This window comes from Mucilaginibacter kameinonensis (assembly GCF_003675385.1).
GTDB classification, from domain to species: domain Bacteria; phylum Bacteroidota; class Bacteroidia; order Sphingobacteriales; family Sphingobacteriaceae; genus Mucilaginibacter; species Mucilaginibacter kameinonensis.
Window position 1 is genome coordinate 1 of record NZ_RCWZ01000004.1, and the last position, 57671, is coordinate 57671.

Sequence of the window (57671 nt, forward strand, 5' to 3'; positions counted from 1 at the left end):
TAACCTCTAACCTCTAACCTCTAACCTCTAACCTCTAACCTCTAACCTCTAACCTCTAACCTCTAACCTCTAACCTCATGGATATTCAAATCGCAAACACCCTGTTTGATGAAGGTATTTTCTCGGCCATGTATAAGGCGGGATTCATCACTACTAAAGTATTCGTGTATCGCGAAATTTATTTATGGGTGAATGCCCAACAACAAACGCGCGGTATTTCTAAAAACCAGGCAGTACTTGAGGCCGAAATCAAGTTCAATAAAGACGAACGTACCATTTGGCGTGCACTCAATTGTTTTTCTGAGAAAGCAGCTTAAAAATTCGTCCACTGACAAAACACTGTCACCAGGTTAAAAGAAATTTGTGCCGACATTTGTTATGTCAATCAGCTAAACAAAAAATAGCGCTCACCCAGAATCAGCTAAAGCAAATTCAAATCATTTAAAAATTCAGAGGCAGACACCAACTGACAAAACACTGTCACCATTAAAACAAACAATAACCACGATCTTTGATATATGCCAACCGGCATTACACGACATTAAAAAACGTCTGCTATTCAAAGCTAATTTACAAACTCCGATTCTTCTTTCGGACTTTCCGTCTTCCCGACTTTCGGACAAAAACAACACCAATATGAGCTATAAAATTTATTTATACGATACCGAAACCGACTGCATTGGTTCAGGTAATTTATCATCGGCCTACATCCAAACCCAACTTGAGGCAGCAGCCGGAGCTGATGTTGAGGTACACATCAGCTCGGTAGGTGGCAGCGCGTTTGATGCCATCGCCATTTATGATCTGCTCAAAAAATATCCAGGCAAGGTAACTACTTACATTGATGCGTTGGCTGCCTCTGCTGCTTCAGTAGTCGCAATGGGCGGCGGGCAAATAATCATGAGCAAATATGCGCTGCTTATGATCCACAAACCAATGGTTGGCACAGGTGGCAATGCCGATGAGCTTTTAAAAGATGTGCAGATGCTAAATGTAGTTCAGGAGCGACTGGCGCAGATCTATATGGACAAATCTGGTTTGGACGGAGTTACCGTAAACAGTTTGATCAACTCTGTAACCTGGATGACCGCTGATCAGGCCCTTGAACTGGGCTTTATCGATCAAATAGAAGATTATGGCACAGAGATAACCAACAGTGCCCTCATAAAAAATTATACCAGCACAGCACCTGCCATTTATCAGCGATGCATTAACAAAATCTTAAACATAAATAATAACAGCATGAACATCGAAAACAAAGAACTTATCGAGAAAACCACTTCGGTATTAGACAAGATCATGAACTTCTTTAAAAAAGTGGTAAACAAACAAACCATTACCGACAAAGGTACACTACATCACACAGGACAGATTGAAGAAGGTGCCGAAGTTTACCAGGACGAGGACATGACCACGCCTGCCATCAGTGATATTTATACTTGTGCCGATGGTAAGCAGCTTGACATAAAACATGGCAAGATCAATAGCGTAGCACCGGCAGATCCGGAAAAAGCTCCCGAAGCAGAAGATGAAGACGATGATTTACCCGAAAGCAAATTAAAATCGGCTCAACCTACCGACGTACAAAACCGCATACAACAACTAAAGGCCCGTTTGCATGCGCAAAACGCCTTACTAACCGAGGCCCGTACAGCACTTGAAGAAGCAAATAACCGTCTGCAAAAAACACGTACCGAAGTAAAAAACGAAATCAAATCGACCTTTATGCCCGAAGGTTCAAAACGAAGCAGTAAGGCTCATACGGAACCGGCTCCATTCTTTGCTCCACAAACCGAGATCGCTAAAAACGCTGTTAAAAAAGCGATAGCTTCTTAATTATCTTCTTCACCAGCCTAAACCTTATCAAAATTCATTAACCCATTTCTACTATCCCTATACGTTTAAAACATCAAAAGCTCCCCCTTTAGGGGGCCGGGGGGCTAAACTTTATGGCTCAATTTACATTTACAAACAACACCTATGCCGGCGAAGCGCTGGCAGGATTTATGGCAAGCACGCTACTCGAAGCTGATTCGGTTAAACGTGGACTGCTCACAGTAATTAATGACGTAAAAGCCCGCAAGGTGATCCTTGATGTAGACGACGACGTTGTATTGCAAAACCCTTCGGGCGTATTTACCGATCAGGGCACAACCGCCCACCAGACCGAAAGCTATCTTGACCCTGTGGTTTACGAATTCATGAAACAGGAACAATGGGACAAACTGGCCCAAAGCTGGGAGGCCCAGGCCCTGAAACCGGGAGCCTTTATGGATTATGAAGGTGTGGTTGATCTGTCGGACTTTATGGTGCAGCGCTATCTAACCAAAATCCAGATCGCTAATGAACGCTTGTACTGGCTTGGCAAAAGTGCTACCAAAGAAGCAGCCTTTACCGCCGATTTCCCTGGTCTATTACCTTCAATCGCTGCTGCCTCCGGCGTTTACAAAGTAGGCTTAAGCAAACCGGCCACTTCATTAGCAGCAACAGCAATTGACGCGAACGGCATCGTGACCGTGGCCGATACCTCTACCCTTGCCGATGGCGACGTTGTTACGATTACCGGCGTAACCGGTACCAGTAAGGATACAACTAACGGCGCGCCAGGCATTGTTATTCAGGGGCAATCATATTTTATTCAGATTGCAAGCGCTACTTCATTTAAACTCGTGCGCAACTACAACGAAGTTAACAGCCGAAAACCGGCAACTTTTACAGGCACAGCTACCGCAGCCACTGTAAATTATATTAATGTAAGCAATGTATTGCAGGTACTGGGCAGCGTTTACGCCCAACTTGATCCTGCCGACAGGATCCAGGAGGACTTTAACTTACAGATCCCGTTACATGTGGGATATGCATATGCCCAGGCCCAGGCCAACAAAGCACTCAACGTTATCAATGCCTTCACCGATATGAAAAAGATGGATTACCTGGGTATTCCGCTACAGATCATGAACCATTGGCAGGCTAATACCATTTTGGGCGCAAGGTCATCAAACCTCTTTCTTGGCGTGGATCTGTTAGGCGATGCTTCCGAATTATCGACCGTTTACCTGAAACCATACACCAATGATAACGTGGTACGTATGAAAGCCCGCATGAAAGCAGCAGTAAACTTCAAATTTGCCAACGAGCTGTTTTACCTGTCGGCATAGTGAGTTGTTGATTGGGTTGATTAAGTGAGTAGTTATTTACTCATGAAGACAACCCAATCAACCTAACCAACCTTTTAACTTAATCAACCCAAAACAACATGTCAATTTATAATAAAATAAACGCCGGTTTCAGCCTCGGCACAGATGAACCTATCACCTCGGGTATTGAGGATGTGATCTACATATTTAATGCCGATGATATCGTGCTTACTTATGATACAACAAACCCGCTTATTGTTAAAGGCTTAACGGCTGTAAGCAACGCTAAGGTTTATAAATTTGAAGGCACTAATAATAGCTTCAACACCACATCAAAACTGGCCAAAACCCAGGTTGGCCCACGTTATACCGAGGAAATAGATTTCAATATCGCGGGCTTGTCTGTTGATGTTAAGGCCCAGCTTATGGCTATGGGATACGGCCGCGTACGTGCCATTGCAGTTAACAACTATAAATCCAGCGATTCGGCGATAGAGCTTTTTGGCGCAGTAAACGGATTAATCCTGACCGATGCCGAACGTAACGCTGCAGATGAATCGTTAGACGGTGGTTACAAATTAAAACTTACCAATCCCGACAAGATGAAAGAGCCTTATCCTCCACGCGCGGTTTCTATCGCTCCTACATCGGGCACAGCCACCTATGCAAGTACCATAGCAGCTATTGAAGCGCTGGTTGTTACGGCATAATTCATTGTGTCATGAGGTCATTAGTCATTTTAATAATGGCTAATGACCATTAAAAGCTCTTTTTTTAAAACCTAAAACTAATGACCTAATGACTAATGACACAATAACAAAAAAATACACCCTGAAACCCGGGCTCCATCAGTTCGCTCCCGGCTCGGCAGCTGTGCATTGTAACGATAACTTGAGCGACGAAGAAGCAGAATGGTATCTGCAAAGATATCCGCATATTGCCAAGCTATTTGCGTCCCGGCCCCCTGAAGGAGGAGTTATCAAACAGACTGATTATAAGTGCAAAACGAAAGCAGAGGATACTTTAGATAAAGGAGGTTCGGTATGAAAACTTATCTTCCGCAAATTGAACGACGAATACTGGTAAGACCTAATCAAACCTATGGCATCCTTAATTATGACCTGGACAACGCTTACCCGCAGCGGATGCTTGAACTGGTAGCCGGCTCGCCAACAGCAAAAGATTGCTGGAACAAGCGGACAAAATTCATTGCGGGTAACGGGTTTGAAGAAAAAGATCTGGGTAAACAGATTATCAACGCAAAAGGCTTAACTATCGCTAAGCTATTAAAAGCCGTAGCAACCGACAAAGCGTTATTTACAGGCTTTGGTATCCATGTAAATTATAATGCCGATTTCAGGATCACATCGGTAAGCTATGTGAAGTTCGAGGATATTCGCATGGGCGATACCAACAATCCGGAAACTGCCGATAAATTTGCCTTGTACTCCGACTGGGGCCGCAAAACCTGGAAAAACATCATGCGCAGCAAGGTGATCTTTTTAGACAGATATGATACCAATCCGGAAGTAATCAGCGAACAGGTGTGTAGGGCTGGCGGATGGGAACACTACAAAGGGCAGTTGTTTTATTTTAACCCGGAAGTTGATGATTACCCGCTGATTGAGGCCGATTCGGTATGGGAAGATTTTGAAACTGAGGCAGGGATCAAAATCTTCAATAACAGGGAAGTAATAACCGGCTTCCTGCCATCAACCATGCTTTTTATGCAGTCGCGCCGTGAGGAAGCTGAAAATACGAGGCCGGATGCCGACATCTTTCCTGGTATCAATATCCCTTCGCAGCTTGAAAAAGATCTCGGCGCATTTCAGGGAGCCAAAAGCGCGCAAAAAATAATCGTTATTGAATACGAAGACGAAAGTTCGAAGCCCGAGTTTAAAGCCTACCCTATTCAAAATAATGACAAGCTATTTGAAACCACCGAACGATCAGTTGAAGCGCGGATCATTAAAGGTTTTTCGGTTCCCAAAGAGCTCATCAATGCCGAAAAATCATCAGGCTTAAGCAACGGCAGCGAAAAAAAACAAGCTATTCTGGAATTTAATGATAATACCGCGGCAGACAGGCTTGAGCTATCGGAAACATTAGCCGAAATTTTCGGTCGATTTTACAAAGACATAAACCCAGGTAAAAACTGGAACATTTTACCGGTAACAGCGATAGCAGCCGACGACAATCCAGGCATTAAAGCCGGAAACGCAATCAACGAGCTTTTGCAATCAACCCTTCCCCGGGAAAGTAAAATAGCCGCCCTGGTATACGCATACGGTTTCAAACAAGCCGAAGCCGAAGCAATGTGCCTGTGATTAAGTCATAAGTCTTTAGTTCTAAGCCGTAAGTTCTAAATATTAAAAGAAGAAAATCTGATTTGAGACTTCGTACTTAAGACTATTATTCCAACTGGCATTTCAATAAACATCATTATGAACAAAACATTTTCAACTCGCATAACGGGAGTTAGGAGGGCATGCTATGATCTATTTAATCAATCAAACCATATTTCAGCAATACGAGGATATCAACGTAAATATTAAACCCGAACGCCTCAAAATATTCATTAAAAAAGCGCAGGAACTCGACTTAAAACCATTTTTAGGTTACGCTTTATACTACCAGCTAATGGCTTATTGCAACGACGATGGCACTATAAAGGAAGATGCACCACAGGCTTACAAAGACCTTTTAAACGGATGCGAGTATCTTGACGAATATGGTCGAATTGTTTTGTATGAGGGCATTTCTCCTGCATTGGTCTATTTCACTTTTGCCCGTTTTATCGAAAACGATGCCATACACTACACAGCTACGGGCCCGGTTATTAAACAACATGATAATGGAAATTCGCTGTCATCGCCCGAGATAACAAAACTGGTGCAACAGCAACGCAGTATCGCCAATGCTTACGCCAATGACATTGAAAGGTTTTTAAGAGATAACCAGGAAAACTTTCCGCTTTGGCACTATAATGAAAAAAATAAAAGCAGTCGCCAATCTGGCCCGAGGATCCGTGGTATCGACAAAACTGACTTCATTTACCCGGGCACAATTAACAATTACAACTTACCAATAATCGATTTTTTAAACTGATGGCAAACGATAAAAAAATAAGCGAACTTCCAGTAGCAGAAACTATAAATGCCTCCGACAAATCAATCCTGATTAGCAATAATGCCGACTATCAGTTCGATTTTGCAGCCTTGTTGCAATTCATTAATTCAGGATTAAATGCCGGGGCTAACTTAACCTTCGGCTCGGTACTACCTCAAAACATTAGTGGCAAAAATGGAGACGTATTTATCAACACAACTGCAGGCTCTTTTGCACAAAAAATAGCTGGTGTTTGGACGGTTGTTTACACAATATCCGCAGGAGGCACCGCCGATACCACCGTACTATATGGCACAACGGCACCAAATTCGGTAACCGGCGGCAATGGTGATACTTTTATAAACACTGTAAGCGGTATATTTTATAAAAAGTCCGCAGATGCCTGGAGCCAAGTATTTTCCATGCAAACCGGCCCGCAAGGTCCTCAGGGCGCAAGCGGAACAAATGGAACCAATGGCAGCAACGGCAAAACCATATTAAATGGTACAACCAATCCTTCCAACAGCCTGGGCACCGATGGGGATTTTTATATTAATACTTCTTCTTACTATTTATTTGGCCCTAAAAGCAGCGGAGTTTGGGGAACCGGGATTTCTTTAATCATTTCAGGTGTACAGTTTGAAGAAACCGAGAATAAAAACACGCCAAACGGCTATGCCGGTTTAGATAGTAGTGGCAAAATTGCGGCTGCCCAGCTTCCCAGCTATGTTGATGATGTGGTGGAAGTTACCAACTATGCGTCGCTGCCGGCAAACGGTGAAGCCGGAAAAATCTACATAACCACCGATACCAACAATGAGTATCGTTGGAGTGGTTCTACATATATTCAAATTGTTGCTTCGGCAGGGACTACCGACGTGGTGCCTGAAGGTACGACCAATAAATATTTTACAGCGGCAAGGGTATTGAACGCGATACTTACAGGTATTGGCTTTGGTTCATCAACGGCTATTGTTGCCACCGATACCATTCTGCAAGCTTTTGGCAAACTTCAGGCTCAAGTTACCGGTTTATTTAAGATCCCGACAGGAGGTGCAAGCGGACAGATATTAGCAAAGAATAGCAATGCCGACGGCGATTTACATTGGATTAATCCGCCGTCTGGTAGCGGAGGCAGTGGTTCGTCCGAGCCATCAGGCCAGATTAAATCTTTTCGGGTTGATTATGGAGCGGTAGGTGATGGGGTGACAGACGATTTGATTGCTATCAACAATGCCCTATTAAACGAGCAAGCTATTGAAGATAGCGGCGATTTTTTTGTATCAGAAGATTATACCAATAAATACGGAACGCCAATAAACGGCAATGTTCGTATATTAAAAAATAACGCAAATGGTAGCAAGCAACAGATAAACAGTTATGCAGATAAATATCAGCACGTATTGGGTACAGAATACCTATCTTCTTTTCACAAAAAATTATTGACAAATAAAGCATCAGCCGCTACGGCCGCTCCAATTCCAATCAATGTAGTATTAACTGGCGATAGCACGACGTATGGAGATATAGACGGGATTGAGGCTAACTATAATATACATATTTTACTAAATGAAATGACAGTTAGAGACTTGATACCTGCCATTAATTATATCAATCATGGCCAAGGGGGGCGAACTACTCAACAATGGCTTGATACCTATTTAGCGAACGACTTAGCTGCAAACCCAGATATAATGATTATCAGATGGGGCATTAATGATACGGCTGTTGGAGCCATGACTCCGAGGGGCTTAATCGATTTAATAGACATCGGATTGGCGACCATACGGAGTAATACAAACTTTACCAAAGATAAATTGGCAATTATACTTTGCTCGATGAATTCAACAACTGACGATAACCAAGGTCATAAAGGGGAAATATTCAATGAAGAGTATAATAAAGGATTACGAACCCTTGCACGTAAGTATGCATGTTGTTACATGGATGTTTATGCACTGTGGCAAGATGCAAGAAATGGGCAAGATTATATGAATGCCTATGACCCATCTCGTCCTAATGAACTCATCCACCCAACGAGATCATTTAAAACACTTATAGCTTGTGCAACATATGACATTCTTTTTCCTAAATACTATCGCAATAGTCCATTACGTGATAGCGGATTCGCAACGCCCAATATAAGCAAACCGTTCACGTATTACCCTTTCGGTATTAGCTATGATTTTGTTACAACGGATGCAGGCTGGCCTATAAATGGTTCTTTGGTAACCCATAAAAGTAGTTTGGTGTCCATTCAGCAAACATTAATGAGCATTGGAAACATCAATTCTGCTATGTACGTTAGGAGTGGGTATTCTAACAGTTGGTCAAGCTGGCAAAGTGTTCCATTCGGTTAACAAACACACTAAACAACAGAGGGTTTAACGGCCCAAACGCCGCGGCATTACCTAATACGTATCCAGACGCCATTACTTATGATTGGGCACAAACTGATAATGGTTTCCCAATAAATGGCTTTTTGACAACCAACAAACAAGCCAACAATACTTTTATTAGGCAAGAAGTCGCGAGTTACGACGGCACAGCGACAATGTATATTCGTGGAGGCTATAATAACACATGGCAAGCTTGGAAACAAGTAATATTGGCTTAATGATAGGATTGTTGTTTTGATAAAAAGTCATAGCTTCGCAAAAATAACACATTGTTAATGCTTAATAATAAGTTTAAAAGAAGATTGTTAACCACTTCCTTATCCCTCAACGCTGTATTTGTTTTATTTTTCGTTTCAAAGAGGATTTATTATGTGAACTACATTTTTTTTCATCCAAGCCCAACAGTTGATGAAAGATGGAATGTTTTCTTGAATTCAAAAAACGATGGCAAAGAAGTCGTTTTTTTGGGTACAAGTATAACCCAAGGTTTCAATGTCAGCAAAGAATTTAATACTCCTCTAATTAAAAATATGGGCTTTTCGGGGAATACAACCAGCACCATTTTGTCAAATTTAAAGCGCGTAATCTCAAGAAAGCCGTATAAGATTTTCATTGAGGGTGGAATAAATGATTTTAAGTACAAGATACCATTAGATACTGCTGTCTATAACATCGTTGAAATGATAAAATCAGTCCAGTTAAAATCTCCCAAAACGGTTTTATATATTCAATCAGAGTTTCCAACTAATTTAAAAAAATTGAACGACACTATTAATTTTTACAATATTAAAATCCAATCAATATGCAAGGAAAAAGGTGTCAATTTTATTAATATGCACAATGATTTTTTACGGCATGGGAGTATTGATAGTAGCCTAACGTTGGATGGAACACATTTAAATGAGACCGGATATTTTTTTTGGAGGAAGAATATCGAACAATTTGTTCAATAATAGAAGTTTTTTTCATTTAAGTAACAATAAATTCTATTGCGTTCATATTTAACTAACAAATATAAGGATATAAACACGGAACTTTTTTGCCTTCTTCAAGTGCGCAACCAGGTAATGTGTTTAAGTAAAGGACCATTAAGACTTTATCTTTGACACATGAAAAAATGGTTCATTTTATCAATTATTGCGAATATTATATGCTTACCATTAGCGGGTATCTATATAGTTAGGAAAATTCAATTTTACAATAATGTAAATCCCAAACCCACAACTATTCAAAATGAAAATATCTTTTGGAAGATTCGGAATTCTGAATTTAAAGAGCTTAAAATAGATAGTAATTCAATAGTTTTTCTGGGAGATAGCCACACTCAAAATTTTGAAGTAGCGGAAGCTTTCAAAGACATGCGTATAAAAAACAGGGGGATAATTTTAGATGGAACTCGCTCGGTACTTGAAAGACTTACCTATATCGCTGATAAGCATCCTAAAAAAATATTTATTCAAATTGGCATCAATGATTTATTAAGTGGTGTTTCTCCGAAAACTATCACCGATGATTTTCAGAGCATTATACAGAGATTAACAAGCATTGCGCCACATACAAGTATCTATCTTCAAAGTGTGTTTCCAACAAACTGGGTTAAGTACGCAGATCATAAACCTGTCTTACATGACATTATCGAATTAAATAACCAATTGCAAATATTGGGCAGTAAACATGGTTGCACTTATGTGGACCTGTTTAGTCCGTTAGTAAAAAATAACGGACTAAACCCTCGTTATGATTGTGGCGATAGCCTACATTTAAATGGGTCAGGTTATATTTTATGGAAAAATTATTTAAAGCGATATATAAATTAATAGGTCTTTAAAGCCGTTTCATCTTTTAAAGATGCCTTATGAAATAATTCTTCCCAATTGTTTATTTCTTTAAGCATATGTAAAAAGGCAGCGTAGTGGATCATGTCTTTTTTCAGGAATCAGTTAGAATTTCAAGATGCTATCCCCATGCATATAAAACACCTACTTTATTGGCAATTGTAGCCCTGTAATATTTCCAATCGTTTAATATAACCCATAAAGCGAAAGATCGTCACCCGACACTGATCGGTCAACGCTAAACATGTGGAACCAATTATACATTCACACAACCAACACCCACCATGACAACATTTGAACACAGAGAAATCAGAGGCATCACCATAAAAAATATGATCGTAACTATTGCGAGCACTATAAGTATTGTTGTATCCGTTATGACGGGCTATTTCCAGCTCAAAGGCGATATAAAAGATATCCGCTCATCGCAGGAAACACAAAGCCGAATTAACGAGATCAGGTTAAAAGTGCTTGAAGGGCAGGTGAACGTACTTCAACAGGAAGTTCAGGGATTAAAAGAGGGAAAGAAATCTTAAATATTGCGTTTTAGGTGTGCCCAGAACGAGATTCGAACTCGTACATCCTTACGAATGCCACCCCCTCAAGATGGTGCGTCTACCAATTTCGCCACCTGGGCTTTTAAAAAATGTGAGAACCTTTCAATTCTCACATTTCAATTTTTCCTTACTTAGAAAAGGCGTGCCCGAAGAGAGACTCGAACTCTCAAGAGACAATTCTCAACGGCTTCTGAGACCGCAACGTTTACCAATTTCGCCATCCGGGCTTATCGTTTTATTAACAAGCGTGCAAATATAATCGTTTCCGGCAAATTGCAACTTAATAAATTAAAAAATCAAAATTATGTTGTTAAACGCTCCTTTAAGAGATAACTTAGGTTTTCATAAAACACTTTATATCAAACTAAATGAAGCTAAGTCGCGTTTTTATTTCTGGCATTTTATTTTGTTCTCTATCCTTTAATTCTGCTTTAAAAGCACAAACAATTACCATTTTGCAGCAAGATAAACCTACAAGTATCCGTGGGTTATCTGTTGTTGATGATAAAACGGCGTGGGTAAGCGGCAACAAAGGATACATTGCTAAAACCAATGATGGCGGTAAAACCTGGGACTGGCAACAAATAAAAGGCTATGAAAAATCCGACTTCCGGGATATCGAAGCTTTTAATGATAAGGAAGCTGTGATCATGAGTGCAGGTTCCCCCTCCTTCATTTTAAAAACAGTAGATGGTGGACAAACCTGGCAGGAAAAATACAAGAAAGCTGATACAACTTATTTTTTAGACGCCATGGATTTTGTCGGCAAACTCCACGGCTATATCTTAGGTGATCCCATCAACAACAAATTTTTATTATTGGAAACTAAAGACGGTGGCGAAACATGGAATGAATCCAAGAATCCCCCGGTTGCTTTAGCCGGCGAAGCCGCGTTTGCAGCAAGTGGAACTTGCCTCAGAGTATCGGATAAAGGAACGATATATATTGCTTCTGGAGGAAAAAGAGCAAGACTTATTTCGTTAAAACCAAATGCCAACTCATGGCAGTATTCAAATCTGCCCATCGCTCATGGCCAAAGCAGCGAGGGTGCCTTTTCATTGTCAATAGGCCAAAATCAAGGAATTGTAGTTGGTGGTGATTATGCTCAAGATAAAAAAACAGATTCGGCTGCGACTATCTACACCTCCTCCTACCCTATTCCAAGTTTCACATTGCCACAAACAAGCCCGGCAGGTTTTCAATCATCTGTTGAATATATAAAATCAGATATATTCCTATCAACCGGAACGCCTGGAAGCAATATAACCCTTGATGGAGGAAGGACATGGAAGCAGATTGACGGCACAAGTTTTAACGTTTGCCGCAAAGCCAAGCGCGGAAAACTTGTGTTATTAGCTGGGAACGGCGGTAAAATAGGCATTCTGAAATTATAGTTTACTGGTTATTAATAGCTTAAAAAAAGCTTTACATTAATTTAAAAAATAGCTTGCAGGGTATAATTAAGAACCCTATATTTGCACCACTTTAAACGGAAACGATAATCGGAACGAAGAAGTTTAAAGAATGATTCCGTAGCTCAGCCGGTAGAGCATAACACTTTTAATGTTGGGGTCCTGGGTTCGAGTCCCAGCGGGATCACAAAGCCTTCAAAAAAGGCTTTTCTTTTTAAAAATAAAAGCTGTCTTTAACAGCTTCGCCTTAACAGCGAGAAGTTTAAAGAATGATTCCGTAGCTCAGCCGGTAGAGCATAACACTTTTAATGTTGGGGTCCTGGGTTCGAGTCCCAGCGGGATCACAAAGCCTTCAAAAAAGGCTTTTCTTTTTAAAAATAAAAGCTGTCTTTAACAGCTTCGCCTTAACAGCGAGAAGTTTAAAGAATGATTCCGTAGCTCAGCCGGTAGAGCATAACACTTTTAATGTTGGGGTCCTGGGTTCGAGTCCCAGCGGGATCACAGAAAAGCCTTCAAGTGAAGGCTTTTCTTATTTATATCCAAATTAAAATCACGTAAATAATTGGTATCTGGTAGGTTATTCATTTAATTTCCAGAAGGCGCTCCCTGAACATCGTCATTGCTGATACCGCGTTTATTTTTCTTCACAGCTTCTTTCAGCTTACCGAAACGGTAATTCAGGCTGACGGTAAAGCCTCTGAAATAGGCGCGGTTAATATTTGTCTGAGTAAAATCAGGGCCGAACGAGCTCCTGATGTTATTCCTGTATTTACTGAAAGGATTGTTTACCGTGGTCGAAAACGAAAGTTTATCCTTCACTAAATCCTTATTAACAGTGAATGATACACTGGCGTAAGGGTTTGAGGTACCCTGGATAGAAAGATTAGGGCCGTTCAGAAACACATTTGTACTAACCCGCCAACCCTGTTCAAAATTATAGCCGCTGTTTAGCGACGCTCCATACATAAAGCCCTGATTTTTCACCAACTGCCCATTCACTATACCCTGCACACGACCATGCGCAATTCTTCCGTTAAATGATGTGTTCCATCTCTTGGTGATAGGATAATTGATATTGCCGTTGAACGTAAACAGGCGGGCCTTGCCGGTATTATCAAAACTATTGCGGGTAATATTCGTGGCCGAATCGAAAACCACAACTGGCATGATTAGGTCATTAAAATAATTGTAGCCCAGCATCAAGTTTAACGAAGCCTTTTGAGTTCTGCTGTAACTCAACTGGATACTATTGGAAACCGCGGGCCTAAGATTAGGGTTTCCCGACGATTCGAAGTTTGGATTCGAGCGGTCTACAAAGGGGTTTAGCTGATATATACCTGGGCGCTGTATCCTTTGTGAAAACCCGAGATTAATCGTACCGGCACTTTTAAACCGTTTATTTATACTTACTGAAGGCACTATATTAAAAAAGTTTTTGTTCAGCTGCGATGAAGTAGAAATAAAATCAGCATCGATCAGTGTCTCCTCTACCCTTGCACCGGCCTTAAAACTCCAGTTTTGCAAAGTGTAGCTATAAGTGTTGTATGCACCCAATACATTTTGCCTATTATTGAATTTATTACTTCTCGATGGGTCTGTTTCAAAATCACCCGCCGCTTCGTCATATCCGAGGTATTGATAATCGCTCTTATTATCACGCATGATTGCTTTTAGCCCCATTTCGATAGTTAACTTCTTTACAGGTTGTACATAATCTACCTGGAAAGTCTGTTCAGAAGATTCGTCTTCATTGTGTTGCAGGTAATCGGGCGTGGTATAGTTCACTCGGTTTGATGCCGTCAGCGCCGCGTTCTGCCTGTTGTTGAATGTATAATACTGATAAGAAAATGTGAGCAGCCTTTGCTTGTTGCTTTTAAAACCCAATTGATAATTTAAACCTACATTAAAGCCCCTGCCGCCCGAGGTATTATTATTATAAAGATCGTACTGCTGAACCATATCGCCTGCTTGGTTCAAAACGGAATTTTGCGTATTGATGCCGTCCTGGTTATTTCCATTAACATTGAATTGTCCCGAAATAAGGTTAAGGCTATCTATTTCATAGCTGATCCCAACTTCCGCATAGCCATTTTTACCATCCCACTCTGCAGTATTATTTTGGCTAAGATTGGTAGGATTACTCCCGGTGGTAAGCCTGGCAATAGAACTGCGTACTTCGGGCGAATTAGAAATATTACCGCCAAAATAACTCGATACCTCCAGCTTACCCTGTTTAGACGAAAATGACCCGCCCAATCTGGGGCCACCAACCGGGAATACATGGCTAAGGTTTAGCGTACCATTGTATCCGTTGCTTACTTTTTTATTGGTCACTATATTGATGATACCCGCCAACCCCTCAGCATCATATTTAGACGAAGGATTGGTAATTACCTCGATGCTTTGAATGGTTGAAGCAGGCATACTTTTGAGGATATTTTTCGGATCGCGCTCCATCATACTCGATGGTTTACCATTAACAAATATGCGGTAACCGCTATTCCCCTTCAAAAGGATATTATCGTCGCCATCTACGCTTAACAAAGGCACTTTGCGCATCATCTCCAGAACACTACTACTTTTACTGTCCGGGTCGGATTTTAAGTCGTAGGTGAGTTTATCAATCTCCTGTTTAATGATCGGTCTGTCGGCGGTTATAGCTACCGTTTTAAGCTGGGTAGTTTGTTCACCGATAGCTATGCTTCCCAGGTTTATGGAAGGCTTTGTATTTTCCGTTAAATCAGCAGGCAACGTTTTTGTGTTAAAACCGACACTAACCATGGAGAGGGAATATTTTCCTGATGGCAGTTTTTCAAACCTGAACGTCCCATCAGTTTTGGTCACAGCCGTGCGCACCAATTGCTTTGCTTCATTACGCAGGTTTACGGTTACATAACCCATCGGTTGTTTGGATAGCGAATCTGTCGCAATTCCGCTTATTGCGAATAATGTATGCGCTTTCTGCCCGAATGCAGGGAACATAATGATTAAAAATAAGATAGCGGGTAACAATTTTAGTTTCATGATGATGTGATAGGTAAAATGTTTGACATAAATTTTGGAACCGCTCCAAATCAAATTACAATCCATAATACCATGCAATACATAGTACTATAAACATAGGACTACATCCCAAATGAATTTGTTACATCTAACCGAAATAAAAATTTAAATCATCCTATCACCGCCAATTTGATCAAATCTGGCATGTTAAATAAAACCCAAAGTTGGTCTATTATATTCTCTGCTAAATTACTGACAGCTTTTTGCCGAATGCCATAAGTAACTATTGCAGGTTTTAATTTAAGTAAATACCGTTCTTAATGAATATCCAAAAATCACGAACTTATACATATAATAAAAAAGCCTTCCCTTATCCGGGAAGGCTTTCTTTATCGCCCCAAATAAGAATTGAGCAATGTTTCCCAATCCTTCGCCTGTTTTTCAAATTGTTTCAGTTTCATTTCATTGTCCTGAAATTGTTGATAAAAGGGAAGAGTATCGAGTACCCTGTTTTGCGCATCGGCTATCTGCAATGAAATTGAACGTACCGAAGTGCCGTTCATGGTCTTCAGCACATAAGTTCTCACGGCTTTTGTCAGGTTATATACTTCAACTTCGGATTGTGAAACATGGGTCAGTAACAGTATTTTACTTGGCTTGGCCCAGCCTATGATCTTATTGCTAAGGGTTTCATACCTGGTAAGCTCGAGGCTCAGGTCGGCCGCTTTGCGCAGTAATCTATCTTCCAACAACTTCTGCTGCTTCTGTTTTGAGCGCTTGGCGATAATATAAAACGGCACGCTAAAAAGCGTCACCAACCCTCCTGCAATCAGGGAGTTTTCTAAAATGTGAGTCATACTAAAATTTTCTAAATAAGTTTAAAAGAAGCCGTACGCTTCGTTGATTATAGCGGAAAACTTAGTGATATCACCAAAAAACATGGAAGGGAAAGAGCATCAGCAGAACCCTGCGAGGTATTTGACAATTGCGCAAGATTATGTTACATGAACGTGCGGCCTCAGGAACACTAAACAGATTGGCAAGTTGATCTGCAACGAAGGCCGGATGCGAAATAAAATGAGTTGGTGGGGCCTCCCTAATTAAAATAGAAGCCAGAGAGGTTTCCTCCGCAAGACTTTCAAATTGGATATGAAAGTGCTGTTTTACAATATGCCCCGACACGTGAGCTTTCGCCGCACCACTACCAGCCTTCGCTGTAAAAGCCAAGAACAGCAAACCGGTTACTGTAAGCAGTTTAAATAATCTGTAAAACATCTTAAACATTAGTTTTTGCGGGTTCTCGCCTCTTCAAGATCCAATTCTCGTTCTCTTGCCCGGATCAGATGATCAGCAAACTCCTTGTTCCGGTGCATCTTTTTTAACTCGCCACGCCTAACCTCAATAATTTCCAGTAGCATTTGCCGGTAATCATGAATAAAAGCAGGTGTTTGTTCTTCACCGTTTAATTGTTTTTCGGCTATCTCGGCCATGCGCTCGTATTTTTCTTTTACACGGCGAAACAGCGGCTTAGCCTCAATCTCATGGCTGCAATTGTCATCAAGATAAGCAATGACCGCTGTAGCTAAACGGTGCCTGATCTGTTGCTCTTGGCTGGCATCGTTTTCTATAACTTCCAGTTTTAACACTCGTAGTAACAGCGGCAGGCTTAATCCCTGAAGCACAAGCGTAAAAAGGATAACCGCGAAAGTGATAAACAGGATCAGGTTACGGTGCGGAAAAGCAGTCCCATCAGCAAGCGTCAGCGGAATGGCAAGCGCCGATGCAAGCGAAACTACTCCCCGCATCCCGCTCCATCCAATCACAAACACCGGTTTCCAGCTAAGCGGCCCTTCCTTCTCTACAATCCGGCGGCTAAACAGTCGCGGTAAATAAGCCGAAGGAAAAACCCAGATCAACCTGACAATTATCGACAACACACTAATCGCGACCGCGAAAACAATACAATCGGACAAAGAGTAATGTTCAATTCCGTGGATTATACCCGGCAATTGCAAGCCAATCATGATGAATACCACACCATTTAATAAAAAGATAGCCACATTCCATACCGTAATTGTTTGCAGGCGGGAATCATAAGAAAAAATATCAGATGAACGGAAGGATAAAAACAGACCTCCGCTAACAACCGCCAGTACGCCCGAAAAATGAAAATGCTCTGCCAAAAGGTACATGAGGTATGGGGCAATGAGCGTTAGCGCCGTATCAATGCTTGGTGTGGTTGGCAAAAACCGGTGAATAGCATAAACCACATGCGCTATCGCCAGGCCAATCAATACGCCCATGATAACCACAGAAAAGAAACTACCCGTTGCCTGCCAAAAAGTAAATTGCCCGGTAAAGATCGCTACAAGCGCAAAACGGAAAACGATAAGACTTGATGCATCATTAACCAGGCTCTCCCCTTCCAATATGGCAACGATCCGGCTGGGTACTTTCAGGTCCTTAAATACGGAGGCTGCGGCAACAGCATCAGGTGGTGAAATTATACCACCCAGTAAAAAGCCGAGCGCCAGCGAGCAATCAGGAATAAGCCAACGCGCAAAAAAAGCGATAGCCGTAGCCGTAAATATCACCAAGCCGAAAGCCAGCAACCCAATCGGGCGGCGTAGCCGCCAGAACTCGGCCCAGGAGGTGTTCCATGCTGCCGAATATAACAACGGCGGCAGGAACACCGCAAATATGATATTGGGATCCATCTTTACCACGGGAACACCCGGTATAAAGCTGATCACCAATCCCGCAAGAACTAACAGTATCGGGTACGACACGTTTAGTTTGTTACTAAGCAAGGCCAGCATGGATGTGGTGAACAACAAAGCAAGCACAACAAGCAAATGGTCTTGGATCATTATATTAAATTATCGCGTTATCAACTTCAACATCGGATAGAGAAATGAAACGAATCTGTCCTTTGTAGTTAATCCAGATCCCCGTCCAGCCATTGCTGTCATAACCAAGAAATTCGGCCTGGGGCGATTGCGGATCAAGTCCTTCAAATGGTTTTCCGGTGTAACGCAGCAGCGTTCCTGCCGTTAAATGTTGTTTATTCATCGATATTTTTTTATAGTAAAAAAATAGTTTTTTTTAATAATCTTAAGCCGCCGGCTTCCAGATCTTAAAAACGTTTTCATAGCGGCTGCCGCCATCTCTGATCAGCAAAGCAATATCCTCCTGTCTTTCGGGAAAATATTTTTCTACCAATCGTTGTATCTGCAGCAGGATCGCGCCCAGCCTGGACTCAATTGCAGCTAAGGGCATCTTGACTTTAATGATCATATCCTGGAAATAAACTTCAGCTTCCTCCCGAAGTTCTCTTTTCAGCATGACCGCTACTTGTGCATGAAATTTTCTTTTCAAATTTCTTTTCATAACGCCAGGTTTATGCGGTAATAAATTAGTCAGTAAATTAAGATTGAACGGTGTTATCGTCTATCACAGAAAAATAAACGTCAATACCCACACAAAATATCAATGACTACCAGAAGGCGTGAAAAGGATACAGGAGAAACCTGTGATACAGAATCTTATATATAGATGAAATTTGGGGCGTACTGGCGAGTACCGGATATTGGAGATTAGCCTGCTGCATTGTAGCAGCCTCCGCATGTAAATCCGGCGAATAATTCAGTTGCTGCTGAAAATTAAACCCTCTGTGTAATACCTCACCACAAAGCTCCCGCGCTGATTGCCCGGCATACTTTAGTGCTGCCGCTTTCAGGGTAAATGAGTGAGTGGTTGGCGCGGAAGCGGCATAAGACTTGACTGTTAATCCTGAAAGGATAAACACAGTTAGTATTCCGAAAAATAACTTCAAGCCTTTTGACATACAAACAAATATAAAAGAATATTTGATCAATTTACCAGTTTCTTTGCCCGCGTTATGTTATAATATACTCTACTTGCTACCGTATGACAATCCTTTATATTGTAAAAGCTACCCTCCGGGCATAAAAAAAGGCCCATTTACGTATGTAAATGAGCCTTAGAAAAGCGGGTAAGCAATGGGGCTCGAACCCACGACCCCCAGAACCACAATCTGGTGCTCTAACCAACTGAGCTATGCCTACCGTTTTGTTTTTCGAGTGTGCAAAAATAGAAATCTCCCGGGATATTGCAAACTCTTTTTTAAAATTACATTAAGCTTACCCGTTTAATTTAGAATGATTATGCTTAATAAGTATTTTTGTAACTATGGCTGAGCAATTGATAGAACTAAATGTGACCGGCATGCATTGTAATAACTGTGCCATGTCTGTCCATAAATTCCTCGAAAAAAAGGGCTTACACAATATCCTGGTTGATTTTGCCGGCGAAGAGGTGAAATTTTCTACCAGCGACGAAGCAAAGCTGCCTGAAATAAAAAAAGGGATAGAAAATTTAGGATTTAAAGTTATTGAGGACCTCAGCACCCATTCGGTGCCATTTTATGAGCGGGTTGAAAACAAATTTATCTTCTGCGCCATCTTTACCACTCCACTTTTGCTGCACATGATATTGCCCTGGCATTTTCTGCATCAGCCAATCATTCAGTTATTATTGTGCCTGCCAGTTTTTATTATTGGATGCTTACATTTTGGTAAAAGTGCTATCAGCTCGCTTAAAGGAGGCATTCCTAATATGGATGTACTCATTTTTGTAGGTTCAACATCGGCATTTATTTATAGCCTTATCGGCACAGTACGTAACCTGGGGCCACAATACCAGTTTTATGAAACCTGTGCAACCATTATAACACTGGTGTTACTTGGCAATGTATTTGAAAAACGCTCGGTAAGTCAAACTACTTCGGCGGTAAAAGATCTGATCAAGTTTCAGCAAGTAAATGCTAACAGGATCATAAATGGCAGCATTGAGGTAATCAATGCCAAAGATGTACGCCCCGGAGATACGCTGCTGGTTAACCAGGGTGATAAGATCCCGGTTGATGGCGAGCTGCTTTCCGGTCAGGGTTCTGTTGATGAAGCTATGCTTACCGGCGAAAGCATCCCGGTTGAAAAACAAAAATATGATAAGGTTATTGGTGGCACTATACTGGTTAATGGTAATTTCCATATGCTGGCTACTCGTGTTGGATCAAATACTATCCTCGCTCAAATTATCGACCTGATGAAAAAAGCCCAGGCAGCTAAACCACCGGTTCAAAAATTGGGTGATAAGGTTGCTGCCATATTTGTACCGGCAGTGATACTAATAGCGCTTGTTACTTTTATACTTACCTATTTTGCGGGCAATGCCGGCTTTCAGCATGCTATGATGAACGCAATAGCCGTACTGGTAATTTCTTGTCCATGTGCTATGGGCCTGGCTACGCCTACCGCGGTTATGGTTGGTTTAGGCAGAGCAGCCAAAAATGGTATTCTTGTAAAAGGCGGCGATACCATTGAAGCGGTTACCAATACAAAATATGTAGTATTTGATAAAACGGGAACCCTCACAACCGGGAAGTTCACGGTTAATGAAATCAGTATCGAGGACGGGGCCGATATAGCACACATCAGGGGTATGATTGTTACCATTGAGGAACGTTCCAATCACCCGATAGCCAAATCGCTTGTAAACGGCTTAAAAGGCCTGCCACAGCAAAAGCTCATTTTAAAATCGGTTAAAGAAGAAAAAGGACTGGGCATGCGTGCTGAGGACGTGGAAGGGAATCATTACTTTTTAGGTACAGCAAAAGCCGGTAATGATGGTCATTTTAACCTCGCACTCTACAAAAACCAGGTACTGATGGCACAAATTGCTGTTGACGACCAAATAAAACCCGAAGCTGCAGAGCTCATAACCCAACTAAAACAAATGGGCATTATCCCGGTGCTATTGAGTGGCGATAAAAAAGACCGGTGCCTTAGAGTGGCCAATCAATTAGGTATTAAAGAGGTTCACGGCGAGAGGCTTCCTGAAGAAAAACTCAAAGCAATTGACATTTATAAGCAAAAGGGCAAAACCATTATGATAGGCGACGGTATCAATGATGCTCCTGCCCTAACCCATGCCGACGTAGGCGTTTCTATGAACGATGCCAGCCAGGTAGCTATCCAGTCGGCCAATGTGGTGCTGTTAAATACCGATTTAAACTCGGTGATTAAGTTTTTACAGATCAGCAGGCACACACTACTCACCATAAAACAAAACCTTTTCTGGGCATTTGCCTATAATATAATAGCCATCCCTGTAGCTGCTATGGGCTTCCTTAACCCGATGGTTGGTGCGCTTACCATGGCATTTTCGGATGTGGTGGTGATAGGGAACTCATTGAGGTTGAAGATTAAAAAAGTTGATAGATAATAGATCATGGTTCATGGTCGCTTTTTAGTCCATTAGTTTTAGAGGATAAGGCAAAGTTTGTTATTTTTGAAGCTTGATATTAATCCGGTTCCTGGCTATGATCTATGAACCATCAACCATGAACTAATTTAAATGATCGAAATTTTTACAGACGGTGCTTCAAGTGGTAATCCGGGACCGGGTGGTTATGGTGTGATATTGCGTTCGGGACAGCATTACAAGGAGCTATCTGAAGGGTTTCGTAAAACTACCAACAACCGGATGGAACTGTTGGCCGTTATCAAAGGCTTAGAAGCGTTAAAGGCTCCCAACCAGGATGTCATGATCTTTTCCGACTCTAAATATGTGATTGATGCCATCGAAAAACGCTGGGTTAACGGCTGGGTAGCAAAAGGCTTTGTGGGCAAAAAAAACAAAGACCTGTGGATGCGTTATTTAGAGATCAGCAAGATTCATAAAATTAAATTTACCTGGGTGCGCGGCCATAATGGGCACCCGGAAAATGAGCGCTGCGACCAGTTAGCTGTGGCAGCCGGCAAACGTCCTCCACTGCTTATCGACTCTGTTTTTGAGGCTGAGAATGCCAGGGCTGGAATGATGTAATCTAATCACAATTTACTTACATAACCCCAATGTCATTTCGACGAACAAAGCGCAGGCACTGAGCGGAAGCGTGAGGAGAAATCTTATACACCCTGCATAATCGCCTTACAGAGCGTATAAGATTTCTCTTTCGCCCCAACACACAATCCAACTCAGCTCTATCGAAATGACATTTCTTATATTTTATTTTTCTATCCTGCAAGTTCTATAATCTGCAGATCCTGGATTTTATCGCCATCGATATTAAACCTTAACAGGGTACGTACTTTATGCCAGCCTTGCTTGCCAGCCGCGCCGGGGTTCATGTGCAGGCAATTGATCTTTTTATCGAACATCACTTTTAAGATATGCGAATGCCCGGTGATAAATAACCTGGGAGGATTGCTATAAATTTCGGCTTTGATATTTTGGCTGTACCTGCCGGGATAGCCACCAATGTGGGTCATCCATACGTCCACTTCTTCGCATTTAAAACGTAAGTGCTCGGGATAAACTATTCTTACATCTTTCCCATCTATATTGCCGTAAACGCCTTTTAAGGGTTTAAAAGCAGCAAGCCTGTCAGCTAACTCGATGGTTCCGAAATCTCCTGCATGCCAGATCTCGTCACAATTTTCAAAGTGTTTAAAAACGGCATCGTCGAGGTAGCTGTGGGTATCGGAAATAAGGCCTATACGGGTCATGTGGGTAAAGATAGCTGTAAGAGGTAAGAATCAAGAGTAGAGATTCAAGATGGAACTCAAAATATGGTCAAAAAATCTCTTAGTACATTCCTGTACATTTCAGTGTATACTTTTGGTTCATTGTAAATAACAAAACTTTCAGAAATTGGCTGAGCAACGCTCCTCCCGAAAGCAAGTATTTCTCGGTGTGCGGCATCATCTTTAAAGGAGTGTATCGTAATTATTTTTTGCAGATACAACTTGTGCTGTACCGCCAGGTTCTTAACCAGTTCAGCGGTATCAACGGGCAATATCAACCAGCAAGTCCCCTGCTCCACAAGCTGCGTTGCGAGTATTGATATCAGCCTTTCAAAAAAGCCATCGGCAGCATGCTTTGCCAAATTTGTCTTAATCCCCGGCGATTGCAGGGAGTTGATATAAAATGGCGGGTTCGATACGATGAGGTCATATCTCTTTTCGGGATGATCTTCAAAAAACTGCTCAAACCCTTTTGCGTAAAGTGTTAGCCTGCTTTCAAAAGGCGAATTGCTAAAGTTGTTTGTTGCTGTTCCCGCAGCTTGTTCGTCAATCTCAACAGCGTCTATTTTAGCCTCGGTAAATCGTTGGGCCAGCATTAGGGCTATAACGCCTGTTCCGGTGCCTATATCCAGAATGTTTAACGGCTCACCTTCGCCGGCCATAGCGCCAAGTAATACCCCATCGGTATTGATTTTCATGGCACAGCCGGTTTGGTCAACGCTGAATTGTTTGAAACGGAACATGAGGGCGAAGTTATTGTTTTATTCCATTGGTCGGGGTTTTAAAGAGATTCCTGCTATATAACTTACATCGTCGCCCTCTTGGCCGGGCGGGGCCAGTTACTTTACCTTAGATGCAAAGTAACCAAACATCAAGGCAAAAAAATGCTTCAACCCACAGGCCATACTCCCTGGCCCGCTTTTTTGCCGGGCCGACGCGCTTTTGCTTTTCTAATAACATGTGATTGCGAGGCACGAAGCAATCTCGTAGCTATACAGAGCGGCTATGCTTCCGTGCGATTGCTTCGTGCCTCGCAATGACATGGTTTTAAGTTGCTTTCTTCTCTATTCAACTATTTTACTTCCGACTCTTGCTGTCTTGGTTCTTGACTCTTAAAGTCTTACCTCTTTCCCTTTACCGTCAGCAGGTAAGCTTCGGGTGAAAGCGGGTAGAACAATGGTGGGCTGTGCGGCTGCAGGGGCATAGCAAGTTTTTGCAGAGGGCCGGAAACGTGTGGGCGAAGCGGGGCAAAATAATTGCAGCCCGTGGTTCTACCCGGTTTGCAGGGCAAAGGCCGAGCAAAGGCATGTGGGTTGGCCGGTGCGGCAAAGAAGCCTATCTGCTGACTTGATTTTTTGGTTCTTTTGTATCAAGACAAAAGAACAAAGCCCCCCCCCCGCGGCAATTGAGCGGGCCAATGATTGTTAATACTAACAAAAGTTATTTAAAAACAAAGCGGACTTGTCCCGTGGGGGGCCGAAATAAATTCGGCATGACCGACACTAAATCTCGTACAATTCCAGCGGCAAACCGTCCGGATCGGCAAAAAAGGTGAAACGTTTGCCGGTAAGTTCATCTATACGGATAGGTTCGATGTCTATACCAAAAGATGATATATGTGCTACCGACTCATCCAAATCATCAACCTCGAAAGCTAAATGACGCAGACCTGCAGCTTCGGGGCGCGACGGACGTGCAGGTGGATCGGGAAAAGAAAAGAGCTCGATCTGGTAGAGGTCACCCACTTCCAGATCAAGCTTGTATGATTGCCGTTGTTCACGATAAACCTCGCGAACTATTTTTAAGCCGAGTACCTCGGTATAAAACTGTTTAGATTTTGCATAATCCGAACAGATGATAGCTATATGATGTATGCGGTTAAGTTTTAACATTATTCGCCTAAAATACCGTGAAGAATATTTGCGTGAACCATTTTCAGGTCGGTAACATGACCAAAGGCTTCTTCATCAACTGTTAAAGCACCATTGGTAACAGTACCCAACAGCGTAAACTCTACTTCGCTGGTTGCCATTACCTCAATAAAACGCTCCTGCTCTTCGGGAGCAACACTTACTACTACCCTGCCTTGTGCTTCGCCGAACAGGAAAGCATCTCTACGGATGCTATCGTCAGAAGCGATCTCGAAACCAAGGCCGTTAGGCATTGACGACTCTAACAGGGCAATATATAAACCGCCGTCAGCAACGTCATGGGCCGATTCAACCACTCTGTGACTAATCAGTTCTTTAACGGTTTGCTGCATATCGTATTCTTTATCGATATCGAAATACGGAGCCGGTGCCTTAATTATTTTATGCCATGAAGCAAGATATTGTGATGACGCGATATCATTAACCGATTCACCGATCAGATAGATCAGGTCGCCCGGTTGTTTAAAATCAGCAGTCATGATGTTATCTACATTGTCCATCACACCCAGCATACCAATAGTTGGCGTAGGGAATACCGAACCACCATCAGCAGACTGATTGTAGAAACTTACATTACCACCGGTAACAGGAGTTTCAAACTTGCGGCAGGCATCGCCCATACCTTTAATAGCGCTTACAAACTGCCAGTAAACTTCAGGAATGTAAGGATTGCCAAAGTTTAAGCAGTTGGTAATGGCCACAGGCTCGCCACCGGCACAGGTAATGTTACGTGCAGCTTCGGCAACAGCAATGGCGGTACCTTTATAAGGATCGGCGTATACGTAGCGCGAGTTACAGTCGGTAGTTAAAACGATGGCTTTGTCGGTGTCTTTAACGGCAACAACGGCTGCATCGCATGAGCGGTTGGCGGTCATGGTTTGTACACCTACCATGCTATCGTACTGGTCGGTTACCCAACGTTTTGATGCAATATTAGGATGACCAACCAAATGCTCGGCAACCTCTACCAGATTTGCAGGCTCGGCAACATCATCTATATTAAATTTCTGGTTTTCGGCAAAGTAAGCAGGCTCGCGGTATTCGCGTTGGTAAACCGGGGCACCGCCGCCTAACACCAGGTCATCGGCAGGTACATCGGCAACCTTTTCGCCATGCATAAAGTACTCTAAACGCTGGGTATCGGTAACCTCACCAATAATGGCGCAGTTCAGGTCCCATTTATCAAAAATATCTTCAACTTCTTTCTCGCGACCTTTATGAACCACGATCAACATCCGCTCCTGTGATTCAGAAAGCAGGATTTCGTAAGGTTTCATGTTATCCTGGCGCGTTGGTACTTTATCCAGATCGATACGCATACCGTGCTCACCTTTGGCGCTCATTTCTGAGTTTGAGCAGATGATACCGGCAGCGCCCATATCCTGCATACCAACAACGGCACCGGTTTTAATAACCTCAAGGGTAGCTTCCAGTAACAGTTTTTCCTGGAAAGGGTCACCCACCTGTACAGCAGGAAGGTCGTTCACCGAATCTTCGGTAATATCTTTAGAAGCAAAGGCGGCACCGTGGATACCATCTTTACCTGTGGCCGAACCAACTATATAAACCGGGTTGCCTACACCGTATGATGTAGCAGAAACGGTTTCGCCAGCCTTAACAATACCGGCCGACATAGCGTTAACCAGCGGGTTAACATTATAGCAATCGTCAAAAAACAATTCGCCGCCAACGGTTGGAATCCCGAAAGCGTTGCCATAGTGGCTGATGCCTTTAACTACACCTTTAACTAACCATTTGGTTTTGTCGAGGCTTAAGTCACCAAAACGCAGGGAGTTAAGCTGCGCGATAGGCCTTGCGCCCATGGTAAAAATATCGCGGTTGATACCGCCCACGCCTGTAGCAGCACCCTGATATGGTTCAAGGGCCGAAGGGTGATTGTGCGATTCGATTTTGAAGGCACAGCCAATGCCATCGCCAAGGTCAACAAGACCGGCATTTTCTTCACCAGCTTTAGCCAACATCCGCGGACTATCCTTAGGCAAAGTTTTAAGCCATGTAATTGAATTTTTGTATGAGCAGTGTTCGCTCCACATTACCGAAAAAATAGAAAGTTCGGTAAAATTGGGCACACGTCCTAATATTTCATTTATGCGTTCAAATTCTTCGGGTAAAAGGCCCAGATCTTTAGCGGTTTCAACGGTAGTTAATTCCTGGTGCTCCAATGTAATATTGCTTTATTTGAAAGGATGCGCAAAAGTATGAAAAAAAGAGGGGAAGGTGAAAGGGTGTTTAAGGTTTAGGTTAAAGGAGAAAGCTGAAAGGCAAAAGGTTTGGGAAACGGTTGGCTCAAACTAAACTTACGAAGCTTTCGAAACTTCGTAAGTTTTTTGGGATAAGTTAACGGCAAATACATTTAAACAGGGTTAACGCGGGTTAACACTTTTCAAAAATATTAACCACAAATCATTATAAATCAATTACTTAATTTTTAAAGGAGTTACACTAAACTACTTTTTGAAATCAGCACCACAATCTCAAAAGACACTGACAGAATAGTGACACCGTTATTAAGGCTTAAAATACAGGTTCACCTCACTGTTTTCATTTTTTACTGGCGAGAGTATAAGGGTAAGGTTGAGATGTGGGGTACTCGTGACTTTTCTAAAGTAATGCCTTATTCATGTTGTTCCGTAAATGCCATTTTGTTATAAATATTGTCCCTCCAAGACTACAGATATACACACCTTTTCCAACTATATATACTTGCTCCAAACAAGGATTGCTTTTAATAGTGGGTAGTATATTAACTACCCACTATTGATAGATTGATAATTTAATAAATGCCACTGAAGTCTACAGCAGGATAGTGTTCCTTTGCATAATCTAAAAAATCTTCAAGCGATCCTTTATATTTTATTACAAAATCGATTAAATCCCCCTTTAACTTACGATAAGCTTTATATATCCGTTTAATAATCGCGATGCGGGTTCCGTCACTTAAAGTTTTAACGAAGTTTCCATTTTGAGTGGTTGTAATGTTTCCATTCAAAATATCCTTAGCAATGCAATTGTGCGCTACGAAATAATTATAGTGATTTACGTAGCTTCTTGTAGAAGATATTATTTTTTGCGGCAATAGAATGATGGGTTTGCCCATATAGCTTGGCAAGTTAAACTCTTGCAGTTCCCAAATCTTTGTTGTCGCATTGAAATAATCTCTTTGATACGCCGCCGTCGCAATACCATGCTTTAAACATTGCCGATATGTAAAATCTGCGAAAATATTTCTGCAAACATTTGCTATTGTGTCGGACATTATGTCCTGACCAATTCCGGTCACCAACAGAAGTACATTGTGAGCTTCATTAGTTAGACTAACCCCTCCACGCGCAAATCTATTGTTTCTTAACGCGTCAAAAATTGTCTCTGCTCTTGTATCTGATATTGCAGCTCCTTTGTTAGAAGCTGAATACCCCAGATGATATTCATTAGGCTCATGCAGCTTATCAAGATACTCTAAACCGTGCATTCTATCGTTGGTAACAATAAAATCTCTGTTAAGTCTTTCAAAAAAGGACTTTAATTGAATATAAATATCATTAAAAGTTTTGTGCCCTCTATTGTTAGCTATCAAAAACGGATCAATAAACAACTCAATATCAGAATCAAGTGGTATGTTTAAAAACTCAACCGGCTCACTGTCCGGTATTCCAAATTGCTTTTTAAAAGTGTTCATATAAAAATGCCTACATCTCTATCAAGAGATGGATAAATACCTTATTAACTTAGATGCTCACGGTATTCTTCCCGACAATTTTTCATTCAACTTAAGCAATCAACTTATCAACACTTGTGGAAACAACAAAAAGCTCTATTTTAAATTCATATTGCTTATTTCGTGCAGGAAAGCGTAATTTGCTAACAAAGATCTCCTAATCTTTAACTTCAGTCTTACCAAGTTATTGTAAACTTGGCTTAAGGTTGCAAGCCTCATTTAAATGAAGTCTGTTTAGTGCGCTAACACAATTCAGACTTCATGTTTTTTGCTATATTATTTTAGTATAAATTTAGCTATATATCAAACACTTAGATATCGCTATTTTTCCACACCCAAAAACAAAATCACATAATACATTGATAATCAAAAAAATAGCAGTGTTGATAAATATTTATACTTATATAATACATGTAACTAATTATCATTTAATAAATTATTATAACCTACAGGAAAAGTTAACTTTCTCTTAGGTTACAATATTTACAATTCGTTAACATTCTTTTCCGCTGCCGTACACCTGTCATGCGTATTTCGTATGTCAACCTGTTACACTTGTCATATTAACCCCTTGTTTACAAATTTTCACTGGCGAGATGTGTATTATTGGCAAAAGAGGGTAGTCTATTCGGGACTTTATAGCGCAATTGACAATTGCCATTCCCCCAACAATTCCCTAATTTTATTCAACCAATTATCAAATCGAACGTAACCTACAACGCACCCACTCTTCCTATGCCAGGTGCGGACGGATAGCGAATACGTCGATAAAGTGATGAAGGATTACCCCCATGTCAATATTTATAAAAACCATATCGACAGCGTTGCTTATCATAAGCACAGGGAACGCTTTTACCCAAACCCGCAGCCAATCTTCATCAAACACAAATTCAAAACTGGTTGTGATTTACCGGTATGATCCGGACCGCAAAAAAGATCATAAGGTTAAAGCGATAGCGCTTTTGGCGGCAAAGTGTTATTACTTTAAAAAACTACCGCATACTCAAATAGGCAAACCCTTACCGGCCGAAAACGGCAAATACATATCTGATGTTACTATAACCAAATTCATGAGCAATTTAACTGCAAAAAACTTCGAAAACATCAACAAAAAGGAGTGTAATTGCGGCGGCATCAGGGATGATACATTTATTGTAGAGATAAGTCCCGACGGGCAACCCGGCAGCAAAAAAAAGATTTTTTATGTTCCCAAAGTTGCAAACTGCCCGGCCAATTCGCCATGCGCGGTTATTGATGCCATTACCGGTATTTTTTTAAAACTGAAGCAAAAATAAACAACATCTTAACCATTATTATTTTCGGTTTAGCCGGTAGATGTTATAATTATAAATAGTTGTATCAAGAAAATAATGCTGCTGAACAAGCTTTGCTACAAACTGGCGTTGATCGGCGTCGACAAGCTGTTGGTATTCGGCAAACATGGGGACAAGGATAAGTTCTGGTTTATTCTTATTTAAATCCTCGTAGAAGCGTTTTTTTGCCAGCGGCGTCCGGTTGATTGAAAAATACACAGACGGAGACAACCGTTCAGAATAACATTGTATTTGAGTTCCATAGCTGTGAACCAATACAAGGTCTGAGGCCTTTGTGTGTTGTTTAATCCAGCTTGCAAGCAGCTTACGATCGCCCTCGCTTGGGTTAATATAAGGCTCCTGACCGTAAACCGGCTGAACTGTTTCCTGGCCGGCAAGGATCCGGATATTTTGTATTGGTTCCGACAAGGATGGAAAAAGAATCACAAACAATAGTATAACAACTAAATAGAGCCTGATACCATATCGCTGCGATAATTGCGACATAGCGATAGCATTGCTGAGGGCTAAAGCGGGCAATACATCTTTTAAATGCACAACATCAAATATGCCAACCAGGCTAACCGCCGTGAACGACAAGGCACACCACCAGATCAGCAAATCGGCCTTGCGTTTTAGAAAAACATAGGCTATCAACAATGGATATAAAATAGCTATGGGCGAGTAAACAAATTTTTCCAGAAAGTTCTCCAGTTTATAGGCCAATGTATGTGCCGTAGCACTGCCTGCACCAAAATTGTCGGAGAAGCCATATGTCCAAAACTCACTTATTTTAATACCTGTAAACAGGCAAAAAATCAATAGCATAATTACAGCGGTTATTACACCGGCAATCAATCCCAATTGATGACCAACTGAACGTTTTTGCTGCAGCCCGGCCAAAAGAATAGCCAGTATACCGAAAGCTGCTGTTATCCGAAAATCGAGCGCGATGCCGGCCCAAAGCCCGGTAATAAACCAACCTTTAAAGTCAGTAGCCGACAAGCTGCGATACACGGCGATGATCAGAAACATCACTTCAAACGTTTCTGTAAAATCGACATATTTACCGCCCGTAGCATGCCATAACAACGAAAGGCCATAAATAGGGATAGACAGGACACCGGCAAACCGCCCGGAAACTGCATCGGCAATTTTAAATACAAAATACAAGCCGGTCATTTCGCAAAAGGTACCAATAAGCCTGGGCAACCAATAATTGGGCCCAAACAGCAAATCGGAGCAGCCGTAAACCAGGAAAATCAATGGTGATTTATTATCGATCCCTCCTGTGTAAGGAACCATGCCATGACGCAGCCAATTCCTGCCGATATAATGCCAGATTGATTCATCGAAGGACAACACAAAACCGTTGCTCAGCAGTGTAATGCATAATTGCAACACGCATATAACCCCGATAATAAATAATGGCTGTTGCAGGAACGCAAAAACTCCATCCCAAGAATTGGACGACATATTTTTTGCATTCTTCATCTGCAGAAATATAAGGTTGGGTCTTTCAATTGAAATTCAGGTTACCCTGCAAAGTACTACATTTCGATAAAACTTAAATGTTGCCTGCCCAATATATTTTTAGCGTTTGCGTTGATAGTGAGAGAATAAATACACAGCTATTACTCTTAAAAACAAAAACCGGGGCTTCGCCCCGGTTTCTCCCATTAACCAATCATCCCCGCTTGTGGCCCACTTTTAAGAACGGGACTCTATTTTACCCCCTTCTCTAACTTAGCATTTTGCCCGGCAAGTATCTTCCAAACCCCGTCGCGTTTTATCAGTACAATAGTTCTCCGAAACTCAAATGTTTCACCAGGATACCTTTCATCACCATCTAAGCCCGTTCGTACATGTGAAATAGCAATATCGGGATACGGATAGCTAATATCTTCAACCGCACGGGTATAGTAATGTGTGAGTTTAAAATAGGTGGTATGCACTTGCCGATAATGAAATTGAATATCATCCCTCCCCTTATAATATGCGCCAAACCAGTTTACCCAGCTGGCATCAACGGTATAATTATCGGCCAGGCCTTTAGGATCGTGCCGGTTCCAGGCGTCTTCATAATTTTTGATGAGTTGCTTTATTGCCCCGTTTTCTTTTGCAGTATCTATTTGCTGGCTATAGGCCTTAAAGCTAAACAGCCAGCATAGGCCAACCACTATGAATTTGTATCCATTGATTTTCATATAAAAGCTCCGTTATGAATTAAAAAAAGATAAACATGCCCAGCTAATCACCTTAAACCCCGATCAAACAAAAAACCGGGGTCTCCCCCGGCTTCTCCCATTAACTAATTAACTATTTAAGAAACAAATCCTCCGTAGCCCAGGTTGGGTTTTTAGCGAAAGCTTTCCAGAAGATCTGATCCAGATTAGAATCAAAATTGGCTACGAAACTGCGCGTATTGGTCAGGAACACAAAATTAAATCCATTGTCAAGGCGTGCCTGTTCTGTAGCCGTACCCGGCAAACTCCCCTGGTGAAAATAATTATTGCCGGCAATAGCCCAGCCGCATCCATAAGCTGCATTAGCTGTTGATCCGGTATACATGGTGTTCAACGAAGCAGATGTAAGAATATCAGGCCGTACCGGGAATTTATCAATATAAACCAGGAACCGGGCCAGATCTGCAGCGGTAGCCACCCAGCCTCCATGCGCGTCCATGCGTGTAATATTATAGGCATAAGGGTTTTCGCCCGATTGGCCGTAATAGGTAACTTCTTTTGTTTGCTTATCGGCCAGGGTGTTACCACCAATGGTCATGTCTGTAATTCCGATAGGCGTTAAAACCAATGTTTTCACAGCTTCGGCGTAGGTTTGCCCGGTAATTTTTTCTATTACGCGCCCCAATATGCAGTAGCCAAAATTGGAGTAATCATAGTTAGAGCCCGGTACATGGTCAAGCGGACGGTTATCTAAGGTCCATGTGATGAGTTCGGAGGTTGTCATGGTTGGGTTACTGAACATCGGGTCGTTCACCGAATTGCCCCAGCCGCCGGAGGTATGGTGCAGTAGCTCATCAACCGTAATATCGGTAATGTGCAAACCATAAGCTTTGGTACCATAAGTTTTACCTAAAATAGCGCCATCGCCAAATACTTTGTCCGACAGTTTTATCTTACCCTGGTCAAGCAATTTCATAATGGCCACAGCCGTAAACTGTTTTGAACAGCTGGCTAAACGGTACCGGTCGCTGATGACGGCTTTTGTCCCTTTTGATTTATCGCTTACGCCGTAAGCTTTCAGATAAACCAGTTTTTCGCCTTTGGTAATTGCTACAGACACCGCAGGGACATTATAAGTGGTCATAAAGGTGTTCACCTCATCATCTAAAGCGGCAACAGCAACTTTGCTTGGCGTTAAGGTATCTATCACGGTTCCGCCGCCACCTGTACCAGTACCCGTTCCGGTGCCGGTACCTGTTCCAGTCCCCGTTCCCGTACCTGTGCCAGTATGGGTGGTATCCGTTCCGGTGGTAGTTTTAGTTACAGCGGGCGAGTCCTTTTTGCAGGCAGCAAAAAATAACAGACCGGCAATAGCAATTAGCCGGCTAATTTTAAACGCATTAAGTTTGGCGCCATAAATTCCGGGTTGATAAGTGTTTTTCATAGGTTTTAATAGATATCAGGTTTAGAATTGAATATCAAATTAACAGCACCAAACGTTACCATCTCTGGCTATAACGCTGATGCTATTATCTTACAAAAAAAGGGCACCGGATAAAAAAACACTTACGCGTATGTTGCAAATACTTTCGATTTTGTTGCATTTTTATTGCGGCATACGTTATTGTACTTGTGTTTACAGATAAACAACCTTTAAAAATCTAAAATGAAACGAACGCTTTTCCTGCTATTTTTTCTTTGTAGCGCATTAATTATTCAGGCGCAAAGTGTAGTTGAGCCATCTGCAGAAAAGCATCCCGAATGGACACAGCCATTTCCGCCTTTTCAAATTGCCGGCAATCTTTACTATGTAGGCACCGCCGATCTGGCCTGTTATCTCATCACAACCCCGGCTGGCAATATCCTGATCAATACCGGGCTGACATCGTCCGAAACACAAATCATAGCAAATATCAAGGCCTTGGGTTTTAAGACTTCAGACACAAAAATCCTGCTGACAACGCAGGCCCACTTTGATCACATGGGCGCTATGGCGGCAATAAAGAAAATAACAAAAGCTAAAATGATGGCAGACGAAGGCGACGCGGCAGTAATAGCCGACGGAGGCCTTTCTGATTATGATCTTAAAGGCGATGTGCGCACATTCGCGCCGGTAAAAGTAGACCGTATTTTACACAATGGCGATATCATTAAATTGGGCAACATGAAGCTCACCATACTTCACCATCCCGGCCATACAAAAGGTTCGTGCAGCTATTTATTTGATGTAAAAGATAATAAACGCGGCTACAGGGTTTTGATCGCCAACATGCCTACGATTGTTACCGATAAAAAATTTTCGGATATCCCCTCTTATCCCGGCATTGCTAATGACTATGCTTATACCTTGAAGGCAATGAAAGGCTTAAAATTTGATATCTGGCTGGCCTCCCATGGCATCCAATTCAACCTCCTTAGCAAACATAAACCAGGCAGCCCTTATAATCCTATGGCTTTTGCCGATAAGAAGAATTATTACGATGAAATAGCCGAACTGCAGACAGAGTATGATAAGAAAATAGCGGCAGCGAAATAATTAACAGATCGCAGTTAAGCTACGCTCAACCACGATCTGTTAAAGAATCTTTGTCAATAATTCTTATATTTAAAAATCTCCCCGCATAAAGCTTATGACAATGAAATCATCCTATCTGTCGCTAATTTTATTACTACTGCTCCCCGTCCTCACCTTCGCCCAAACAAAACCACTGCCCCGTATTGCAATAGCTGGCCTCGCTATTGAATCGAGCACATTTTCGCCGGCACTTACCGATGAGGCGGCATTTCATGCTAAATATGCTGTGGATGTTTTTAGCACCTATCCGTTTATGGCTGCTGATTCTCCGCTTCGCAAAAAAGCAAGCTGGTTTCCTACCATAGTTGGCAAATCGTTACCTGGCGGGGCGGTTACACGTGCCGCCTATGAATCGCTGGTGAACCAAACGCTCGACTCGCTAAAAAAACACCTCCCTTATGACGGTCTTTACTTTGATATTCATGGCGCTATGAGCGTTGTTGGTCTTGATGACCCGGAAGGGGATTTTATTGTACGGATAAGAAAGGTGATTGGAAATAAAACCATGATCTCTACCTCTATGGATCTGCACGGCAATGTTTCATGGCGACTGGCCCAAAACTCAGACCTGATTACCTGCTACCGCATGGCCCCGCACGAAGATGCCATGCAAACCAAACAACGCGCTGTACAAAACCTTATCGACCGGATTGAAAGCGGTAAAGGCAAACCTGCTTATAAGGCTTACATTGCTGTACCTATTTTACTCCCCGGCGAAAAAACAAGCACCCGCATTGAGCCCGGCAAAAGCCTGTACAAACAGGTAGCGCCCGCTGCTTTGCAAAGTGGTATTACCGATGCAGCTATATGGATTGGCTATGCCTGGGCCGATGAGCCCCGCAACCACGCAGTTGTAATGGTTACCGGCGACGACAAACAAAAAGTAACCCATACTGCCGAACAACTGGCCCAAAGTTTTTGGGATGTTCGCAACCAATTTGAATTTGTAGCGCCAACTGGCACATTAACCGAATGCCTGGATAAAGCCATCGCCAGCCCCAAACATCCTTTTTATATCAGCGACTCGGGCGATAACCCTACCGCCGGCGGTGCCGGCGATGCCACCTGGACGCTGACGCAGATCCTTGCCCGGCCGGAATTTAAAGCAGCGAACGGGCCTTCGCTGCTTTATGCGTCTATCCCTGCGCCCGAACTCATCAAAAGTGCCATTGCCGCCGGCGTGGGCAATCATGTAGAAGGCTATGCCGGCGCGGCAGTCGACAACCGTTTTGCGCCGCCAGTGAAGCTATCCGGCACTGTGGAGTCTATTGTATCTGGTGATAAGGACGCCGAAGTTGAGGCTGTAATAAAAGTTGGCAGCGCTTATGTTATCATCACCCAAAAACGGAAGCCTTACCATAAAGAGATAGATTTTACCCGTCTTGGCCTTAACCCGCGTACGGCAGATATTGTAGTTGTAAAAATAGGCTACCTCGAACCCGAGCTATACGCCATGCGTGCCGACTGGCTGTTGGCCATTACGCCAGGCGGTGTAGATCAAAATATCGAACGCCTACCCTACCACCGCATTCAGCGGCCGATGTTCCCGCTGGACAAAGACATGAAAGATCCGGATTTGAAAGCTAAGCTGGTGCCCTTGTCTGATAAATAAGATGAGCGCCTTTTATCGCGATAACCCAAAACGGGAAATATTCGGCCATGGTTTCAACACAATCCTTGTACAACGAGATATTGTGGGGAATGGTGGCCAATAAAAGTAAACTTTAAAATGCAGAAACAACTTTAATACAAGGTACAAAGCTATATGCTGCCCCGCCCTGAGTATATAGCTGCTGGTTCAGTATCCCGGGAGTAATTTTGAACGACAGGTTATTATCCACAGTGTATGAGTGAATCATCTTAGCATCAATATAGGCGTCAATTGCCTGTATCCCCCATATTCCTAAAATGCTAATGATACATATATCCCGGTTACGCCTTGCGTTTTCACGCGCCGATGCCAAAATGCCATCACTAACATAATTTTCCGGGCTACTATACCTTATATATTCTGAATAATAGGGATCGCCCTTTTTTGGAGGACCAACATTACGATAGCGTGATAGTGTAAGATATTCGTGATAATATTGCTGATTGTGAATGGTATTGATCACCAAAGCGCTGAGTCCACCGTAAATAAGCGGGACTTTCCAGGCCCGATGATTATACGCCTGCCCCCAGCCCGGCAACATCAACGAACGGGTCACGGCCTTATGGGCTGAATGAGCACTGTCAGGATGATAAATTTTCTCTTTTACGATACCGGTTTGCGCAAAAGTTGCGGATAGATAGCAGGTAAAAGCGCTGCAAAAAAACAGGATTTTATACATTACAGATCACCAATTTTATGATAAGGAGGCTAAAGGTTGCGCTTGATCACCAAGTGATCAATTACATACCCTCGCCGGGTTGCAGGTTTACTAACGGAGAAAAGCATATTTTAATATATACCGAACGGTTAAGGGGGCAGAATTATGCAAGTTTAAATTACATTCATGGCCGGTTGCGCAATTACCGTACTTTTACCGCGATGGAAACAGTTACCCTAAAAAGAACAAACAGCGATAATCCCGATTTCAGAGTCCTTGTTACCAAGCTTGATGCAGATCTCCGTAGTCGTAACGGTGATATGATGGATTTTTATGATCATCATAACATTATCGAAAAAAATGATACCGTAATTATTGCTTACATAGATGATAAACCTGCCGGTTGCGGCTGTTTTAAACCTTTTGATCAGGAATCGATAGAAGTTAAAAGAATGTTTGTTGAACCCGATGCAAGGGGAAATGGCATCAGCAAAATAGTTTTAAACGAACTGGAAAGCTGGGCCCGCGAACTCGGTTTTAAGTTTGCAGTCCTCGAAAGCGCCAGCAAGCAGATTGAAGCACATAACCTGTACCACAAATCGGGATATGAACGTATCGAGAACTATGCCCCATATGTTGATTTACCGTATAGCTTCTGCTTCAGGAAAACGTTGTGACATGACCTGATTTTAGTTTAAAATGAGTTAGGGGTAAGGGCAATCTCTATTGAATAAAAAATGTCATTTCGATAGAGCAGGGCGGGAAAGAACGTGGGGGCGAAAGAGAAATCTTCTACAACCTGCAAAACCACTACGCGTAGCTCAAAGGCATGGCGTAGAAGATTTCTCCTCACTCCCCCTTCACAATCCTTTCGGGTTCGTTCGAAATGACAACTGGCTTTCATTATTTTAAACTCATATTAGTTTAAAATGATCTGCGGCAGATCATAGCGCCGTGACATATCATCAATAAAAAGCTTTTCAATTAAAGTGTTCAGGTATTTAGCGTCGGCCTCAGCCATGGGGAAGGTCATGTTGTAAATTTCAAACGGCGTATTATCAACCTGCTTATAAGAGCCAAAGCTGCGCAATATGCAACCCGGGTTGGGTTTATATAAACTGTGGCTGATAATTAGCCGACTCTGCAGCCTTTTAATAATATACCTTGTTTTAAACAGTCCATAATCGCGCTGGTAACTAACTGAGCGTGTATTAATGATGAGGTTTTCCCATCCAAAAAAATTCCATAATGAATATTTAGCCAGTAACACAAATAGCAGCCCGAAACAGATAACCATTCCCGGAATATGCCATACAACACCCAAACCAATAACTGTTAAAATAAGCAGGTTGGCAAAAACAAGAGCCAGTTTACCTATAAACGGATTACTTACGTTTACGGAAACATAAACGCATATACCGTCGCTGAAAATTTCAGATTTAGGCTGATTCATTGTTTTTATAACTGGTAATGCTAAGATACAAAAAAGCCCTGCTTTCGCAGGGCTAAAACACAGTCAGCAACTCTAACACACACACTTAATTAAAAATTATAGCAGAAACTTATTACCTATTCTTCTGTCGCTAACTGAAAGCTTATTGGGATACTATATCTAACACGCACATTCTGTCCGTTTTGCACGCCTGGTTTCCAGGCCTTGGCCAGTTTTAATACACGGGTTGCTTCTTCATCAAAACCATAACCGGCGCCACGGTCAACTTTAATATTTGAAAGTGTCCCGTCTTTTTCAATAATAAAACTCATAAACACCCTACCTGAAACACCCTGCTCTTGTGCAACCGCCGGGAAACGCAGGTTTTTCTGTAAAAACTTGGCCCAGGCAGCGGCTCCACCTACAGGTTCAGGCATAACTTCCAAACCATCTATGGTATGCACCCCGTCATCCACCTTGGCTGTACCGGGGCCGCCAGGTGTACCAATTTCGGTTTTTAATACATTACCGTCCCCAACAGGACCTTTGACATCTTCAGATCCTATTGCCGCGTCTTTCAAATCATTGATAGTTGGCGGATCTGTCGGCGGATCTGTGGTAACCAAATGTGGATTTGTAAATACTTTGGTTTCAACCTGAACTGCAGGCTTTTGTTGTTGCTGTGCCGCTGCAGGCGGATCGGGTTGTTTTGGTTTAGCCTCAACAGGAGGCTTAGGGATATCTACCGGATTTTTAAGTGACACTTCATGAAATACGTATTCTTTTTTCGGCTTAGCCTTAAAAACTATGGTAGCAGCCGAGAGTACAGCTACGGCAGCAAAAGCTATCCCCATAGCCTTAGTTAAGGTTTTTGAATAAGTACTGCGTAATTCATACGCGCCATAATTTTTGTTGCGATGGTCAAATACAAGGTCGAGCCACTCGGCATTGTACAAATCAAATTTGGTGATAAGCATATTTTCGGAATTAAATTTTATTAATAACGAATATACCTATATTATATTTTGAAAAAAGTAGAAATATTTCAAAATAATTCTGTCTAATTTTTCATCTGATTTTCATCTTCTATAAAAACAGACATAATTCATAAAAAGATTAAAAAATCATTCAACAAAACATTTTTTATCTCATAAAATAAAAAAATCATCAATAAAAATTGACTTTAAAAGCATTTTAAACAATCAAATCACAAAAAATTTAAAATTCTTCAAAAAAAACTATCAATTATTTACAGTTTTTATTACTTTTAGATATGGTTAACAGGCTTTACAAACTTATTGCCTTATTTTTTCTACTCTTTTACGGATTTACCGCATCCGCAAAGGGTGGATTATACCATTATTACCACAAAAGCGCTAAAAAAACCACTGTATCTGCAACAATACCCCATCACAATCCATTTAACCTGGAGTTTGTACTTAATAATGTACCCGCTCCGGTTATTAATGTACAGCAACACAGGGGTGCGCACTCTTTACAGGCGTTTGTAGCAACGCCCGGCAGTTACACAATTAGATTTAAGTACCTTGATTTTAATTGCGGATTGGATACAAGCAAATTGTCCCAGCTCCGCAAACTCATCCTTTTTCCGTTTCACGACTTTTGGTAGGCTAAAAAACAATTCCCAACCCACATGCCCTGATTAAGCATGAGGGATTATTGTTTTTTAAAAAATTTAGTTTTAATACTGTCCGGTGTTTTTGATTGGACACCGGGCGGTATTATTCAAACCTTTATTTTTTTTCCTCCCTTAAACCCGAAACATGAAAAAATTCATACCTTTTGGCATACTCTTAATTGTAATTGTATTAGCCCTTATATATCCTTCAGTTACCCTTACAACCGTTAAAGACAGCAAAATTGACAGCGGCGATACCGCCTGGCTATTAGTAAGTACCGCCCTTGTATTGATCATGACCCCTGGTCTGGCATTTTTTTATGGCGGTATGGTGAGCAAAAAAAACGTACTATCAACCATGCTGCAAAGCTTTGTTTGTATGGGCGTAATTACCGTTATATGGGTAATATTTGGCTTTAGCCTTGCCTTTGGCGAAGACGAGTTTGGCGGCTTTATTGGCAACCCCGGCACTTTCTTTATGATGAAAGGCACATTAGGCAATGCCACATGGGAACTTGCCCCAACAATTCCACTGGTGCTATTCGCTATGTTCCAGTTAAAATTCGCGGTTATTACCCCCGCCCTTATCACCGGCGCCTTTGCCGAAAGGATCCGCTTTAACTCTTACGTAATTTTCCTTTGCCTGTTCATGATCTTCATATATGCCCCATTAGCTCACGCTACCTGGCATCCAAAAGGCTTCCTTTTCGGAAAAGGCGTACTTGACTTTGCCGGCGGTACCGTAGTACACATGAGCGCTGGCTGGGCAGCTTTGGCATCAGCTATCTATTTAAAAGGCCGTAACGAAACTTCACACAATCCGGCCCGTATCAGCTACGTACTATTAGGTACAGGCTTATTATGGTTCGGCTGGTTTGGCTTCAATGCAGGCTCTGCATTAGGCTCAGGTACTTTAGCGGCAACCGCTTTGGCAACAACCACTACAGCATCTGCGGCGGCAGCTATGGCTTGGATGTTCTTTGATATCCTTCGCGGTAAAAAACCAGGTGTATTAGGTGCTTGTATTGGTGCGGTTGTAGGTTTAGTAGCTATTACCCCGGCTGCAGGCTTTGTAACTATCCCACACTCTTTAATTATTGGTATAGTAGCCGCTGTAGTGAGCAACCTGGTTGTGATTTGGAGAACAAAAACCAGCATCGACGATACACTTGACGTATTCCCTTGCCATGGCGTAGGCGGTATGGTTGGTATGCTTTTAACCGGCGTATTCGCGCACCAGAACGTTAATGCAGGCAACACTACCGGCAATGGTTTATATTATGGCGAAACACACCTTTTCATCATTCACTTAATTACATTAATTGGCGTATCAGCCTTCGCGTTCTTCGGTTCATTCATTTTATTAAAGATCACCGACATGATCAGCACATTACGTGTAACCCCTGAAGAAGAGCTTGCAGGTTTGGATATCAGCCAGCACGACGAGGAGCTATAATCAACTCCTATCCCCTAACTGATTAAACTCAATTAACAACATAAAAAATAAGCCGCACCTTTTACAAGGTGCGGCTCTTTTATTAAATACATTTATTCTACAGGCGCTTACGGCTCAACACAAACCAATACCTGCAAACTCAGAAAAACTACCATTCTTTAGTTGAAACCCGCTTCACTTTCTTAACATCGTGCTTTTCCAGCGATGAAGTTTTAAGCATATAAGCTTTTAAATTATCACCCACATGCTTACTGCTAATCACCACCTGGTTTAAGCAAGCGTTAAAATCTGCTTTCGATAGTTTTTCAGATGCCTTTTCTAAAGCAACATCTTTCCCGTGCATAAACTCTGCATTACCATAACGGTTACGCTGATAAGGCTGATACACAAAATCTGTTAACCAATAACGATACTTTCCATCCTTCACCTCTACTCTGAGCGTATAGGCCATTTCACCACCTTCACTATTACCCACCAGACCTTTTTTATTGATCAAAAAAGAACCTGTACCGGTAAGCGCGTTACCATCCTTATCAGCCTTTGTTAGTTTAAGCGCTTTTGCCGGATAAGCCTTTTTAAAAAAATACAAACCACGGTCATAAAGCGTATCAGCTACAGCACCAGGCTGATCTACCGTTTTATAATAGATGTACTTGTTATTTTCGTCAAGGGCCAGCGAATCCTTTTGCGCAAAGGCACCCAACGAAAAAAGGAGACCAACAATGCCTAATAGTATCTTTTTCATAAAACAAATATAAAAGCCGCTCCGGATAATTCCGGAACGGCTCATGATAAAAATAGGGTCAATATAAACTTTTTTTAGAACGCGTATACCGCAGCTACAGCAAACTGACCGGCCGATTTTGAAGGATCGCCAGAGTGGTTGATGAATGAAGTAGATGAGCCGTGATCTAACCTGATTTCAGGAATGAAAGTAAGCGGGCCTGATTTAATGTTTGCAGTAAATGTAAAGGCCTTAACATTTTGTCCGGGAGGAGGACCAAATGTTTGTAACGCGCCATTTTTAGTTTTGAAATACTCGCCCCTTAAACCCAAAGTAACTGTTTTTGATACAGCTAACTGCGGATATAAAGCCACGCCACTAAAGCCACCGCCATCATTTGGAGCCGAGTAAGTAGCACCGTTTAAGCCCAGTTTAAAGGCATCAGTAATTTGATAAGCCGTTGTCAAATCAACTTCGGTACCAGATTCTTTACCGGTAGCAAGGTTAAGGTAAGCAGTCCATCCTTTTACAGGAGATACAAATAACTGCGAACCAAAGGTATTTACCTTATGCGTTGAAGTATAATTGTTCCAGGTATCGTTAAATATACCGGCCATTAAACTTACTTTATCGCTAAACGCGTAAGTTAACTTAACACCAGGGTTTTGGAACGGGCCATTAGTGAACAGGTATGAAGTTGAGTAGTTAAAGTTACCTACAGGACTAATAACCTCATAGCCAATAAATGTAGCCATATAACCACCGGTCAGGTTTAATTTATCGGTAAGATCATATGATACATATAAGTTCTGAATGTGGAATGAATCACCACTTGGGCCATTGGGAATTGACTGAGCCTGACCACGCGGACCAAATGAAAGCTCGCCAACAAACGCAGCTTTGCCTACCTTTTTCTTCAAGCCCAGATCAATCATACCAATTGATACCGAATTATGATCACTCGCAAAGCTGGTAGGGATTTGCGAACCTTTGTCAGAAAAATCATATTTATAGTAGGTATCTACCGAACCGTAGATAACCAGAGGGGCATCAGACGTGGTTTTAACCGTGTCCTGAGCCTTTACCGTAAAGGCCGCAATTGAAAAAAATGAGAAGAGTAGAAATACTTTTTTCATGATAACGATTTAATTGTGAATTGATAAACTATTTTGTTAATTGTTGTTTTTTTGGGGAACTATACTGTTATTGTTTGATTATCAACACCTTGCAATTAAAAGGATCAGTTATGTGTCGGCATAAAAAATCCCTGTACGGTTGGCAACGGCAACGTCCAATTAATAAACTACCACTCTCCAACCGCACAAGGCATCAATATTTTTGTTAAGCTGCTAAAAGCTTAGCTTATCTCGTTAGGCTTCAGAAGCAACCTTAGCACCTTTATCAAAAAGGCCGCTTAAGCTGATCTCATCGTCCTGAACAGGATAAACTTCGATACCGTGATCAAACACGTCAATACCGCCTGTACCGGTTTCACCATGCTCTTCGATACGCAATTTCCATGGATGGCCTAATTTGTTGATCACAAACATCATCACGTAAGAAACCACAAATACAGCAAGTGTAATGGTCAAGCTACCGATTAACTGAGCCTTCAATACGTCAAAGCCGCCACCGTAAAATAAACCAGCTACCGGGGCAGAGTTATCAGCACCAGTTGGGCCTGTAGCACCATATTGACCAGAAGCGAATAAACCTAAAGAAATAGTACCCCAGATACCGTTAAGACCGTGTACAGATACTGCACCAACCGGATCATCGATACGGAACCACTCGATCAGGTATACACCACCGAAGATAATGAAGCCAGAAACCGCGCCTAAAAGGATAGCGCCGAATGGGCTAACCCAGTAACAAGGGCAAGTAATAGCAACTAAACCTGCAAGGAAACCATTAATAGTAAAGGCTAAATCAAATTTGCCTTTTGTTGGGCCAAACCATAAAGCGGCAAGCATTGCGGTGAAACCACCGGCGCAGGCTGCAAGCGTAGTATTAGCTGCAACGCGGCCAATACCCTGCATATCCATTGCTGACAATGTTGAACCCGGGTTAAAACCATACCAACCAAACCAAAGTAAGAAACCACCTACAGCAGCAACCAATAAATTGTGACCTGGAGGCAAGCCGCCTTTTTCTTTATCATCGCGGGCAAAAATGCGGCCTAAGCGTGGGCCTAACACCATTGCACCTGCCAGTGAAGCAACACCACCAATAGTGTGTACTACTGTTGAACCTGCAAAGTCGCGGAAAGGCTGAGCGCTTATTGACTTGAAGAAACCTGAAGTTCCCATTGTAGCAAGGAAACCATCCGGACCCCAAGCCCAGTGACCGATGATAGGATAGATAAAGCCGGTGATGCCGATACTGTAAAGAATGTCGCCACGGAAGCTGGTACGACCAATCATAGCGCCTGATACGATGGTTGAGCAGGTATCAGCAAAAGCGTACTGGAAAATCCAGTGTGCCAATACCGGGATACCGGTTGAACCGTAAGTTTCAGGAGTGTTTTGAAGGAAGAACCAGGTTTTGCCATCAGCGCCGCCCCAGCCAATAAAGCCGTTGCCATTGCCAAACATAAAGGCATAACCAATAGCGTAAAATAGCAAACCACAAAGACAAGTATCAAAAATACATTCCATCAGCACGTTCACAGTTTCGCGCTTACGGGCAAAACCTGCTTCGAGCATAACGAAACCTGCCTGCATACCAAATACCAAAAAGGCAGCAACCAGTGTCCAAACAGTATTAACCGTGTTAATTAATGCTGTTTCATGGGCGGTATAAGTTTCGGCAGCGTTAGCTTTTGTACCGAACATACCTGGCAAAACCATCATTGCGGCAAAAACCAGCAACAAGCCAATCATTTTCCCTGTAAAAATGGTAGCACCCAGCGCCCATTTTTCACGTGTCAGCTGTCGGACTGAACTTAGGAAGTTGTGTTTTGTAGAACCTACTTTCATCGTTTAATTTAGTTTGATTGTTTTTTAAAAATTAATTAGTTTGATTGTTGTATTTAAATTTAGTTTGATTGCTATTTAGGCTTCACAAAACATCTTAATCTTTAGTTTCTTTCACTACTCCTTCCAATTATTCGGAATTTTCATAAAAACACCGATAATTTTGATGTTTTCGTAAATTATTTTCTGAAATTAGGTAGTATTCTTAAGAATAACAAATTATTAATGATAAATTAATGGTAAAAAATCTAAAAATTATGAAAATTGCAAAAACAAGGCATTCAAAATGCCATTTTTTAAACTTTTGAAAAAGATATTTTCAGAAAAATTTCAAAAAACTTAATAAAAAATTTAAAAAACATCAGTTTTAAACAGATAAAACCAATTTTAATCCATTTTAACATTAAAAAACATCGTAAATTCTATCAAAAAGTGCCTTTTTTATATTTTCAGACAAAACTTAATGCCCACATGGCGATTTTGGAGCTTTTTTCTATCCTTTTATATGGTATTAGGTGAAATGTTATATTTCGCTTAATTTTGCCCCGTATTTTAAAGGATAGTTATAATTTTGACCACTAACCTTTATTTAAACCTCATAAAAATATGTCCAATATCAGATTCAAAGCCTTACAGGATGTACTTTCACGCACAATTCCTGAAGTAAAACCACCTTCACCAAAAATTTCTGATTATTTCGGGTCGAATGTGTTCGATAAAAAGAAAATGAAGGAATATCTTTCGTCAGAGGCTTACCAGGGAATAGTAAATTCTATCGAAAAAGGCGAACCTATCCCCCGCGACCTTGCAGAACAGATTGCATCGGCCATGAAAGCATGGGCTTTGGGCAAAGGAGCTACACATTATACACACTGGTTTCAACCACTTACCGGCACCACTGCCGAAAAGCATGACGCCTTTTTTGAACCTACCGCCGATGGCGGTGCTATAGAACGCTTTTCGGGCGACGCGCTTGCCCAGCAAGAGCCAGATGCATCAAGCTTCCCGAGCGGCGGGATCCGTAATACTTTTGAGGCCCGCGGCTACACCGCCTGGGACCCATCATCACCCGCTTTCTTAATGGCACGTACGCTGTGTATCCCAACCGTGTTTGTGTCATACACCGGTGAGGCGCTTGATTATAAAGTACCTTTATTAAAAGCATTAAACGTGCTTGACAAAGCCGCTGTTGATGTTTGCCACTACTTTGATAAAGGGATTGAAAAGGTAAACGCCTCGTTAGGTATCGAGCAGGAATACTTTTTAGTAGATATCGCTTTATTTAATGCACGTCCTGATCTTTATTTAACAGGTCGTACTTTATTTGGCCATATATCTGCAAAAAACCAGCAGCTGGAAGATCATTACTTTGGTTCGATACCTGAACGTGTATATGCTTACATGCAGGATATGGAGGCCGAAGCCCTACAATTAGGCATCCCGCTTAAAACCCGTCACAACGAGGTTGCGCCATCGCAATTTGAGTGCGCCCCGATATATGAAGAGATCAACCTGGCTATCGACCACAACCAATTGTTAATGGATTTGATGGACCGTGTTGCTAAACGCCATAACTTTAAAGTATTACTGCACGAAAAACCATATGCAGGCATTAATGGCTCAGGTAAGCACAATAACTGGTCGCTCATAACCAATACCGGCAAAAACCTATTATCTCCAGGCAAAACGCCTAAAAACAACCTCATGTTCCTTACCTTTTTTGTGAATACCATAAAAGCGGTTCATGAACATGCCGACCTGTTAAGGGCATCTATAGCATCTGTTAATAATGATCACCGCTTAGGTGCAAACGAAGCCCCTCCGGCTATTATTTCGATATTCCTGGGCAGTCAGCTTAACGAGGTGCTGGATGAGATTGAAACATCACGCATCAGCAAAAAAATCAAGGAAGAAAACCTGTTATGGCAGGGCATTCCTAAAATCCCGCAGATTTTACCTGACAATACCGACCGTAACCGTACCTCGCCTTTTGCCTTTACTGGTAATAAGTTTGAATTGCGCGCTGTAGGTTCGTCAGCTAACTCGGCCAGCCCGATGACCATTCTTAACCTTATCGTTGCCGATCAGCTTAAGAAATTTAAATATGATGTAGATAAGCTCATGAAAAAAGGCGAGAAAAAAGACCTTGCCTTATTAATGGTGATCAAAAAATACATCAAGGAATCAAAAAGCATCCGTTTTGAAGGCAATGGCTACAGCGAGGAATGGGAAAAAGAAGCCGCTACAAGAGGTTTGTCAAACATCAAAACCACTCCAAAAGCGCTGGATGCCTTGTTAAGCGATAAATCGGAGCACCTTTTTGCCGAAACCGGTGTATTCACAGTACGTGAGGCCCACGCCCGTCACGAAATTTTACTGGATGCTTTCTACAAAAAGCTACAGATAGAAGCCCGTGTAATTGGCGAACTGGTAATGAACGTGATCATCCCATCGGCAATTGCCTATCAAAGCAAACTCATCGAGAACGTTAAAGGCCTGAAAGATATTGGCCTGGATAAATCAACTTACGAGTCGCAACTGGATATCATTAACAGGATTTCGGAGCATGTGAACTTCATTAAAACCAATACCGAGCAAATGGTTAATGAACGTAAAAAAGCCAACGTAATTGATGACATCCGCCAGCGCGCTATCGATTATGATGAAAAGGTAAAATCATTCTTCCAGCCTATCCGCTACCACGTTGATAAACTGGAGCAACTGGTTGATGACAGCTTATGGCCCCTACCTAAATTCAGGGAGTTGCTGTTTATTAAATAGAGTATCATCTAAAAATAAGAAGGCCGCTGATTTTAAACATCAGCGGCCTTTTTTATTTATCATGTCATTGCGAGGTACGAAGCAATCGCACGGAAGCAGGGCAGCTCTGTAAAGCATGCGATTGCTTCGTGCCTCGCAATGACATATTTTTTCATACTTTCCACCTACGCAAACAAATCGCTCGCCTTGTGCTGTTCAATAAGCACCGCCCGGTATTTAGATAGCAAAGCCGATTTGGATATAAAACCTATAAAAACCTCATCTTTTACCACTGGTAGTTGCCAAACATCAATAGCATCGAAGGTATCCATTACACTGCTGGCCGGTTGCTCATAGTCAATTACAGTTGGCGGCTCTATCATAATATCGGCTATCAGACTATCTGCTATCTCTTTATTAAATAACCGGCGGCGGATATCATCTATCAGCACTACTCCTTCCAGGCTGCCGTCATCTTTCAATACAGGGAAAATATTAGCGTCCGTTTTGGCCAATACTTTATAAAAATCGGTCACCGTCATTGATTTATCAACAGCGGTGTATTTACGGTTGATAATACTATCAAGCGTTATGGCATTCAACATGCCGTAATCCTGGCCAGGCTGGATATTGTTTTCATGAATAAGATGACTCCAGTACATATTGTGCGGCGACGAATAGCGCGATATGATATAAGATATAGCCGATACGATCATGAGCGGAATAAACAATACGTACCCGCCTGTAATTTCAGCTATCAGGAATATAGCGGTAAGCGGCGCATGCAATACACCGGCCAGCGCGCCGGCCATACCTACAGCAATAAAATTAACCGTATTTAAATGTATGAACCCGGTTTGGTTAACACCATAAGCCACCAGTAAACCCAGAAAAGCCCCTGTAAACATAGTTGGCGCAAAAGTACCGCCATTACCGCCCGCGCCTATGGTGATGCCGGCTGCAATGATTTTCATAAACACCAATGCCGCTATAAACAGCAGCATAACAAGCGGCTGATCAAGCCATTCACTAAATAAAGTTTCCTCTTTTAAAACATGGATATTCCCATTTAAAATGGCTGTAAGGTAATGATAACCCTCGCCAAACAATTGCGGAAATATCGCAATCATCAATCCCAGGATTACGCCACCTGCAACGGCCCTCACATATCGGTTTTGCTTTTTAAATATGCCACTCTCTAATTTACCTCCTACTTTGGCTATGTAAATGGCAACCCATCCGCTTAATACACCAAGCGCTACATAAAAGGGCAAAGCATTCATTACCCAGCCTTCGGTAACCAGATGAAACAACTGCCCCGAGTATAAGGCCTTTGAAACAACCACACCGGTAGCCGAGGCTATCAATAACGGAATAAAGGTTGGAATAGTGATCTCCCCTATCAATATTTCAAGCGAAAATAAAACGCCAGCTATAGGACTATTGAACACTGCCGCTATACCTGCCGATGATCTTGCTGCTAACAGTACAGTTTTTTCATAGGGTGTAAGCTTAAAAAACTTGCCCACGTTTGAGCCAATGGCCGTGCCTGTACAAACAATAGGTGCCTCCAACCCTGCCGAGCCGCCGAAACCTACGGTTAATGAACTTGTGATCAGATGCGAATAAATATTATTGACTTTAATGTTTGAGCGATTTTTTTTGATGTTAATGAGGATCTTACCTATTCCTTTTTCAATCTTATCGCGGTTCACCAGGTGCTGATAGGCTACTGTACCCAAAATGCCAATTGCCGGTAAAAACACGTAAGCTATGTGATAATACAGGTGCGATGATATATTGTGGCTCAGCTCTTCCATCAAATGCACCAAAAACTTAAGGGCCACGGCTGCCAGTCCGCCTACAAAACCTACAAAAACGCTGCAATAAATTAAAAAGTTGCGTTGACTGTTACGCTTCAAGCGCCAGCGGTTTATTTTGTAGGAAAGTGTTTTTAACATAACAGAAGTAAATACTAATCCTGCCGATGAGGTATTATCAGCGCGAATTGTTTTCGATTAACCCGATAAAACGGATTGATGTATGCATCAATCTATTTTCTTACAAAGAAACACAATTTCGATCAATTTATATGAATCTGATCTTACAGGAACTCACCCACCTGATTCTTATTCACTAAATTTACGACAACAATAAACTATATGTCTTTAAGAAACTGCCAGATAGAACACTGGTTTAACCAGAAATACGGTGTAAAACCCAAAGCTGGCTTTAGAAAGTGGCTAAAAAAACAGCGAAACCGAAAAATAAGGCAAACACCTAAAATCGAAATTCCAAACGTTAAGTATAACGGGTGGGAATATTAAAAGCAACGAAACCCTTTTTACAAGCTGTTCGAAGTCTCCGACTTCGAATTAGCAATGCCTGTAGTTTGCAACTACAGGCATCCCGTATTTTTGAGTTCCAGACGTATTGTAGTCACAGACTACAAGCATAGTAGTCCGAAGTCAGAGACTTCGAACAGCGCAGTATAACGGGTGGGAATATTAAAAGTCGCAAAGCAATTAAATAGCATTTTGCTTTATAACAAACCTCTCATTCGTTCTATTAAAGTCAATAACCTTATATTTGCCCATGATTTCTTCGCAAAGATATGATCAGCGTGGCGTATCCGCCTCCAAAGATGACGTTCATAATGCCATAAAAAACATCGACAAAGGCATTTTTCCTAAAGCATTTTGTAAAATAGTACCTGATATTTTAACCGGCGATGCTGAATATTGCAATATCATGCATGCCGATGGCGCAGGCACTAAATCGTCATTAGCTTATACTTACTGGAAAGAAACCGGCGATATATCTGTATGGCGCGGCATAGCTCAGGATGCTATCATCATGAACCTTGACGACTTACTTTGCGTTGGCGCAACAGACAATATCCTGTTATCATCAACCATTGGCCGTAATAAGAACCTGATTCCCGGCGAAGTTATCGCGGCTATTATCAACGGTACCGAAGAAATTTTAGCCGAATTGCGTGAAGCAGGTATCGGCATCTACTCTACCGGTGGCGAAACCGCCGATGTGGGTGACCTGGTACGCACCATCATCGTCGATTCGACAGTTACTTGCCGCATGAAACGCGAAGATGTGATATCAAACCACCGCATTAAACCGGGCGACGTAATTGTAGGTCTTGCTTCGTACGGACAAGCCAGCTACGAAAAAGAATACAATGGCGGCATGGGCTCAAACGGCCTTACATCTGCCCGTCATGATGTGTTTAACAAAACCATCGCCGAAAAATTCCCTGAAAGCTACGATGCAGCCATTCCTTATGAACTGATCTTCTCCGGAAGTAAAAACCTTACCGATGCTATTGATATCGGCAATGGCCAATCAGTAACCGCAGGCAAGCTTGTATTAAGCGCAACCCGCACTTATGCTCCTATCATCAAAAAAATATTAGACGACTACCGTAGTCAGGTACACGGCATGGTACATTGCAGCGGCGGCGCGCAAACCAAAGTATTACACTTTGTAGAAGGTTTGCATATCATTAAAGATAACCTGTTCCCTGTTCCTCCACTGTTTAAACTCATCCACGAGGAATCAAAAACCAGCTGGCAGGAAATGTATAAAGTATTTAATATGGGGCACCGCATGGAGCTTTATGTACCTGAGGCTATTGCAGCAGACCTGATCAGCATTTCAAAAAGCTTTGGTGTAGATGCCCAGATCATCGGCCGCGTTGAGAAGGCTGACACCAAGAAGGTAACAGTAACATCAGAATTTGGCGTATTTGAATACGAATAAATAAGTTAATACTATATAATAATAAAGGCGCTTAGGATCAACTTAAGCGCCTTTATTGTTAATGCACATTGCATCTATCCGAATCTTCTCTAAAGCAAAAAAGTCCCGGCCAAATGGCCGGGACTTTTATATGTTATTAAAGTTATTCTTAGTTAAAGATATACCTTACACCAATTTGCGCCTGGAAGCGAGAGAAGGTGCTGATATCGTTGATGAATGACTTAGTAACAGGGATTGCATTGTTTGCATCAAGATAAGGGAATGAATACTGAGCCCTGCCTGTAGTAGCATCTTTGCTCATATACCTTAACACTGTAGTTGCACCGTTGTTGAAGCCACTGTATGAAGTTTGATATAAACCCCAGTTGCGGTTCAATAAGTTGGTAAAGTTGATTACGTCGAAAGTAAACTCTAAAGTGTTTTTGGTTTTACCAGCCTGGATCATGAAATCCTGAGCAAAGTGCAAGTCTAACCTTTTGTAGGTTGGCAATATAGCGCCGTTTCTTTGAGCATACTGACCTCTGTGTGCACTTAAATATGAATCCTGGTTGATGAAGTTATTCAACTGGTTCCAGATTTGAGCCGGAGTACGAGTATCAACAGTACCGTTAGCAGCAGTTGGAGCAGCAACTAACAAGATGTCACCTTGATTTTTTGGGATGTACATTAAGTCGTTGGTAGCACCGTCGCCGTTAGGATCGTTAGCAGTGATGTAAGAGATAGCACCGCTGTTAGCAGCTTCAAATACTAAACCTACTGTAGTAGCTAAGTTTTTAGCGTATTGTTTACGGTAAGATACTGTAGCGATGATACGGTTTGGCTGTACGTATGAGCTGTTTGAAATGTTATCAGCGTTAGGGTTACCGGCAACGTACCTGGTGCTCCAGATAGTGCTTGCAGTTGAACCACCGTCGTTAACATCTTTCGATTTGGTGTAAGTATACGCGAAGCTTGCAGCAAAACCATTGGTGAAGCTTTTTTGTAACTGACCGGTAATGAAGTATGAAAAACCTTTTGAAGTATTTTTCATGTAATATAAACCAGTGATACCTGGGTTTTGCGCAGTTGCAGCAGCTGCAGCTGGCGTAGTGTTTTTAGAATCGTAACGGATTTGACCTTCAGGACCAGCAAAAGTGCTGTAACCATCAGAAAGAACAAGGTTCTGGTGATAAATAGCGCGGATATCTTTAGTGTAAGCACCTTCGATAGTACCGATGATACCGCCAGGTAATTTCTGGTCGATAGCTAAGTTTGTTCTCCAGATTTTTGGATATTTCAGGTTTGGATCAGCAACGTCTAATTCGTAAGAAGTAGCAGCTACTGCATTTGTAGGCCTGTTTTTGTTAACGTTTGGATCAAAAATTAACTGACCAGCGTTAGCAGGAGTTGCATTTGCTTTGGTAATAGTGTATGAACCAAACAATAAACCGTTGTTTGAAGCCTGGTTTGAGATCCATACAAATGGTACAGAACCAGTGAATAAACCAGAACCACCACGAACCTGAGTTGACTGATCGCCGTTAACATCCCAGTTAAAGCCTACACGAGGAGATAATTGAACCCTGTTTTTTGGCAATTTAGAAACGTCAACATGAGTACCGCCCTGGAAAGTTAAAGCAGCAGCATTGCTGTTAGCAGCTAAAGTAGTAGGGAATACGTCATAATCAGCCCTTAAGCCGTAAGTTAACCTGAAATTATCAGTTACGTGTACTTTATCTTGTACGTAAGCGCTGTAGATAGAAGCTTTGATTTTAGCAAAAGGGAAATCATTACCTACTGCAGAGTAACGTAAAGTATAAGCCTGTGCAGGTAAACCGTTTATGAAATCTGAAGCTGAGTTATAGGTATACAAACCATTGTAATCAGGAGCGAAACCGTTGGTGTAGCTCTGGATCTGGTTGCTTGTACCTATAGTGATCTCATGTTTACCAGAGAAGATGGTTAAATCATCAGAAAACTGGAAAATATTTGTATTCAACAAGTTACCTGCTGTGTAAAGCTCAGAACCAAAGCTGGTTGCTGTTGCGTTAGCAGCGGTTACTACGTTACCGTTAGCATCGCTTGTACCGTTACCGATATCAACCATTGGAATAGCTGAGCTACCAAGGAAGTTACGGAAGTCTCTTAAAGCAGAGTAACCAACAGTAAATTTGTTTGAAATTTTATTGCTGAAACGAGTATCCAACTCAACAATACCAATGTTAAAGTTATTGTTGATAGTGTAACCTGAACCATAGAAAGGTAAAGTGTTTACACCCGGCGCACGTGTAGTACCGTAGCCTACACCACCGTTAGTGATACCTGAATTACTTGCAGGCTGATCTTTAAATGATTTTAAGTAGAAATACTTAGCACTTAAAGTGTTGTTTTTGTCGATGTTCCAATCGATTTTAGCAGTTAACTTGTTGCTTGAAGTACGGTAGTTGTAACCTTGGTAAACACCTGGGTCATAACCGAAAGTTGCAAGTTTTTGTTTGATTGCATCAAGTGTAGAAGCTTGTACCTGTGATACGTTAGCACCACTTGCACCTGAACCACCTGCTACATAAACAGATGAAGGTGGTTGAGTGATTCTTTCCTGCTCACCAGATACGAATAAGAATAATTTGTTTTTGATGATTGGGCCACCTACCGCAACACCGTCTGTGTGGTAGTTAACGTCGGTTACGTTAAGGTTGGTTGGACCAACATGGTAACCTTGTAATTTTGAACCACGGGCGTAGTAGTAAGCAGTACCTTTAACCTGGTTGGTACCTGATTTTACTACAGTGTTTACACCGGCACCGGTAAAGTTACCCTGACGAACGTCATAAGGAGCAATATCAACCTGGATCTGGTCAATCGCGTCCAATGAAATTGGCTGTGAACTTGTTTGACCACCCAAAGTACCTGATAAACCAAATGAGTTGTTGAACAATGCACCGTCTACAGTAATGTTGTTGAAAGTGCTTGAACGACCACCAAATGACAAACCGTTAGCAGAAGGGGTTAATTTAGTGAAGTCAGATAATGAACGCGCGATAGTCGGCAAGTTTTCGATTTGCTGACGGCTAATAGTTTCGCGGGCACCGGTACGTGATGAGTTGATCACTTTACCAGCAGCGCCTCTAACAGTTACTTCTTTTAATGAAGTAGTATTGTCTGCAAGCTGAGCAGAGATCCTTTGATCCTGACCGATTGAAAGGTTAATGCCTTCCTGAACGAAGTTGGCGTAACCAATGAAAGTTACTTTGAAGGTGTAAGGACCACCTACCCTTAAGTTAGGGATGTTGTAACGACCGTCGGCACGGGTTACGGTTGAATACACAGTACCTGTTGGAATGTGTACAATTGTTACAGTTGCACCGGGGATAGCACCTTTAGCATCGGTAACGGTACCGTTGATGCTGGCGGTGGTTACACCCTGGGCTAATACGCTCTTACCAGTGAAGAACGAAAAGCCAATAAGGAGTAATAAAAGAAGGTAATGCTTCCTCATAAATTGCTTTTTTAATTATACGTTTAATTAATTGGCGCAAAGATAATTATTGAGCCAATCACTAATGTTAAGTTAACGTTAACAATCGTTATATATTTATCAACATTTTACATCATAAATACAAAAACCATAAAACAATGGTCACAAACAATGAAAATATGATAAATAATATGGTTTAAATCATATGCAAACTCAACGGTTAAATTAACAGTGCATATTTTATGACACAGCGCAGATATAAATATCCCGGAGAGGGCTATATATACCGGCGGTACATTTTTGGTTTCAGCCCTTTTTACTTAGATTTGGCCTTCGAAAAAAAATAGGGGCCAGCGGAAAAACCACAAAAGTCCGCGATACTTATTTACCTTTGAAACGAAATTAAAGTATATCAATAATAATATGGATTACGATGTAATTGTTATTGGGTCTGGTCCGGGTGGCTATGTTGCTGCTATCCGCGCTTCCCAGCTTGGTTTAAAAACCGCCATTGTCGAAAAAGAATCATTAGGCGGTATCTGTTTGAACTGGGGTTGTATCCCAACCAAGGCTTTGTTAAAAAGCGCCCAGGTTTTTGAATACCTTAACCACAGTACCGATTATGGTATTAAAATTAACGGCGCCGGCGAAGTTGACTTTGCTTCAGTTGTTAAAAGAAGCCGTAACGTTGCCGATGGCATGAGCAAAGGCGTTCAGTTTTTAATGAAGAAAAACAAGATTGATGTTCTTGTTGGCTTTGGTAAATTGAAAAGCAAAGGTGTTGTAGAAGTTAAAGCTGCCGATGGTGCCGCTAAAACCTACAGCGCGAAACACATTATATTAGCTACAGGCGGCCGTTCACGCGAGTTGCCTAACCTTAAACAAGACGGCAAAAAGGTAATCGGCTACCGCCAGGCTATGGTATTGCCTCAGCAGCCAAAATCAATGATCGTAGTTGGCTCTGGCGCTATCGGCATTGAGTTTGCTTATTTCTATAACGCTATAGGCACCAAAGTTACCGTTGTTGAATACCTTGATAACATCGTTCCGCTTGAGGACGAAGATGTATCAAAAGCATTAAACCGTATCCTTAAAAAACAAGGTATCAACATCATGACCAGCTCAAATGTTGAAGCGGTTGATACCAGCGGCGATCTGTGCAAAGTAACTGTAAAAACAGCTACAGGTACCGAAACTCTGGAAGCAGAGATCGTATTATCTGCGGTAGGTATTGCAACAAACCTTGAAGGCATCGGCCTTGAAGAAAACGGCGTTAAAACCGATCGTGGTAAAGTATTGGTTGATGATTTTTACCGTACCAACGTTGAAGGCGTTTACGCTATTGGCGATATCGTTAAAGGTCAGGCCCTTGCTCACGTAGCTTCTGCCGAAGGCATCATCTGCGTTGAAAAAATTGCCGGTGAAAACCCTCACCCGCTTGATTATAACAACATCCCGGGCTGTACTTACTGCTCGCCAGAGATTGCTTCTGTTGGTTACACCGAAAAAGCAGCTAAAGAAGCCGGTTACGAAATTAAAGTGGGTAAATTCCCATTCTCAGCTTCGGGTAAGGCAAGTGCTGCCGGTGCTAAAGATGGTTTTGTAAAAGTTATATTTGATGCCAAATACGGCGAGTTCTTAGGTGCTCACATGATTGGTTACAATGTTACTGAAATGATTGCCGAAGTAGTTACCGCACGTAAGTTAGAAGCTACCGGTCATGAGATCATCAAATCGGTACACCCTCACCCAACCATGAGCGAAGCTGTAATGGAAGCCGCAGCCGAAGCTTACGGCGAGTGTATCCATTTGTAGTTTTTAGGTTCATGGGCTATGGATCATAGTTCATAGAGCCCGGTTGATAGTTATTAGCTACAACGCATATTTAAAGCCTCAAATTAAATGCAGTGCATTTGGTTTGAGGCTTTTTAGTTTCATAGCTTATAACTACAGCTTATCTTTAAAATAATATCCTAATTTAGCCTTATCACTATCATGATCCTGATCTGTAAAAACCATGATCTATGAACCATTAACTATGATCCAGCCATGATCTATGAACCATCAACCATGAACTAAAAATGAAACTACATACCATCGATACCGGCTTTTTTAAATTAGATGGCGGGGCTATGTTTGGCGTTGTTCCGAAAACCATCTGGAATAAAACCAACCCTGCCGATGAAAACAATCTTTGTACCTGGGCCATGCGCTGCCTGCTGGTTGAACATGAAAATAGGTTGATTTTAGTTGATACCGGCATTGGTAATAAGCAAAGCGAAAAATTTTTCAGCCATTACTATCTGCATGGCGATGCAAGCATGGATAGCTCCCTGGCTT

45 protein-coding genes and 6 tRNA genes (1 of these 51 running past the window's edge) are annotated in these 57671 nt (G+C 41.9%); 26 read left to right on the forward strand and 25 right to left on the reverse strand.

All coding sequences use genetic code 11. The features are described 5' to 3' along the window. Positions 1 to 77 precede the first annotated feature (77 nt). From EAH55_RS18365 to EAH55_RS18415, 11 genes are all read left to right on the forward strand, one after another. Positions 78 to 317, forward strand: a complete 240-nt coding sequence (locus EAH55_RS18365) for a hypothetical protein (RefSeq protein WP_112575215.1) — start codon at positions 78 to 80, stop codon at positions 315 to 317. A 319-nt stretch (positions 318 to 636) separates the two neighbouring features. Next, positions 637 to 1836, forward strand: coding sequence for a head maturation protease, ClpP-related (locus EAH55_RS18370; protein ID WP_121810940.1), 1200 nt, complete (start codon positions 637 to 639; stop codon positions 1834 to 1836). 113 nt (positions 1837 to 1949) lie between these two features. After that, positions 1950 to 3158, forward strand: coding sequence for a hypothetical protein (locus EAH55_RS18375; protein ID WP_121810941.1), 1209 nt, complete (start codon positions 1950 to 1952; stop codon positions 3156 to 3158). Positions 3159 to 3256: 98 nt separating this feature from the next. Then, positions 3257 to 3847 (forward strand): hypothetical protein, encoded by a 591-nt coding sequence (locus tag EAH55_RS18380; RefSeq protein ID WP_121810942.1) that lies wholly within the window; start codon positions 3257 to 3259, stop codon positions 3845 to 3847. Between the two features lie 88 nt (positions 3848 to 3935). Next, positions 3936 to 4184: a hypothetical protein gene (locus tag EAH55_RS18385; RefSeq protein WP_121810943.1), complete on the forward strand. Its 249-nt coding sequence runs from the start codon at positions 3936 to 3938 to the stop codon at positions 4182 to 4184. Beyond that, positions 4181 to 5464 carry a hypothetical protein gene (locus EAH55_RS18390; RefSeq protein WP_121810944.1) on the forward strand — a complete coding sequence of 428 codons (1284 nt, stop codon included), beginning with the start codon at positions 4181 to 4183 and terminating at the stop codon, positions 5462 to 5464. The genes EAH55_RS18385 and EAH55_RS18390 overlap by 4 nt, the downstream gene beginning before the upstream one ends. A 166-nt stretch (positions 5465 to 5630) precedes the next feature. Further along, positions 5631 to 6245 (forward strand): DUF6712 family protein, encoded by a 615-nt coding sequence (locus EAH55_RS18395; RefSeq protein ID WP_121810945.1) that lies wholly within the window; start codon positions 5631 to 5633, stop codon positions 6243 to 6245. Beyond that, a complete protein-coding gene (locus EAH55_RS18400; protein ID WP_121810946.1) occupies positions 6245 to 8605 on the forward strand; it encodes an SGNH/GDSL hydrolase family protein in 2361 nt (786 codons plus the stop codon). The genes EAH55_RS18395 and EAH55_RS18400 overlap by 1 nt, the downstream gene beginning before the upstream one ends. Before the next feature lie 314 nt (positions 8606 to 8919). Continuing rightward, a complete protein-coding gene (locus tag EAH55_RS18405) occupies positions 8920 to 9597 on the forward strand; it encodes a GDSL-type esterase/lipase family protein (RefSeq protein ID WP_121810947.1) in 678 nt (225 codons plus the stop codon). 156 nt (positions 9598 to 9753) lie between these two features. After that, positions 9754 to 10461, forward strand: a complete 708-nt coding sequence (locus EAH55_RS18410) for a GDSL-type esterase/lipase family protein (RefSeq protein WP_121810948.1) — start codon at positions 9754 to 9756, stop codon at positions 10459 to 10461. A gap of 302 nt (positions 10462 to 10763) precedes the next feature. After that, entirely contained in the window at positions 10764 to 11015 is a 252-nt protein-coding gene (locus EAH55_RS18415; RefSeq protein WP_114940467.1) for a hypothetical protein, read from the forward strand. A 17-nt stretch (positions 11016 to 11032) separates the two neighbouring features. On the opposite strand, the gene EAH55_RS18420 is transcribed toward EAH55_RS18415, so the two are convergent. Together EAH55_RS18420 and EAH55_RS18425 are read right to left on the reverse strand one after the other, a co-directional pair. Then, positions 11033 to 11116, reverse strand: a tRNA-Leu gene (locus tag EAH55_RS18420). 63 nt (positions 11117 to 11179) lie between these two features. Then, positions 11180 to 11263, reverse strand: a tRNA-Leu gene (locus tag EAH55_RS18425). A 141-nt stretch (positions 11264 to 11404) separates the two neighbouring features. On the opposite strand from EAH55_RS18425, the gene EAH55_RS18430 reads away from it, so the two are divergent. From EAH55_RS18430 to EAH55_RS18445, 4 genes are all read left to right on the forward strand, one after another. Next, positions 11405 to 12430, forward strand: coding sequence for a WD40/YVTN/BNR-like repeat-containing protein (locus tag EAH55_RS18430; protein ID WP_121810949.1), 1026 nt, complete (start codon positions 11405 to 11407; stop codon positions 12428 to 12430). A 132-nt stretch (positions 12431 to 12562) separates the two neighbouring features. Continuing rightward, positions 12563 to 12635, forward strand: a tRNA-Lys gene (locus EAH55_RS18435). Positions 12636 to 12719: 84 nt separating this feature from the next. Then, a tRNA-Lys gene (locus EAH55_RS18440) sits at positions 12720 to 12792 on the forward strand. A gap of 84 nt (positions 12793 to 12876) precedes the next feature. Then, a tRNA-Lys gene (locus EAH55_RS18445) sits at positions 12877 to 12949 on the forward strand. Positions 12950 to 13033: 84 nt separating this feature from the next. On the opposite strand, the gene EAH55_RS18450 is transcribed toward EAH55_RS18445, so the two are convergent. From EAH55_RS18450 to EAH55_RS18485, 7 genes are all read right to left on the reverse strand, one after another. Beyond that, positions 13034 to 15472 (reverse strand): outer membrane beta-barrel family protein, encoded by a 2439-nt coding sequence (locus EAH55_RS18450; RefSeq protein ID WP_162996945.1) that lies wholly within the window; start codon positions 15470 to 15472, stop codon positions 13034 to 13036. Positions 15473 to 15840: 368 nt separating this feature from the next. Then, on the reverse strand, positions 15841 to 16308 hold the full coding sequence (locus tag EAH55_RS18455; RefSeq protein WP_112575196.1) for a hypothetical protein: 468 nt from the start codon (positions 16306 to 16308) through the stop codon (positions 15841 to 15843). Between the two features lie 426 nt (positions 16309 to 16734). Next, positions 16735 to 18321 carry a Na+/H+ antiporter gene (locus EAH55_RS18465; protein ID WP_121810952.1) on the reverse strand — a complete coding sequence of 529 codons (1587 nt, stop codon included), beginning with the start codon at positions 18319 to 18321 and terminating at the stop codon, positions 16735 to 16737. Positions 18322 to 18325: 4 nt separating this feature from the next. Then, the gene (locus EAH55_RS18470) at positions 18326 to 18523 is read right to left on the reverse strand and encodes a hypothetical protein (RefSeq protein ID WP_112575190.1); all 198 of its coding nucleotides are present in this window, start codon (positions 18521 to 18523) and stop codon (positions 18326 to 18328) included. A gap of 42 nt (positions 18524 to 18565) precedes the next feature. Then, positions 18566 to 18841: a hypothetical protein gene (locus EAH55_RS18475; RefSeq protein ID WP_112575188.1), complete on the reverse strand. Its 276-nt coding sequence runs from the start codon at positions 18839 to 18841 to the stop codon at positions 18566 to 18568. Positions 18842 to 18947: 106 nt separating this feature from the next. Beyond that, positions 18948 to 19298 (reverse strand): hypothetical protein, encoded by a 351-nt coding sequence (locus tag EAH55_RS18480; RefSeq protein ID WP_121810953.1) that lies wholly within the window; start codon positions 19296 to 19298, stop codon positions 18948 to 18950. A gap of 167 nt (positions 19299 to 19465) precedes the next feature. After that, positions 19466 to 19539: transfer RNA gene (locus tag EAH55_RS18485), tRNA-His, on the reverse strand. Positions 19540 to 19663: 124 nt separating this feature from the next. On the opposite strand from EAH55_RS18485, the gene EAH55_RS18490 reads away from it, so the two are divergent. Together EAH55_RS18490 and rnhA are read left to right on the forward strand one after the other, a co-directional pair. Beyond that, the gene (locus EAH55_RS18490; protein ID WP_162996946.1) at positions 19664 to 21757 is read left to right on the forward strand and encodes a heavy metal translocating P-type ATPase; all 2094 of its coding nucleotides are present in this window, start codon (positions 19664 to 19666) and stop codon (positions 21755 to 21757) included. Between the two features lie 132 nt (positions 21758 to 21889). Further along, on the forward strand, positions 21890 to 22360 hold the full coding sequence (rnhA, locus tag EAH55_RS18495) for a ribonuclease HI (RefSeq protein ID WP_112575182.1): 471 nt from the start codon (positions 21890 to 21892) through the stop codon (positions 22358 to 22360). A gap of 191 nt (positions 22361 to 22551) precedes the next feature. On the opposite strand, the gene EAH55_RS18500 is transcribed toward rnhA, so the two are convergent. From EAH55_RS18500 to EAH55_RS18520, 5 genes are all read right to left on the reverse strand, one after another. Next, complete coding sequence (locus EAH55_RS18500; RefSeq protein ID WP_121810955.1) at positions 22552 to 23043, reverse strand: metallophosphoesterase family protein; 492 nt, start codon at positions 23041 to 23043, stop codon at positions 22552 to 22554. Between the two features lie 56 nt (positions 23044 to 23099). Further along, positions 23100 to 23804, reverse strand: a complete 705-nt coding sequence (locus EAH55_RS18505) for a tRNA1(Val) (adenine(37)-N6)-methyltransferase (RefSeq protein WP_121810956.1) — start codon at positions 23802 to 23804, stop codon at positions 23100 to 23102. A 759-nt stretch (positions 23805 to 24563) separates the two neighbouring features. Further along, positions 24564 to 24953, reverse strand: a complete 390-nt coding sequence (gloA2, locus tag EAH55_RS18510; protein ID WP_121810957.1) for an SMU1112c/YaeR family gloxylase I-like metalloprotein — start codon at positions 24951 to 24953, stop codon at positions 24564 to 24566. After that, positions 24953 to 27175: a phosphoribosylformylglycinamidine synthase subunit PurL gene (gene purL / locus EAH55_RS18515; protein ID WP_121810958.1), complete on the reverse strand. Its 2223-nt coding sequence runs from the start codon at positions 27173 to 27175 to the stop codon at positions 24953 to 24955. The genes gloA2 and purL overlap by 1 nt, the downstream gene beginning before the upstream one ends. Positions 27176 to 27786: 611 nt before the next feature. Beyond that, positions 27787 to 28689 carry a hypothetical protein gene (locus EAH55_RS18520; protein ID WP_121810959.1) on the reverse strand — a complete coding sequence of 301 codons (903 nt, stop codon included), beginning with the start codon at positions 28687 to 28689 and terminating at the stop codon, positions 27787 to 27789. Between the two features lie 830 nt (positions 28690 to 29519). On the opposite strand from EAH55_RS18520, the gene EAH55_RS18525 reads away from it, so the two are divergent. Then, positions 29520 to 30023, forward strand: coding sequence for a hypothetical protein (locus tag EAH55_RS18525; protein WP_121810960.1), 504 nt, complete (start codon positions 29520 to 29522; stop codon positions 30021 to 30023). An 18-nt stretch (positions 30024 to 30041) separates the two neighbouring features. Here EAH55_RS18525 and EAH55_RS18530 read toward each other — a convergent pair whose 3' ends face one another. The 3 genes from EAH55_RS18530 to EAH55_RS18540 form a co-directional block, all read right to left on the reverse strand. After that, on the reverse strand, positions 30042 to 31535 hold the full coding sequence (locus EAH55_RS18530) for an ArnT family glycosyltransferase (RefSeq protein ID WP_121810961.1): 1494 nt from the start codon (positions 31533 to 31535) through the stop codon (positions 30042 to 30044). Between the two features lie 230 nt (positions 31536 to 31765). Continuing rightward, complete coding sequence (locus tag EAH55_RS18535) at positions 31766 to 32248, reverse strand: SgcJ/EcaC family oxidoreductase (protein ID WP_121810962.1); 483 nt, start codon at positions 32246 to 32248, stop codon at positions 31766 to 31768. A gap of 112 nt (positions 32249 to 32360) precedes the next feature. Then, entirely contained in the window at positions 32361 to 33671 is a 1311-nt protein-coding gene (locus EAH55_RS18540) for a serine hydrolase domain-containing protein (protein WP_121810963.1), read from the reverse strand. Positions 33672 to 33893: 222 nt separating this feature from the next. On the opposite strand from EAH55_RS18540, the gene bla reads away from it, so the two are divergent. Both bla and EAH55_RS18550 read left to right on the forward strand, forming a co-directional pair. Then, entirely contained in the window at positions 33894 to 34763 is an 870-nt protein-coding gene (gene bla / locus EAH55_RS18545; RefSeq protein ID WP_121810964.1) for a subclass B3 metallo-beta-lactamase, read from the forward strand. Positions 34764 to 34863: 100 nt separating this feature from the next. Next, positions 34864 to 36414 (forward strand): M81 family metallopeptidase, encoded by a 1551-nt coding sequence (locus tag EAH55_RS18550; RefSeq protein WP_208644886.1) that lies wholly within the window; start codon positions 34864 to 34866, stop codon positions 36412 to 36414. Between the two features lie 112 nt (positions 36415 to 36526). On the opposite strand, the gene EAH55_RS18555 is transcribed toward EAH55_RS18550, so the two are convergent. Then, positions 36527 to 37132, reverse strand: coding sequence for a DUF5683 domain-containing protein (locus tag EAH55_RS18555; protein ID WP_121810966.1), 606 nt, complete (start codon positions 37130 to 37132; stop codon positions 36527 to 36529). A 17-nt stretch (positions 37133 to 37149) separates the two neighbouring features. Here EAH55_RS18555 and EAH55_RS18560 point away from each other — a divergent pair, with 17 nt between their 5' ends. Then, a complete protein-coding gene (locus EAH55_RS18560; protein WP_208644887.1) occupies positions 37150 to 37788 on the forward strand; it encodes a GNAT family N-acetyltransferase in 639 nt (212 codons plus the stop codon). Between the two features lie 242 nt (positions 37789 to 38030). On the opposite strand, the gene EAH55_RS18565 is transcribed toward EAH55_RS18560, so the two are convergent. Both EAH55_RS18565 and EAH55_RS18570 read right to left on the reverse strand, forming a co-directional pair. Beyond that, entirely contained in the window at positions 38031 to 38564 is a 534-nt protein-coding gene (locus EAH55_RS18565; RefSeq protein ID WP_121810967.1) for a hypothetical protein, read from the reverse strand. A 116-nt stretch (positions 38565 to 38680) separates the two neighbouring features. Next, positions 38681 to 39520 (reverse strand): energy transducer TonB, encoded by an 840-nt coding sequence (locus EAH55_RS18570; RefSeq protein ID WP_121810968.1) that lies wholly within the window; start codon positions 39518 to 39520, stop codon positions 38681 to 38683. Positions 39521 to 40327: 807 nt separating this feature from the next. Here EAH55_RS18570 and EAH55_RS18580 point away from each other — a divergent pair. Then, on the forward strand, positions 40328 to 41638 hold the full coding sequence (locus EAH55_RS18580; RefSeq protein ID WP_112575152.1) for an ammonium transporter: 1311 nt from the start codon (positions 40328 to 40330) through the stop codon (positions 41636 to 41638). A 148-nt stretch (positions 41639 to 41786) separates the two neighbouring features. On the opposite strand, the gene EAH55_RS18585 is transcribed toward EAH55_RS18580, so the two are convergent. The 3 genes from EAH55_RS18585 to EAH55_RS18595 all read right to left on the reverse strand — a co-directional run bounded on the left by EAH55_RS18585 (position 41787) and on the right by EAH55_RS18595 (position 45340). Next, positions 41787 to 42383 carry a DUF4468 domain-containing protein gene (locus EAH55_RS18585; RefSeq protein WP_162996947.1) on the reverse strand — a complete coding sequence of 199 codons (597 nt, stop codon included), beginning with the start codon at positions 42381 to 42383 and terminating at the stop codon, positions 41787 to 41789. A gap of 74 nt (positions 42384 to 42457) precedes the next feature. After that, entirely contained in the window at positions 42458 to 43498 is a 1041-nt protein-coding gene (locus EAH55_RS18590) for a porin (RefSeq protein WP_112575148.1), read from the reverse strand. Positions 43499 to 43732: 234 nt separating this feature from the next. Beyond that, on the reverse strand, positions 43733 to 45340 hold the full coding sequence (locus EAH55_RS18595) for an ammonium transporter (protein WP_112575146.1): 1608 nt from the start codon (positions 45338 to 45340) through the stop codon (positions 43733 to 43735). A gap of 603 nt (positions 45341 to 45943) precedes the next feature. On the opposite strand from EAH55_RS18595, the gene EAH55_RS18600 reads away from it, so the two are divergent. After that, positions 45944 to 48118, forward strand: coding sequence for a glutamine synthetase III family protein (locus tag EAH55_RS18600; RefSeq protein WP_121810971.1), 2175 nt, complete (start codon positions 45944 to 45946; stop codon positions 48116 to 48118). Positions 48119 to 48282: 164 nt separating this feature from the next. On the opposite strand, the gene EAH55_RS18605 is transcribed toward EAH55_RS18600, so the two are convergent. Further along, the gene (locus EAH55_RS18605) at positions 48283 to 50058 is read right to left on the reverse strand and encodes a chloride channel protein (RefSeq protein WP_121810972.1); all 1776 of its coding nucleotides are present in this window, start codon (positions 50056 to 50058) and stop codon (positions 48283 to 48285) included. A gap of 634 nt (positions 50059 to 50692) precedes the next feature. On the opposite strand from EAH55_RS18605, the gene EAH55_RS18610 reads away from it, so the two are divergent. Then, complete coding sequence (locus tag EAH55_RS18610) at positions 50693 to 51874, forward strand: AIR synthase related protein (protein WP_121810973.1); 1182 nt, start codon at positions 50693 to 50695, stop codon at positions 51872 to 51874. Between the two features lie 148 nt (positions 51875 to 52022). Here EAH55_RS18610 and EAH55_RS18615 read toward each other — a convergent pair whose 3' ends face one another. Next, positions 52023 to 55352, reverse strand: a complete 3330-nt coding sequence (locus EAH55_RS18615) for a TonB-dependent receptor (protein ID WP_121810974.1) — start codon at positions 55350 to 55352, stop codon at positions 52023 to 52025. 402 nt (positions 55353 to 55754) lie between these two features. On the opposite strand from EAH55_RS18615, the gene lpdA reads away from it, so the two are divergent. Together lpdA and EAH55_RS18625 are read left to right on the forward strand one after the other, a co-directional pair. Further along, positions 55755 to 57146 (forward strand): dihydrolipoyl dehydrogenase, encoded by a 1392-nt coding sequence (gene lpdA / locus EAH55_RS18620; protein ID WP_121810975.1) that lies wholly within the window; start codon positions 55755 to 55757, stop codon positions 57144 to 57146. A 266-nt stretch (positions 57147 to 57412) separates the two neighbouring features. After that, positions 57413 to 57671, forward strand: the beginning of a protein-coding gene (locus EAH55_RS18625) for an MBL fold metallo-hydrolase (protein ID WP_121810976.1). Its footprint extends 581 nt past the window's final position; 259 of the gene's 840 nt are visible here — the first part of the coding sequence; it begins with the start codon at positions 57413 to 57415; its stop codon lies off the right edge, out of view.

Excerpts from the sequence above, each read along its gene's own strand:
- EAH55_RS18365 (WP_112575215.1), top strand. The coding sequence starts at position 78 with ATGGATATTCAAATCGCAAACACCCTGTTTGATGAAGGTATTTTCTCG.
- EAH55_RS18370 (WP_121810940.1), top strand. The coding sequence starts at position 637 with ATGAGCTATAAAATTTATTTATACGATACCGAAACCGACTGCATTGGT.
- EAH55_RS18375 (WP_121810941.1), top strand. The coding sequence starts at position 1,950 with ATGGCTCAATTTACATTTACAAACAACACCTATGCCGGCGAAGCGCTG.
- EAH55_RS18380 (WP_121810942.1), top strand. The coding sequence starts at position 3,257 with ATGTCAATTTATAATAAAATAAACGCCGGTTTCAGCCTCGGCACAGAT.
- EAH55_RS18385 (WP_121810943.1), top strand. The coding sequence starts at position 3,936 with ATGACTAATGACACAATAACAAAAAAATACACCCTGAAACCCGGGCTC.
- EAH55_RS18390 (WP_121810944.1), top strand. The coding sequence starts at position 4,181 with ATGAAAACTTATCTTCCGCAAATTGAACGACGAATACTGGTAAGACCT.
- EAH55_RS18395 (WP_121810945.1), top strand. The coding sequence starts at position 5,631 with ATGATCTATTTAATCAATCAAACCATATTTCAGCAATACGAGGATATC.
- EAH55_RS18400 (WP_121810946.1), top strand. The coding sequence starts at position 6,245 with ATGGCAAACGATAAAAAAATAAGCGAACTTCCAGTAGCAGAAACTATA.
- EAH55_RS18405 (WP_121810947.1), top strand. The coding sequence starts at position 8,920 with ATGCTTAATAATAAGTTTAAAAGAAGATTGTTAACCACTTCCTTATCC.
- EAH55_RS18410 (WP_121810948.1), top strand. The coding sequence starts at position 9,754 with ATGAAAAAATGGTTCATTTTATCAATTATTGCGAATATTATATGCTTA.
- EAH55_RS18415 (WP_114940467.1), top strand. The coding sequence starts at position 10,764 with ATGACAACATTTGAACACAGAGAAATCAGAGGCATCACCATAAAAAAT.
- EAH55_RS18430 (WP_121810949.1), top strand. The coding sequence starts at position 11,405 with ATGAAGCTAAGTCGCGTTTTTATTTCTGGCATTTTATTTTGTTCTCTA.
- EAH55_RS18450 (WP_162996945.1), bottom strand. The coding sequence starts at position 15,472 with ATGAAACTAAAATTGTTACCCGCTATCTTATTTTTAATCATTATGTTC.
- EAH55_RS18455 (WP_112575196.1), bottom strand. The coding sequence starts at position 16,308 with ATGACTCACATTTTAGAAAACTCCCTGATTGCAGGAGGGTTGGTGACG.
- EAH55_RS18465 (WP_121810952.1), bottom strand. The coding sequence starts at position 18,321 with ATGATCCAAGACCATTTGCTTGTTGTGCTTGCTTTGTTGTTCACCACA.
- EAH55_RS18470 (WP_112575190.1), bottom strand. The coding sequence starts at position 18,523 with ATGAATAAACAACATTTAACGGCAGGAACGCTGCTGCGTTACACCGGA.
- EAH55_RS18475 (WP_112575188.1), bottom strand. The coding sequence starts at position 18,841 with ATGAAAAGAAATTTGAAAAGAAAATTTCATGCACAAGTAGCGGTCATG.
- EAH55_RS18480 (WP_121810953.1), bottom strand. The coding sequence starts at position 19,298 with ATGTCAAAAGGCTTGAAGTTATTTTTCGGAATACTAACTGTGTTTATC.
- EAH55_RS18490 (WP_162996946.1), top strand. The coding sequence starts at position 19,664 with ATGGCTGAGCAATTGATAGAACTAAATGTGACCGGCATGCATTGTAAT.
- rnhA (WP_112575182.1), top strand. The coding sequence starts at position 21,890 with ATGATCGAAATTTTTACAGACGGTGCTTCAAGTGGTAATCCGGGACCG.
- EAH55_RS18500 (WP_121810955.1), bottom strand. The coding sequence starts at position 23,043 with ATGACCCGTATAGGCCTTATTTCCGATACCCACAGCTACCTCGACGAT.
- EAH55_RS18505 (WP_121810956.1), bottom strand. The coding sequence starts at position 23,804 with ATGTTCCGTTTCAAACAATTCAGCGTTGACCAAACCGGCTGTGCCATG.
- gloA2 (WP_121810957.1), bottom strand. The coding sequence starts at position 24,953 with ATGTTAAAACTTAACCGCATACATCATATAGCTATCATCTGTTCGGAT.
- EAH55_RS18520 (WP_121810959.1), bottom strand. The coding sequence starts at position 28,689 with ATGAACACTTTTAAAAAGCAATTTGGAATACCGGACAGTGAGCCGGTT.
- EAH55_RS18525 (WP_121810960.1), top strand. The coding sequence starts at position 29,520 with ATGTCAATATTTATAAAAACCATATCGACAGCGTTGCTTATCATAAGC.
- EAH55_RS18530 (WP_121810961.1), bottom strand. The coding sequence starts at position 31,535 with ATGAAGAATGCAAAAAATATGTCGTCCAATTCTTGGGATGGAGTTTTT.
- EAH55_RS18535 (WP_121810962.1), bottom strand. The coding sequence starts at position 32,248 with ATGAAAATCAATGGATACAAATTCATAGTGGTTGGCCTATGCTGGCTG.
- EAH55_RS18540 (WP_121810963.1), bottom strand. The coding sequence starts at position 33,671 with ATGAAAAACACTTATCAACCCGGAATTTATGGCGCCAAACTTAATGCG.
- bla (WP_121810964.1), top strand. The coding sequence starts at position 33,894 with ATGAAACGAACGCTTTTCCTGCTATTTTTTCTTTGTAGCGCATTAATT.
- EAH55_RS18550 (WP_208644886.1), top strand. The coding sequence starts at position 34,864 with ATGAAATCATCCTATCTGTCGCTAATTTTATTACTACTGCTCCCCGTC.
- EAH55_RS18555 (WP_121810966.1), bottom strand. The coding sequence starts at position 37,132 with ATGTATAAAATCCTGTTTTTTTGCAGCGCTTTTACCTGCTATCTATCC.
- EAH55_RS18560 (WP_208644887.1), top strand. The coding sequence starts at position 37,150 with ATGATAAGGAGGCTAAAGGTTGCGCTTGATCACCAAGTGATCAATTAC.
- EAH55_RS18565 (WP_121810967.1), bottom strand. The coding sequence starts at position 38,564 with ATGAATCAGCCTAAATCTGAAATTTTCAGCGACGGTATATGCGTTTAT.
- EAH55_RS18570 (WP_121810968.1), bottom strand. The coding sequence starts at position 39,520 with ATGCTTATCACCAAATTTGATTTGTACAATGCCGAGTGGCTCGACCTT.
- EAH55_RS18580 (WP_112575152.1), top strand. The coding sequence starts at position 40,328 with ATGAAAAAATTCATACCTTTTGGCATACTCTTAATTGTAATTGTATTA.
- EAH55_RS18585 (WP_162996947.1), bottom strand. The coding sequence starts at position 42,383 with ATGAAAAAGATACTATTAGGCATTGTTGGTCTCCTTTTTTCGTTGGGT.
- EAH55_RS18590 (WP_112575148.1), bottom strand. The coding sequence starts at position 43,498 with ATGAAAAAAGTATTTCTACTCTTCTCATTTTTTTCAATTGCGGCCTTT.
- EAH55_RS18595 (WP_112575146.1), bottom strand. The coding sequence starts at position 45,340 with ATGAAAGTAGGTTCTACAAAACACAACTTCCTAAGTTCAGTCCGACAG.
- EAH55_RS18600 (WP_121810971.1), top strand. The coding sequence starts at position 45,944 with ATGTCCAATATCAGATTCAAAGCCTTACAGGATGTACTTTCACGCACA.
- EAH55_RS18605 (WP_121810972.1), bottom strand. The coding sequence starts at position 50,058 with ATGTTAAAAACACTTTCCTACAAAATAAACCGCTGGCGCTTGAAGCGT.
- EAH55_RS18610 (WP_121810973.1), top strand. The coding sequence starts at position 50,693 with ATGATTTCTTCGCAAAGATATGATCAGCGTGGCGTATCCGCCTCCAAA.
- EAH55_RS18615 (WP_121810974.1), bottom strand. The coding sequence starts at position 55,352 with ATGAGGAAGCATTACCTTCTTTTATTACTCCTTATTGGCTTTTCGTTC.
- lpdA (WP_121810975.1), top strand. The coding sequence starts at position 55,755 with ATGGATTACGATGTAATTGTTATTGGGTCTGGTCCGGGTGGCTATGTT.